The organism is Candidatus Binataceae bacterium, assembly GCA_036495685.1.
Lineage (GTDB): Bacteria > Desulfobacterota > Binatia > Binatales > Binataceae > JAFAHS01.
In genome coordinates this window covers 1-42,068 of the sequence record DASXMJ010000236.1, presented here as the reverse complement: position 1 = coordinate 42,068, position 42,068 = coordinate 1, and the positions used below count along the sequence as shown (strand labels likewise).

Here is a 42,068-nt window from a genome sequence, read left to right as displayed (position 1 = left end):
TGTACAGTCGAATCGACCGCGGGTGTTCCGGTCTCTTTGATTGCCGGACCCGCAGCTGCCGCCGCCCGAGCTTCGTCAGCGCGAAGGCCCAGCGGCTCCTGCACCAGATTTCGGCGCGCGCTGGTAGGGGCCTCGGCCATTTCGCGATGGACTGTCACCGATTTCTCGGATCGCTCCAGTCTATGCTGGCGCTGGCGTCGGAAAGCGATACGGTACCTGGCCCACCGGGTCGCCGAGTTCACCACCAATCTCCTGGAGAACTTCGGGATTGAAGTTGTAAGAGCGGATGCGCGCGATTTGCCCGTCCATCTCCTCGAAGCGTGCGATGGCCATCAGGATCTTTGCGTTTCCATGCACGATAAAACCGAGCATCATTGGTTCCCCATGAAGAATTATCCGCTCGTTGAGGAACTTGGGTGGGCGCAACTCGGGCGGCATGTCCGGATGGACGTTCACGGCCTGCCAGAGCCAACTGCCCTTGGCCTCGAACTGTTTGCGGCCAACCTCAAGTAGATTGCCAACCATGTCGATCGTCGCGCTATCGAGCATCAGGGCCAGGAGCCCCTGCAGGTCGGCCGCGTTGAGGCGCTCAACAAAGCGAGCGACCAGCCTCGCCGACGGCGCCGGTCGGCGAGCTGCCGTCCGGGGTGTCGCATCGAGCCGACTGCGGCCACGATGCAGTGCCGTCTTCACCGCTCCGACCGAGGTCGCGAGCACCTCGGCAATCTGTTCGAGGCTCATGTCGAACACGTCTTTGAGAAGGAAGGCCGCGCGTTCCTGGGGCCCGAGCACATGCATCAGCGTGGCGGCGGCCTCGCGCACCTCGGCGGGATCGGCTTTGGGTTGGTTAGTGACTTGCTCGTTGCGCTCCCGTTCGGCGGCGCGGTCGGCCGCCTCGCGCCGCCGAACAGCATCGAGCCATAGATTGGTTGCGATCCGAACCAGGTATCCGCGCGGATTGGCGACTGAATTGACCCGTCCCAACACACCGAACCCATTCAGCATAGCTTCTTGCACCAAGTCCTCCGCATCCCAAACATCGCCAGTCAGCCGCCTGCAATAGCGAAACAATTCGGGTCGAAAGGGCACGAAGAAGTCGATATAGCTATGCCACGCGGCGCGGGCCTCATCGCGAATTTGCTTGGGAAAATCGTTTTCAGTCACACGATCCCTCCTGATCACGTCGTCATAAACTCGACGGACTGGCGGCGCCAAAAGATACTTGCCCGCGAAAACCGTCAGACCTAAGGGTCGGACTGACGTGGCGTCAATCTTTGCTTGTGGGCAAAATACCGCCAAGCGCCCGCGTGGGTGAAAAGAGCGACAGCATGGGCAGATTGGTACTGGTGCGACACGGCGAGAGCGCAGGAAACGTCACGCGGATCTTTACCACCACCCCGATGACGCTACCGCTCACCGAATTGGGCCGCAAACAGGCACGCGAGGTGGCATCCGCCATTCTCGCGATTTCAAATCCGCGCGTAGTGGTGGCGAGTCCGTATCTTCGCGCGCGCGACACTGGAGCTATCATCGCCGAAGAGCTGAAGCTGCCGTTTGAGGTTCGCGAGGGCTTGCATGAGCGGGAAACCGGCGACTTCGCGGGCAAGCCTTACGAATCGATTTTCGAGGCCCAAGGCTACGATCATACGCGGCCGTGGACCTGGGTCCCGCCCGGTGGTGAATCCTACGAACACGTCCGCGATAGGGTCGGACCTATTCTCCATGAACTGGTCGCACGTTTCGCCGATGACGATGTGGTCGTAGTGAGCCACGGCGGTGTGATGGTCGCAATGTGGGCATATATAACTGGTCGGTGGGAGGATGCGCACGTGCCGCCGAACTGCGGAATCGTGTTGGTCGAGCATCGCGAAGGAAAATTCCGCGAGCCGCATATCATCGGCGGCCAGCAATCGCAGCGCCACGCTGGCGGCTGAATCTTAGTGAAGCGTCCCCGCCGTCATCTAAATTCCTCCGGGCAGGACCAGTGGAGGATCACTACGCCGATGAGAAAAATCGAAGATGCTTTGCAAATCTCCGATCGCCGGGCCATTGCTCGGCACGTACGAATTCTGGGTTGAGGCTATGGGATTGGGCAGATGGTCGCGGCTACGCGACGATAACGGGGCGAGACCCCAGTTCCACTCGATAAATTTAAGAAACGATGCCTGGTCCGCGTAAGTGTGGTCGATCGCTCCCGGCTCCACGTATGGTGAAATGACTATCATCGGCATGCGGGTACCGTCGCCAAAGAAATCGAGCGGCTGGATATAGCCGGAATCGTAGTAGCCTCCGCCTTCATCAAAGGTTACGAAAATCGCCGTGTCGGCGAAGAGCTGCGGCCGTTTGATGACCGCATTGGCAACTGCCTGCACAAAATATTCGTACGCAGCCACCGACGAGTTGGCTGGATGCCCGGAGTAAGGCTCGTAGGGCCGAACGAAGGAAACGGCGGGCAGTGTGCCCGACTCCGCATCATGAAAGAAATCCGTGACTCCGGTGATATTAGCGCGTAGCCCCGTGGTCATCACGTTGCGGCTGAACTGCATCGGATTGCAGATCGAACACCACGAATCATTGGCCCCGCCCGGCTTTAAGCCGCCGATATAGTATTTCCACGAGATACCCGCCTTGCTCAGTGCCTCGCCGATATTCGGGAGGGTTTGTGGCGGCAGGGTGTAGGGATGCTGCTTGCGGTCAACAAGCGTGCCGTCCGGATTGTACGGGGGCCCGTAGTTGTTGACCAGGTAATAATGATCGGTCGCGCAGTTGGACGGCCGATGCAGGGTTTTCAGATAGTCGAGTATTGGCGCAACCCCAGGTTGCGATCGGTCCGCGCAATTCACATAGGTGCCGCTGCGAAACCCGTCGCGCTTGTACCAGTTGTTCGATCGGCTCCAGGAGTCGGGGTCTTCGATTAGCTCGGTGGGTGGAGTCAGCGGTTTTCCGTTCCCGTCGCTGTAGAACGCGAGATCTCCAGTGCCGAGGAAGATAAAGCTTGCGCCGGTCCCGCCCATTATTGCCTGATGAAAGTTGTCGCTCATCGCGTAGTGATCCGCGATGAACTTGAATACCGGTGCATCGCCCAGGTTCATGTTGTAAAAACCCATCGCGACCGCACCCTGGCGGGTGCTTTGATCGGTAAACGGCGCGGGCGGGGGTTTGGCGTCGCTGCCGAAGCCGATCGTGACCGCGGCCCACACGAACAGGTCGTTGCGGCCTTGGTCGAACTGCTGCCACATCTGAAAGAAGCGATGCGCCGGATCGCCCGTATACGAGAGCTGATATGCGGTGTACTTGCTGAGCTGAAATGGACCATCGGGCAGGTCGGCCGGAAATCGCGCATCGGGTACGCCCTGAGGTTGCCCAAAAGCGAAGGTGGTATTCGGTTGCGGCAATCGAGGGTACGGTTCGGTACGGGTCGGAGTGATCGAATATTTGTCGTGGTCAATCGCGTTCCATTGGACCGCCTTGTCGAAGTGAGGCCCGGGCGCCCCGTCCGGCTTGATAATTCCCTTGGACAGCAGATTGTCTACGCTCTGACCCCTGAGCGGCTGGTACGCGCCGAACAGATTATCAAAGCTGTGATTCTCCCCTACGACCAGGATCACGTGATGAATCGGACTCTTCGGCGAGCTGGAGTTCGCCATGGCCGCCGACTCGGTGACGCAGACGAGCATGATCGCGCTGGCGACGCTGCGGGCGAGCGCGCGATTGATTAAGCTAAAATTCATCAACCGGCGACGCTAGATCGTCGGCAGGCTTCGCCGCAACCGCCGCGGTTACGCGGGGGTTAACAGTACCTCATCTGATTGTTGCGCCTTGCCGCCGGGCGCTGCGACAATCATCCTGATCAGTTCTTCCGTGATCCGCGGCTCCAACCCCTCGGTATGTCCCTTATCAAGACGAACTACGTCGGCGATCACGCGACCGCCACGCGCGTTTGGATACGCATAGACTTGGGCGACGCCAGGTCGTGGTAATAGACCCCAAGCCGAATTCGATCTCCCCTCGCGCAAGGTGTCGTAGATAAGGCCGGGTTCTTCATCGATCACGTCGGGCAACCTGACGCGTGGGCCGGCTTCATACTTGTCCGCCCACGGAGACGTCTCGGGCAGCGCGACCATCTCGTGCTCGCCGGTCGCAAAGATGAAAGAGATGTCACAATCCGGCACGGCCGCACTACCGGGACGCGCCGTTCCGATCGGAAACCCGGGCAGGCGCGGCAGGGGTCCTACCGGAACGAAAAATGATGGAGGTAACTCGATTGGCCCGATTCTGCCGCCCGACAGACTCAACCAACCATCGACCCGGTTGCGAAAGAAATCGTCGCCGAGCAGTCGGTTGGCGGTCATGCCACCCTGCGAATGCCCGACCAGCCAGAACGCTGCGATCGTGTCTTTCCCATATTTTTCGAACAGGTAATCGACGATGTTGCGCAGATGGGCATCATCCGCCTCCGCCACCCAGCGTCGCATTGGCTCTTTGGTGGCGGACGACGGTGTCGCGATAACCAGTCGATACTTTTCCTTGTAACGATAGGCCGGGAAGTACGCGCGCTGCCATGCGCCAACCGAACCACCGCCGTGCAAGCTCAGGAGGAAGACCAGCTTTTCCCCAGGCCGAAGATCGTCCGGATCGTCAACATAGAACTTACGTCGAAGCTTCTCGTCTACCGCGCTGATACTGCCCATGTTTCTTTCCCGGGTATTTCACCAGCTGAGCCAAGCTCAGAGGGCCTCGCCCGGCCCGCGACGACACAAATGCCTGCTCCCCTCGCCCCTGCGCCACTAGCCGACTTTCGCAGCGCTCTCCACTATCGGTCCGAGTCCCTGCACCACTTTCACTCCATCTTCCGCGACCGCAGACGCCGCGACCACCAGTCGACTCACCCCCGCCTCGGCGTACTGCTTCATCACGTCCGCCGATGGTCCATCGCCACCCATCAGCAAAACCGAAAACTCGATCTTCTCGGGGTCGCGGCCATATTCGCTGGCCAGCGCCTTGATCTGGGGAATGCATTCACGTGCCTTTTCAACGCTGAGGCCGCCCGGGCACCATCCATCCGCATAACGGGCGACGCGCTTGAGCGCGTACTTGGGGTCGTGCGCCCCGAGCCAGATCGGAGGCGCGGGTTTCTGCACGGGTTTGGGTCCTACCTTGATCGAGGGAAACTTGACGATCTCACCAGTGTAGCTTACGTCGTCACCACTCCAGAGGACGCGCAGCGCTTCCACTGCTTCACGCAAATGCTGCCAGCGACGGGCGAAATCCACTCCGAACAGTTGGGCCTCCTCTCGGAACCACCCGGCGCCAACGCCCAAGATGAGCCGGCCCTTCGAATAGTGATCGATCGATGCGGTCACCTTGGCGGTCTCGATGACGTTGCGCTCGGGCAGCAGGCAGATTGCAGTTCCGAGCTTGATGCGCGATGTGGTATGCGCAGCTATTGAGAGCGCGACGAACGGATCGATCAATGCGCCGTAGAAATCGGGAACCTTGCCATCGCGCGAGCGCGGGTAGCGGGTCGTATAGTCGGTTGGCACTGCGAGATGCTCCGCGACATAGAATGATTCAAAGCCCAGGTTCTCGGCCGCATGTGCGATCGCTCCAGGACTCCCGGACTTGTCGGTCAGAAACGTCAGCACGCCGATTTTCATGGTCGGGTCTTCTCCAGCTTTGGGTTTGCTAGAGCCTAACACTGAATGGCGCCAAAGGGGTATTTTGCACGATAGCTGGAGATGGCCATGACGCTACCCGCATCGAGCCGCTTTCAATTCACCCCCGACCTCTCGATCTGCCGTGTGATGAACGGTTTGTGGCAAGTCTCAGGCGCGCATGGAAACATCGACCCAGCGCGTGCCATTCCCGAGATGTTCACCTACCACGAGAGCGGGTTCACGACTTGGGATGTCGCCGATCACTATGGACCTGCCGAGGACTTCATTGGAGCATTCCGCCAGCAATTCGCCGGCCGCTTCGGTGCGGATCGGCTCAACGAGATTCAGGCGTTCACCAAATGGGTGCCGCGGCCCGGCAGGATGACGCGCCGCGTTGTCGAGGACGCGATTAACCTGTCGCTGTCGCGGATGGGCGTAAAGTCGCTCGATCTATTGCAATTTCACTGGTGGGACTACGGCGACGAGGCCTACCTCGATGCGCTCAAGCATCTCGCCGATCTCCAACAGGAAGACAAAATTCTGCACCTCGCCCTTACCAATTTCGACACCGAGCACCTGCGTATCATCACCGATCACGGCATCAAGATCGTCTCGAACCAGGTGCAGTACTCACTGGTGGATCGCAGACCGGAAAACAAAATGGCCGCGTTCTCCGGCGAGCACGGGATTACGCTTCTCCCCTATGGGGTCCTGCTCGGCGGTTTGATGTCGGAACAATTTGTGGCCCGGCCCGAGCCGCGCCGCAGCGACCTGAACACCGCATCACTTCAGAAGTATCGCAACATGATCGAAGCATGGGGCGGATGGTCTCTGTTTCAGGAGTTACTCGCCGCGGTGAAGCAGGTCGCCGACCGCCATCGGGTCAGCATTGCTAACGTTGCCGTGCGCGCGATTCTAGATCGTCCTGCAGTGGCCGCCGTGATTGTCGGGACACGCCTTGGGGTCGCCGAACATATAGCCGACACTACGCGCGTTTTCGGATTCCAGCTCGATTCCGACGACCGTGCAAAGCTCGACGCCGTCAGCGCAAAATCCCGCGACCTCGCAAGGTTGATCGGCGACTGCGGCGACGAATACCGGTAGCTCGACTATCCAGTTCTCGAAAATTCAAATTTAGATCGTCGGATTCGGACGCCCATCGGGGACGGCGCCAAAGTCGTTGCTCGGCGCGCAGAACGAAAATAACTCCGCGGGCCTCTCCCGGTCGGATAAAAGCACCCCTCGCCTTCACCCTGAGAAGCCGCGCGGCCTCGGACAGCGGTTGCCCAACAGCGCAAATAGATGCTTGGCCAAGTCCAGCGTGGTGCGGTCATGCAGATACGGTCCGGCGATCTGAATTCCGACCGGCAGCCCACTCTGCAATACCCCTACCGGAATCACCGTCGCAGGTAGGTAGCAAGCTCCTGCGGGCGCCATCCACGTGGTCAGCGCCCAGTAGGGACGCTGCTCGCCGCCTACCATCGCGGTCCTGCTCGCCTGCGGTTCCGAATGATCGTGCGCAATCGCAGGGCATGGCATCACCGGAAGCAGGATCGCATCCCAATCCGCAAAGAATTCTTCCCATCGCCTGCGCATCTGGAGCCGCCGCTCGTTGATGCTGAGCCATTGGCGATGGCGAATCGCGAGCAGTCGGCGCGTCCGGGCTGCGGCCGAATCGCCCTCGGTAGCTGCGTACTCCTCGATTTTCTCGAACGATACTCCCCCCGCCAGCGCGGCCTGCAGCAGCGCGGCAAAGGTATCGGCGACTTTCTCCAGGGTGAAGGCCGGACGCGCATTGTAATCCACGGTCGCGCCGGCTCCCGCGAGCGCCTGCGCGGCTTTCTCGAGCAATTCCCGCAACTCAGGCTCCACGCGGCAGGTGGGATCATCGAGCCATGCGGCTACGCGATACTCTTTAAGCGTCGCCCGGCGCGGCGCTGGCAGCTTAAGCTTCCACGCCGGATGCTCCCAGCGATTCGGCCCCGCCATAATATCGAGTCCAAGCTTGAGGTCGTCGATGCTACGCGCCATCGGTCCGGCGACTGCGAGGTCGGCGAGCGTCAGGGTTCCCGGCGGCCCGGGAATCTGACCGTGCGCTGGTACGATCCCGTAACTTGGCTTATGGCCAACGATCCCCGACATGTGCGACGGCAGTCGAATCGACCCGCCGATATCGCTACCGAGTTCCAGCGGCGTGAATCCGCAGGCGAGGGCCGCCGCCGATCCCCCCGATGAGCCACCCGGGGTGCGCGATACATCGTGGGGATTGTTGGTGGTCCCGAAAACCTCGTTGTAACTCTGCAAGTCGCCGGCGTAGATAGGGAGGTTGGTCTTTCCGTAGATGACGGCGCCGGCTTCGCGTAGACGCGCAACCGGCCACGCATCTTCTGTAGGGATTAGGCCGGACAGCTCCGGCGCGCCCGACGTCGTTCGCATACCCTTGGTCTGGAACGAGTCCTTGATCGTCATCGGCACGCCATGTAGCGGCCCGCGTATCTCACCGCGTGCCAGCGCGGCGTCAGCCTCATCGGCCTCCTTGCGCGCGCGATCGGCATCGATAGTGACTACTGAGTTGATAGGCTTGTCGAGCTTCTCGACCCGAGCCAGGAAATAGTCGAGCGCTTCGCGGCTGGAGATCTTGCGCGCCTTGATTTTCTTCGCGATCGAAATAGCACTTGAATAAGCAAGTTGAGCCACGCTGGAATCCTCCCGGTTTCTTTCCCACGCTTGTCACCTCGGACAGAGAAGTCAAGTCGTTATTCCGCTTTTCATATTCCAATGTGCAAGCGCTCCAAGATTTGCGGCCCATGATCGATGACGATCCGCGCCAGCGCGAAGACCAGCCCAAAGAATGCGCCGAAGATTCCGCCGTTGACGCGAATCCAATCCAGGTGGGTGCGGGTCTTGGATTCTATCTGAAACCGGATCTGCTCATCCGACAGCCGCGCGAGATTTTCCCGCACCATGTGCGAAATCTGCCCGCGGCTCGCCTCCACGGCGCGCCGCACGATCTCGTCGATCAGCCGGCGAGCAAGCTGATAGGCATAGCTCTCCGGGTCGTGAAGCTGTGCACCGAATTCATGGATCGCGTTCTCCAGGGTGTGCACCAGCTCGGGATCGTTTTGCAGCTCCGGGAGGCGACTGCGGAGATTGGCTGCGATCCTCGCGGTGAGCGTCTGGGCGCCCAGCCGATGCATCACCGCATAGATCCGCGAGAAGGTTGTCGGCAACGCCTTGCGCAGCACGGTCTCGAGCTGCGCGCGGCGCTCATCTGACTCTAGGTAGTCGATCACGCGCGCGATGAGACGTCGAAGGCCGGCCTGTCCCAGGAGGTCGCTGAGTTTCACTTCTTCCAGGTACGTCCCGAGGCGATTCACCAGGTTCAGCTCGCTGAGCCGCTGGCCGATCATCAGGGGCGTGAGCCACTCGTTTTCGATGGTACTGGCGATGCCATCGACCAGCTTTTGCCGATTGCGCGGCAACACGCCGGAGTTGGGCAGATACCAGCGCCGCTCGAAGATCATCTTGAGCGCGATGTAATCGCAGAGTCCTCCGATAAGCGCCGCTTCCGCTATCGATACAGCGATTTCCGCGGAGCGATGGAAGCGCGTGAAGGTCAGCATCGCGCCGCTGGCCAGATAGACAGCCAACGAGAGCGCGAGCGTCAGGTCGCCCTTGTGCGTGAGCATGAACTCGCCCAGGCTCGCTTCCGGCCGGGCGGGGATTTGAGGTTGATTCGCCATTGCTCTAAATGCCTGTTCCGTTCCGGTGAGGGTTTGGTGGGTGCTGCCGTGTTGACAGGGTCGTGATCATCGCCAATCCACAACCATTTGGCGAAAGGCGGCGCAATTCTGCCTTCGGGTTCATGGAATCAGTCTATAGCGTTCCACCCGCTCAGGACCTACTTTAGGCAGCGCGTTAAACGTCCCGGAGACGTGCGGCTGATGCGAATTCGCTGGGCCTCCGCCTTTACAATTGCCACGTTCGCTCTGCTGGTGTCCGCAGCAGCTGCTTCGGAGCAGCGTTTTCCCGTTTTCTATCAGGGCGCCGAGGAGCTGGTGTTCCGTCGCCTCGCGCTCGATCCATCAACCAGCCGCGTTGACCACTTGGCCGATGCGCGGGTGGCGATTTTCCAGGACGAATTGCCCGCGCCCGGCGCCGCACTTGACGATCTCGAGGCGCGCGTGGATTCAGGCCTGGGTTTGCTCATCGTCATGGGCCCGCATATCGATCCGGCTTCCGTGCGGACCCTGACCCATGACGCGGTTGAGCAGACCGGGGTCGTCGATGTGCCGATGGGGCCGAGGCATGCCACCGCCAGCGAGAAGATCGCCGCCACCATCGCCTACGTCGGACCGAAGTCAGATTTGCTCGCAACCCAGGTTAGCTGGAACACGGCAGTACGCGTCTACGAACGGAGCCTACTCGCGGTCGGGGCAGACGCTATGGTTCTGGTCGCGACTACCTCGTCAGATCCGGTTCATCCCCGGACCCCGATCCTGACGCGAATCAAGGTTGGCCGCGGCACCGTCTACATTTTGAATGTATGGCTCAGCGAGGGAAACCTCGAAGCGGGCCAGCACAGCTACCGGCGGATGCTGCTGGGCGGGCGCGGGATGCGCAACTACGATTTCCAACGCTTCTTTTTCTTCAACTATCTATTGTACTGGGTCACGCGCAACTCGGCTGGCATCACCCCCGTGCACTACGGCAATTGGAGTGCCGCGCCCGTCCCGGGCATGCGCACCACCGCAATTCTATGCGTCCTGATCACGCTGATGTTCGCGGGACTCATTGCGGGATTCACCGCGGCTCGGAGATACAGCATCCGTCATCCCGATGCGGCCGAGCATTTCTATCGGCCGCGACCGGCGAACCTCGCGCCCTCCTCGCTCGGTGCGGCGGCGCTTCCCCGCGCGGGCGACGCCCAAGTACCTAAGCCCCGCAACGCGGGTTGGGAAATCATCGGATTTCATCGGCCGCTGAGCGGCTTTATTTTTAACTACTTGCTAAACATCGCGTTGATAATTCCATTCAATTTTGTGGTCAGCTTCTGGCTCGATCGCACCTTCGTCAACCCGTTGCTCGAAGCGCGCGGCGCGGGCGGCGCGGTAGCGCAGGTGTTGCTGTTTCTGGTTCCGCTGCTCGATCTCGGCACCAGCCAATCGACCGTGAAGTATTTCGCCGAATACCGCGTTAAGGATCCGGCGCGCGCGATGAGCTACGTGCAATTCTTTATCTGGTTTCACCTCGGTATTGGACTGGTTGCGTTCGCGATCATGAGCCTGGTCGGAGCGGTGCTGCTTCCCCACAGCGCGGCCGCTTATCTGAGCTGGCTGGTGGTGATTTACACGTTTGCCAGCTTCCCTTCCTTCTACGTCACGTTCCTCGCCATCTTCCGTTCTTATCAACGGTTCGACTACGTGCAGCTGACCACCGTAATGTTTTACGTCGCCTATCCGGCGGTACAGATGGTCTGCGCGATCTACGGGCGGCATTGGGGACTGATGCATCCGGCGTTTGGAGAGGGCCTGGGCGCCGTGATGGGTTTCTCCGTCGGTGCGGTCATCGGACATTACCTGCTGGGGCTGGTCTGCGCCGTCTTCTATCATCGTAGCGGAATGAAGTTATTGACCTTGGTGCTGGTCCATTTCGATCGCGATACGGTATGGAGGTCCCTGATCTACGGCGTGAAGGCTACCGCCGGGGCGGTCATGCCGTTCCTCAGCTGGTCGATGGTTCCACTCATCCTAGGGCGGCTCATCCCTAACTTCCTCGAACAAAACGAAATTTGGCTCCTCACCTATGGCCTGACCTTCGCGTACCTGGAGACCAGCGTCTCGATCTTCGCGACGATGATGCCGTCGATCTCCGAGGCGTACTCGCATCAAATGATAGCGTTGACTCAGCGTTATGCTGACCAGGGTCTGCGCTGGGCCATCATGATCATGGGTTTGCTCGGCGGCGTCTACGTTGCGTTCTCGCCCGTGCTGATCGGTGGCTTATTGCCGCCGCAGTTCGGCCGCGCGCTGGCGGTGCTCGGCTTGATGCATCTGTTCCGGCTTTCCGATTTCGCAGTACGGATGCCCGATCAATTCTTCCTGGCCGCCGGCAAGACCGGAACCTATAGCTGGCTGGTTGGAATCGAGCACTTGGGACGTATCGCGCTTACCTATATCTTCGTCGCGCACTTCGGTTTCTACGGATTGTTCTACGGCTTTATTCTCTCGGCCACGCTCAAGGCACTGGTCGCCTGGCCCTTGCTGGCACGAATGGTAGCCCCTCCGGTTTTCAGCTGGTGGCAGACCTTTGTAAATCCCATCCTTGCCGGTGTCGCCAACTACCTTGTAGTCAGCGGAATAGTCAGTGGGCTCTGGCGCGGACCTGGCCATATTGCCAATACCTGGATGGTACTGATGCTATGCCTGGTCGGCTCGTTCCCGGTCTACTTCTTTATCAGCGGACTGCTCGGATGGGATGAAAATGAGGTGCGGGAACTCAGGGACGCGGTCGACCTGGTGCCGTCGCCGTTCCACGGTCTCGCCATGCTCGGCTATCACCTCACGGCGCTGGGCACCCGGTTAAGCCCACTGCATGGTCGCTTTCCCGCGAAGCTCGCAGACGGAATCACCGAAGCTGCCACTCTGACCAGCCTGAAAGCGGAACTGCATTAGTCAGTCGGAGGTCGATGTCTCTGCGAGCGATGGTCTGGTCGTTCTTCACCCGCGCTCGAACGATGGGCCGGAGTAGCCCGCCTGGCCCAGTTGATCCGCGCCTCCCGCCGTGAAGGAGAACGGCTGTCCCGCCGTGAACCCGCCATCCACGACCATCGCGGCGCCGGTTACCCACGAAGCTTCATCGCTAGCCAGGAACAACGCCATGTTCGCGATATCTTCGGCCTGGCCCGCGCGCTGAATCGCCTGCGCCTTACCGATGAGCGGATCGACGGTTTCTTTGCCGCCGGGTATTCCGCTGTGAACCAGCGGAGTGCTGATGATTCCCGGGCAGATGCAGTTCACCCGGATCCGCTCCTTGCCCAGCTCGAGTGCCGCCGTTCGCGTGAGATTGATGACGGCCGCCTTCGCCGCGCTGTAGGCATGAAGTCGGAAGCTGCCGCTCATCCCCGCGATCGAGGCGGTGGAAATGATCGATCCGCCTCCTGCCCTGCGCATCGGCTCGACCGAATGCTTGATGCCGAAGAAAACCGCCTTGGTCAGGATTGCGAAGGTTTTGTCCCAATCGGCCTCGGTGGTGCTGTCGATCGATCCCATCGCTCCGATCACGCCGGCGTTGTTGTAAGTGATGTCGAGTCGACCGTATTCGCGCACCGCGCGCTCGATGAGAGCCTTGACGTCGGACTCGCGGGTGACGTCGGATCGCTGGTAAACTCCGCGCGCCCCGGCAGCCGCAATTTCCGCGACGATCAGTTCTCCGCCCTGTGAATTAAGATCGGCGACCACCACTGCCGCGCCTTCTCTGGCGAAACGCAGCGCACTCGCACGCCCCAGCCCGCTTGCCGCCCCGGTAACTACCGCGACTTTGCCGTCAAGTTTGCCCATGGTCGAATGCTCCTTCGAGATCGTCAGCAACCTGTTGTTTCTAATAGCAGGACGCTGCTGTCAGCAAGAAGGGTGCGAAAGGATTTCGCGCGATGGCACGGGCCGGTGGCCCGTGCCCGCAGACTTGAGTCTACTTGGCGCTTGCCGGGGAAAGATTCAAAGGCGGATAGTAGTTCTCGGCGCCGATCTTCTGGACGTCCTTCACCCAGCACGAGTCGTACAGCTCGCTTTGTCCCTGGAACGGATCCGCCAAGGACCAGGCCTGCCGCTTGTAGGTCCAATTGTCCGGCTGGAGACGATGCGCCTCGCGCCAATGACGCGGCGCAAGATCGCGCTTGCCGTTCTCCCACAAGTACTGCCCCAACTCGAAGTATGCCGCTGCCTGCGCTTGCGCCTCGTCGCGCGGTCCGCTGCGCCTGATCACTTCCTGCGGCGGGAGCGCGTAACGGCTCGCCTCGCCCTTGGCGACCCAGTCGCGTAGCGCGGCCGTGTATTCTTTGGGCTGTATAACGATATGGCTCGCGAGCTGAAGCGTCTCCCGCAACTGCTCGGGGATATCCGGGCTGTCGGCCATCTTCTGCCAATCGGGCGCCGAGTCACGCTCGGGCCAAGCCTGCTCGACCGGCCTGACGATCATGCCCTCCTCGTCGATCCACACGCCGTTCGGCACGTTGATCACGCCGAAAAGCTCATCGACCCGATGCGCGCTATCGATTAGCGACGGATTGTCGGGCTTGGTCTGCTCGATCCATTGCCGCGCTGCTTCCGCATCGACATCAAGCGCGATGGTTACGATTTCGAGGCCCTGGGGATGAAGTTCGTTGCGCAGCGCCTGCCACACGGGCAGGTCAAGGCGACATCCTCACCATGAAGACCAGGTGACGATGAGCACCTTCTGCCCGCGGAGAGAACTCAGGTGGAACTGCTTGCCCTGGTAGTCGGGCAGCACCAGTTCCGACGCGTGTGCGGTGGTCAGGGCACGCCCCATCGCTTCCGGTCCAAGGCACCAGACCTTCGCTTCAGGGTCGTGAATCAGGGGCATTCCCAGGCGTTCCGAGAGCACGTGAGCATTGAGCTTCGCGCCGGACGCAGTACCCGCCGGAAGCGCCACGCATACCTCGCCCTTACACGCGCCCTCGGGCTTGATCGTCCATCCCGTACGGCTCTCGAAATCCTTCGGATCGATATCCAGCGTTTTAAGAATCATGGCGCCTCTCCTAACCCTTATATCTCCGAGCGTGCGACCGGGCGTCAAGTAGCCTTGTTCTCACGGGCTCTTCGCAGCGAGCGGGACATAAATCTTTAGATAAAAGGAAGATGCTTCATTCAGGACTTGCAGTAAGCGCCCGAACGCAGAATTCAGGCCTTGCGGTGGAGGGGCCTGCCGCGCATGCGACACCCGAAAAAATGCGTTTGCGGATGGCGGAGGCGGGCGAGTAAAGAATCAGTCAGAGACTTCCCAATCGTGAGGTGACGCTATGACCCAGGATTTCACGATTTGCGTAGGTACGGTTGGCGCCGGCGTGTGGTTCAGCTCCGATGGCGGCGAGCGATGGCGCCGCAGCCGGATGAACTTGCCGTTCGATGCGGAGCCCGGCGAGGTCCAAATTCGTTCGTTCTCGGTCTCACCGCATCGCCCGCACGAGCTTCTTGCGGGCAGCGAGGTCGGTCTCTACCGCAGCGAAGACAACGGCGCCAACTGGGATCTGGTTGAATCTCCCGCGGCTGGCAAACAAATCTGGTCGGTCGCGTATCATCCCGCCAATCCCGAGGTTCTGTTCATCGGCACCAAGCCGCCGGGAGTTTTCCGGTCCTCCGATCGCGGCAAGACCTGGGAGAAAATGGCAATTCCGATCGCTGAGCGCTGCCTGGCTGGAGCGCCGAAAGTCACCAACATTCTGGTCGATCCGCGCGACCAGAAGACTCTTTGGGTGGGTGTGGAAATCGACGGTGTCTATTGCAGTCGCGATGACGGCAAAACCTGGACGCATCGTAAGATGGGGGAGAAGGAACTTAATCTCGACGTCCATGGTCTGGCGGTCGCTGGAGGTAAGGCCGGCAAACTGCTGGTGACCACCCCCGATGGCCTGTGGAGCAGCAGCGATGAAGGCATGTCCTGGTCGCTCCATGGTTTCCCACGGTTTGCGGAGCGCGACCGGATTTCCTACTGCCGCGGCGTGACACTGAAGCCCGACGACCCCGATACCATCTACGTTGGCAACGGCGATTTCATTCCGGGCAAAACCGGTGCGATTCAGCGCACACGCGACGGCGGCAAGACTTGGGCGAAGTGCGAATTGCCGGTCGAGCCAAACTCGGTCGTGTACTGGTTCGGAACCAACACCCAGAACCCGAACATCATCGTGGCCAACACCCTGCATGGGTACGTGTACGTCTCGACCGATGCCGGCGACTCGTGGCGAAAACTCAGAAGGGAGTTTGGTGAGATTCGCGCGCTGACCTGGGTACCCAACTGAAGCATCGAGCGGCCGAGATGTCGGGCCTTTGTTTGTTCGCGCGTCGCTGCCGCTATGTTCCGCTGCTGGCTGCGCTGACGATTTTTTGCACCGGTGCGGATACCGAGTGGAGCGGTCGCAACGGATGGGTCGAGGAACCCGATGCGCGGTCGCTCAATGTCGCGGGTGAGCCGGGGCACGCCTACCTCGATTCCGCGTCAGTCCATCGCGGCAGCGACGGCCTGGTCTATTTCAACGAGAGCACCAACGTTTTACGTCCCGAAGAAATCGGCAAGACCGGTTTCATGACGGACGCCTACGACTGCGCAAAGAACATCAAATACATGTGCGTGAGTTCCGGAAACTGGCGCGATGATACGAAGAGCGCGGTGCACCCCGCCAGCGATCCCGCGTTGCTTGTTTATCGCAAGTACTTGTGCGGCGACATTGATCTGAAACGCTAGCCGAGCTGGCCTCGACTACTTCGTATCAGGCAAGGGGGTGTACGTAACGTGCACGTTCATTTTTGATGGGTCTGCGGTGCTGGGCGTTATCACCACACTGTCCAGTATGTCCGTCCAGGTGAAGGTGCGGTTGTACACCTTCCGCGCCGGAATGGCGACCTTGGGTCCCATCTTGAACCCAGCCTTCGCTAGCTGCGTTTCGTAAAATTTCACCAGTTCGTCGTAGCTGCCGGGCGCCGCGAAATCGGCAGAATAGACGACGCCCACTTTGGGGGTGGTCGAGGACAGCAGCACTGCACCGGGAGGCAGCGGAATACGCTTGTCCCACTTGGGCGGCAGCGTGCCCGGGCTGGCGGCCGCGGATGGCTCCGCAGCATGCCCAGGGGCGGCTGCCCACGCACAGGCGGCCAAGATTGCGGCAACAAGCAAAGGTCGGATTAGGTTCCTCATTCGTCTTCCCCCGAGAGATATTGCGGGGAGCCGTCATCAAAAGCAATGCGACAGCTGAGCATTTCCGGCTGGCGCCCAGTTGACGTCGGGCTCAGGTCCGTGGCGCCGGGATCTCGGTGACGTTTCTTGGTGCCGTCTTCATGGGTTCTGTGCGCGTCGGTATGGTCACTTCCATTTGCGTGGCGTCGAAGCCACGCGTAGGTTGCACAATGAAACTGACTACGCAACCGATGGGGTTTCATCATGAAAGCAGTCATCTTCGAAAAACTAGGCGGACCTGAAGTTCTGCGTCTGGGCGATGTCCCGAAACCCGAAGCGAAACCGGGCACGGTTGTGATTCGGGTGCGCTCGGCGGGAATCAATTTTGCGGATACCTTGTTTCGCCAGGGCCAGTACCTGATGCAGCCGCAGCTTCCCGATGTTCCCGGCTTCGAGGCTGCCGGTGAGATCGACTCGGTGGGGTCCGGCGTTCCCAATCTCAAACCAGGGATGCGGGTTGCCGGAATCGGCAGCAAGGCATACGCCGAGTATGCCGTCATACCCGCCAGCCAGGTCATCCCCCTGCCCGACTCGCTATCGTTCGATGACGGCGCGGCCTTCCCGATCCAGGTGCTGACCGCTTGGCACATGTTGCACACGTGCCATCAGACGACGTCCGGCCAGACCGTGCTGGTGCACTCCGCAGCGGGCGGAGTCGGAATCGTGGCGGTACAGATCGCTAAGGCTGCGGGAGCCCGTGTCATCGGAACCGTTTCGAGCGATTCAAAAGCCGCGCTGATCAAGGAGTACGGCGCAGACGACGCGATCAATTACGCGACCGACGATTTTGCGGAAGAGACCAACCGCCTCACCGGCGGCCGCGGCGCCGATCTGATCCTGGATGCGGTCGGAGCGACCACGTTCGAAAAAGGTCTTGGATGCGTCGCGGCGTTCGGCCACATCATCCTGTACGGACGCGCCGGCGGCCCCCCGCAGCCCCTGAACATGTTCTCGCTCTTCCAGAAGTCCGCCAAGGTGAGCGGCTTCACCCTCTATGCCGTGTCGCCGCTGCCGGAAGTGATGCGACGCGGGATTGAAGAATCGCTGAAGCTGATCGCGCAGGGCAAGCTCAAGTTGCTGATCGGCAGGAAATTTCCCCTGGCCGAGGCCGCACAGGCGCATCGCTTCATGGAGTCGCGCCAGTCGACCGGAAAGCTAGTCCTCAATCCGTGAGCGCGCCGTCCTCCCGCTCGTAAAAGGGGGAGGACGGGACAATCTTTTGCAGTCGCGCGCTAGGCGGCGAAGATTTCCTCGAAGAACGATTTCATCGCCTTCCAGGAACGCTCGTCCGATGACTTGTTGTACTTGACCCCGGGGATACCGGCGGCGTCGGCATCGACGTTGGTGAAACTATGCACGGTTCCGCCGTATGAGACCACCTGCCAGTCAGCGCCGGCCTTGGTCATTTCCTCTTCGAAACCGTTTACCTGCGCTACCGGAATCATCGGATCGTCAGCACCGGTGCAGACCAGGATCCTTGCTTTCACGCCGCTAGGAGTTGCCGGGCGCTGCGTCTGCAATGCACCATGAAATGAGACTATCCCGCGCAGCGGAGCGCCATCGCGCGCCAGCTCCAGCGCGAATGAGCCGCCCATGCAGAAGCCCATCGCGGCGAGCCTGCTGCTATCGACCTGGGGCAGCGACGCGAGCTTGTCGAGCGCGGCGCGTCCGCGCTTGCGCAGCTTGTCCACGTTCTCAAACAGCGGGGTGGCAAGTTTCATTGCGCCCGGCAGGTCGGGAGCCGTCGCGCCGTTGCCATAGGGATCGCCGGCCAGCGCGGCGTAGCCAAGTTCCGCCAGCCGCTCTGCGCGCTTCTTGGCGTGATCGCCGAGGCCAAACGCTTCCGGCATCACCAGGATTCCAGGGCGCTTGCCGGGCTTGCGGTCGTCGTACGCAAAATAGCCGATGAGCTTCACGTCACCGTCCTGGTATTCCATGGTTTCCGTCTTCATTCGATCGCTCCTATGCTTCGAGGTTCCGAGGGTTATTTCTTTGCTCCCGGCAAGTACTCATCGAGCGGGACGCCCAGGCTGTTCAAGGCCCACGACACCAGATTGTACTGGCCGATGGTAAACACCAGGTCCATCATCTGCTGGGTATTGTAACGTTCAGAAAGCGTCTTCCACGTCTCGTCCGAAACGACTGAGTTCTCGAACAAATCATCGGCTGCCTGGAGCAGGGCCGCCTCATTCCGGTTCCACCCGGCCTGCGGCCCCTTGGTGATCCGATCGATATCGTCATCGCTCAGGCCCGAGGTCTTGCCAATCCTTACGTGCTGCTCCCATTCGTATTGCGCCTGGTTCAGCCATCCGATCCGCAGGATCGCGATCTCGCGTTCGCGCGGGGAGAGCGTCTGCTCGTTGCTCAGAATATATGCACCGAACCGCCCCCAAGCCCTAAGCAGTTTCGGATGGTTGATCAGCACGCCAAAGATGTTGACCACCTTGCCGTTGACCTTGTAGCGCTCCAGGTCGAAATCGGCAGGCAGCTTGGAGGTATCTGCAAACGGGACTCGCTGTTCTCTGGAAATCATCGGTCTTCTCCAAAAAGGGGAGCTTCGCGTTCAACTACCATGCTCGGGCAGCGATAGGAAAGGCAAAGCCCGTCGTTTCCTTTAGAGGAAATCGGGGGCGCGCGGGATTGCCTTGCACGCTCCGCTCGCTACGACGTCGGACCGACTGCGCCGGCCGGCGGAGGATTGCGAGGGATGCTGGCTAGACTACCTGTCGAAACCCAAGGCCGGCGAGACGCGCATCGCATTTGGCACCGGTACCGCGGCGCTCGCGATACTGACTGTCAGTGCGGCCGCCACTACTGCGGCTGCCGTTGCGGGTCGAACCTGCATGAGCCAGCGTGCGCTTACTTCGCCCAGCTTGACGCTCCACCCAAAGTACCGACGAAGTCTCCGCCGCCGCCGAGTTCGATCAGCGCCGCATCATCACCACGCCGATCGCGGTAACCACGCTGGCGAGCGAGTCGGACTCAGTAGTGGTTTCCGTTTTCTACGTGCGAGGTGTGGAAGTTCTCGTCGATAACGTTGGCCATACCAATGTTCTGCGCGCGATCGAGGTGTACCAGGAGAAAATTCGCACGTTCCGGGAGGTCCCGGCGGTGGCTGGCCACCTAAGACTACGAACGAGGTTTCCCGAAGACGCTGAGCGCGCCCTCCAGTTTGCCGACTGCGCCGCGAACATGCTCCAGCTGTCGCTCAAGCATCAGCCGCAACTGCTCGGGTAGCTTTTCCGCCAATGCCTTTTCGTACTCGGCGATGACCTGTTCGTCATCTTCGCGACACCATTCCATGACCCCAGTGTCGCCCTTGCTCATTATCACCGAGAAGTCCAAGGCCGTCCGGTCTGCGAGACCGCTCAGCGTTCCGTGCTCGATAGCGTCGCCGTTCATTTTCATGCGCTCGGCGCTGAGCTCATCCGCGGCCGCTTTACGGGTGAGTGCTTGCCCTCGGAAAAACTTCTCAAGGCTGGTGCGTTCAACATCTTTCGCCGCGTGGCGATAGCGTTTTTCACTGTCGATGGAGACTGCAATCAAACGATCCAGGATCTCGACGATGTTCATAAAAGATGGCTCCTTGCTTTAAAAAAATGGAGAAGCCGCGGAAGCCACCGCGTTCTGCATTGTGACCTGCAAGTCTCCCGCCACCCGGAACCTACAAAACCATCAGGCTTTTTCCATCAAGCGTACCCGACTTGAGTCACGCGTGCGTAAAAGCTTCCAGCTGCACCAAACGAAAAGCGAACCGGTGCAATTCGCATGACGAAAGTCCTGCAAATTGTAAGGTCTTGTGATTTGCACGGAACTGCAACATTGGAGAGGTTGAATTTTCAAGTCTGGCATGAGCAATGCTACATAAGCCTGCCATGCCTGACTTTGCTGCTCTCTTAGCGACGGTGGCTTTCTTTGCCCTTGCTATCTCATATGTGCTGGGATGCCAGAAGATATGAGTCTGCTTGACTTCATTCTTGGTGTCTCTCTTGCGACTGGACTGACGGCGTATCTGATCTACGCGCTGATTCGGCCCGACAAATTCTGAGCCTCGACGACCGGAGAACCCTGATGGTCTGGAACGCAGTCCTGCAGGTCGGGATCTTTTTTTTGCTGGTGACGGTGATCAGCGTGCCGTTGGGTCTTTATATGGCACGCGTGTTCGCCGAAGAACGGACCTTTCTCGATCCCGTGCTACGACCGGTTGAACGAGCAATCTACCGCCTCTGTGGCGTCCATCCGGCGACCGAAATGACCTGGGGCGAGTACACCATCGCGATTCTGTGGTTCAGCCTGGTGGGTATGCTGGTGCTCTACGCGCTGGAGCGATTGCAAGGCTTGCTGCCTTTCAATCCGCAGGGACTTGCAGGGCTAGCCCCCGATCTGGCCTTCAACACGGCGGCGAGCTTCACCACCAATACCAATTGGCAGGCGTACAGCGGCGAGACCACCATGAGCTACCTCACGCAGATGGCCGGGCTCGCCTTTCACAACTTTGTGTCGGCGGCCACCGGCATCGCCGCGGCCATCGCGGTGATACGGGGATTCGTGCGGCGCTCGGCGCGGACCCTCGGAAATTTCTGGTTCGATCTGGTTCGTACCACCTTGTGGGTCTTGCTGCCGCTGTCGGTCGTGTTCGCACTGGTACTCGTCTGGCAGGGTGTCCCGCAGAATCTGAGCCCGTATGTCCATGCCAAGACCCTGGAAGGCGCCGAACAGGTTATCGCCCAGGGTCCCGTCGCTTCGCAGGAAATAATCAAAGAACTGGGCACTAATGGCGGCGGGTTCTTCAACGCCAACTCCGCGCATCCTTACGAAAATCCGACTCCGCTCAGCAACCTGATCGAGATGGTCGCGATTTTCGCGATCGGCGCCGCCCTCACGCACACCTTCGGCAAGATGGCCGGCGATCGACGCCAGGGCTGGGCGCTGTTCGCCGCGATGGCGTTGCTGTTCATGGGGGGAGCAGGGGTGGCGATTTGGGGCGAGCAACGAGGCAATCCGCAATTCGCCGCGATGGGAATTAACCAACAAGCCTCCGCCACGCAGAGCGGCGGCAACATGGAAGGCAAGGAAGTCCGCTACGGCATTGTTGACTCCGCGCTGTGGGCGACGGTCACCACCGACACTTCGTGCGGCGCGGTCAACTCGATGCACGACAGTTACCTGCCGCTGGGCGGCTTGGTTCCCCTGCTCAATATGCAAATCGGCGAGATTATTTTCGGCGGCGTCGGCTCCGGGTTGTTCGGGATGCTGGTGATGGCGGTGCTGTCGGTGTTTATCGCGGGCCTAATGGTCGGGCGTACGCCCGAGTACCTGGGAAAGAAAATTGAGGCACGCGAGATGAAACTCGCCATGTTTTATGTACTGATTTTCCCGGCCGTGGTTCTGCTCGGCGCGATGGTCGCGGTCGCGACCAAGGCGGGCCTTGCGGGCATCAGCAACCCGGGGCCGCATGGTTTTTCGCAAATTCTCTACGCGTATTCCGAAGCGGGTGCGAACAACGGCTCCGCATTCGCCGGCCTGAGCGCCAACACCCGCTTCTACAACTACACGCTGGCGTTCGTGATGTTGCCGGGGCGCTTCATGATGATGATTCCTGCCCTGGCCCTGGCTGGCTCGCTGGCTGGAAAGAAATCCGTGCCGGTGAGCGCGGGCACCTTCCCGACCACCGGCGCGTTGTTCGTTGCGCTGCTGGTCGGGGTGATCTTGATCGTGGCGGCGTTGACTTTTTTTCCCGCTGATGCGCTCGGACCGATCGTCGAGCACCTGGCCCTGTACGCCGGCAAACTCTTCTGAGGAAGGACGTTCTCCATGGCCGACAGTAAATCTCGCTCGCTCTTCGACCGGGAGATCGTCTCGCGCGCGCTCATCGATTCTCTGTGGAAATTCGATCCGCGCATCCAGGTGAGGAATCCCGTGATGTTCGTGGTCGAAGTGACGGCGGCCGCAGTCACGATCATCCTGCTGCGCGATTCGTTTGGAGGGCAGCTGGCGCTGGCCGGCTTCGAGCTACAAATCGCGCTGTGGCTGTGGTTTACCGTCGCGTTCGCCAACTTTGCGGAGGCGATGGCCGAAGGGCGGGGCAAAGCCCAGGCCGATAACCTGCGCCGCACGCGAATAGAAACCCAGGCCCGGGTGGTAAGAAACGGCAAAGAAGAGACCATTCCTGCCACTTCGCTGCGCAAGGGCGATATCGTGCTAGTCAGCGCGGGCCAGGTCATTCCGGGCGATGGTGAGGTCATCGAAGGGGTCGCCGCGGTCAACGAGGCTGCCATTACCGGGGAATCGGCGCCGGTAATCCGCGAAAGCGGAGGCGATCGCAGCGCGGTCACTGGTGGCACCACGGTTATCTCCGATTGGATCAAAATCAGAATTTCGGCGAACCCCGGCGAAACCTTCCTCGACCGTATGATCGCGCTGGTCGAAGGCGCGCAGCGCCAGAAAACCCCCAACGAAATCGCGCTTAGCATCCTGCTGGCGGGCTTGACCATCATCTTCATGCTCGTGTGCGTAACCTTGTTTCCGTTTGCGCGTTATGCGGGAACCATCCTTTCGGTCCCGGTGCTGGTGGCGCTGCTGGTGTGCCTGATCCCGACCACCATCGGTGGCTTGCTCTCGGCCATCGGCATTGCCGGCATGGACCGCCTGGTCCAGCACAACGTGCTCGCGATGTCGGGGCGTGCGGTTGAAGCTGCCGGCGATGTCGATACGCTTCTGCTCGACAAAACCGGCACCATCACGCTCGGCGATCGCATGGCCTCGGAGTTCATCCCGATGCCGGGGGTTACGATCGAGGAATTGGCGGACGCCGCGCAGCTCGCCTCGCTGGCCGACGAGACGCCGGAGGGGAGGTCGATCGTGGTGCTGGCCAAAAGACAATTCAATATCCGTGGACGGGAGCTGTCCGACAAAGGCGCGCTGTTCGTGCCGTTCTCAGCGCAGACCCGGATGAGCGGCGTCGATATCGCCAGCCGGAAGATTCGCAAGGGGGCGGCCGACAAGATCATCGAATTCGTCGCGCTCAACGCTGGCACGGCGCCCGCCGAGCTGAGCCCGGTGGTCGAACGAATCGCGCGCGCCGGTGGAACCCCGCTGGTCGTAGCGGACGGTCCTCGCGCGATGGGAGTTATCTACCTGAAGGACGTTATCAAAGAGGGCATTCGCGAGCGCTTCGAGAGGCTGCATGCGATGGGCCTGCGCACGGTGATGATCACCGGTGACAATCCGCTCACCGCCGATGCCATCGCCAAGGAATCCGGCGTGAACGACTATATCGCGCAGGCGACCCCGGAGAGCAAGCTCAAGATCATCCGCGAGGAACAGGCACAGGGGAAACTGGTCGCGATGATCGGCGACGGCACCAACGATGCCCCCGCGCTCGCGCAAGCGGACGTAGGAATCGCGATGAATGCCGGTACCCAGGCAGCGCGCGAAGCCGGCAACATGATCGATCTCGACTCGAATCCGACCAAGATTATGGAGGTAGTCGAAATCGGCAAGCAGCTCCTCATCACGCGCGGCGCCCTGACGACGTTTTCAATCGCTAACGACGTCGCCAAGTACTTCGCGATCATCCCGGCGATGTTCGTGGTCGGCTATCCCGAACTGCAGGCACTCAACATCATGCACCTCGGCACCCCGCAGAGCGCGATCCTTTCTGCGGTGATTTTCAACGCGCTCATCATCATTGCGCTAATCCCGCTCGCGCTGCGCGGAGTCAAGTATCGGCCGCTCGGGGCTGCCTCGATCCTGGGGCGCAACCTGCTTATCTATGGCGTGGGCGGCGTGATCGTTCCCTTCATCGGAATCAAGATTATCGACGTGCTGGTTACCGGGTTGCGGCTGGCCTAGGGGAATACTGATGCGCGGACTGCTGACCGCAATTCGAATGACTGTCGTACTTACGGTGCTGACTGGGCTCATCTATCCGCTGGTCCTGACCGGCATCGCGCGGGTTCTTTTTCCTTGGCAAAGCGCCGGAAGCCTGGAGAGCCATGGTGGACAAGTAGTTGGATCCACGATCATCGGACAGAACTTCTCGGCACCCCAGTACTTTCATAGCCGTCCGTCCGCGGCCGGTGACAAAGGCTACGACGCCTCCGGTTCCGGCGGTTCCAACCTGGGCCCGACCAACAAGACGCTGATCGAGACCGTTCGCAAGCGAGTCAAGGATGAGCTCGAGACCGACCCGGGGGTGGCCGCCAATCAGATACCGGTGGATCTGGTGACAACCTCCGGGAGCGGGCTGGACCCCGAGATCAGCCCGGCCGCTGCCGAGGTTCAGGTCCCCCGCGTCGCCAAAGCCCGTGGACTGAGCCAAGATAAGGTTGCGCAGATGGTGCGCCAGCACACCCGCGGCCGGTGGCTCGGTATAATCGGTGAACCGGGCGTCAACGTTTTGACCCTCAACCTGGCGCTCGATGATGCGGCAACCCTCCATGGCCGACGAGCGTCGCCCTGAGCCGGAATCGTTTCTTGACCTCGAGCCCCAGTCGCGCAGGGGCCGGCTTAAGATTTATATCGGGCCCGCCGCGGGCGTAGGCAAGACTTATCGAATGCTCGAAGAAGCTCATGAGCTGCGCAACAACGGCACCGACGTGGTGCTGGGATTTATCGAAACTCACGGCCGGGCCGAGACCGAAAAGAAGCTGGGCGACCTGGAGATCGTACCGCGCAAGAAAATCTCCTACCGCGGTGTGGAACTTGAAGAAATGGACGTTGAAGCGATCCTCGCGCGCCGCCCCGAGGTCGCAATTGTCGACGAGCTGGCGCACACCAACGTACCCGGGTCACGGCACGAGCGCCGCTGCCAGGATGTCGAAGAGTTGCTGCAGGCGGGTATCAACATCATTGCCGCGCTGAACATCCAGCATATCGAGAGCCTCGGCGCGCTGATGAAACGCGTCACCGGAATCGACGTGCGCGAAACCGTGCCCGATACCTTTCTGGCGCGCGCCGACCAGATCGTGGACGTGGATGTATCGGTCGAGGCACTGCGCGAGCGGCTGCGCGAAGGAAAGATCTATCCGCTTCACCAGGTAGAGCAGGCGCTGCGAAATTTCTTCAAGCCCAGCAATCTTGCCGCCCTGCGCGAGGCCGCTCTGCGCGAAGTGGCGCGCGGATTGACGCGCCAGCGGCGCGACGCCGAAGCAGTGAAGCGCGAGGGTGGTCGCCGGCCCCAAGTGCTCGACAAGATTATGGTGGGACTCTCGCCGAATCCCGCCGAGAGTGGCGGACTGCTCCGCAAGGCTTCCCGGCTGGCCGAGCAATTGAGCGCCGACTGGTATGCGGTCCATGTCGAGACGCCAGCCGAGTCCGTTAAAAAAATAGGGACGCAGGACTTCGTAACCTTGCTGGACAACATCAACCTGGCCGGCGATCTCGGCGCCGAAACCGTGTGGCTCAAATCAAACGACGTGGTCAAAGCCATGCTCGACTATGCGCGCGACAACGGAGTAACCCGCATCATCGTCGGCCGGACTCATCGGCCCTGGTGGAAGCGCGTGATCCGTGGTGATGTTCCGATGCGCCTGCTCAAGGCCGCGGTCGATATCGACGTCGATATCGTGGCGGACGACCAGGGTGAGGCACCTCGATGAGTACCCCTTCGCTTCGTAGCCGGATTCGAAACGGCACGCTGCTGCTGCTGGTGCTGGTTCTGCTCCTCGGGGCTTATGCCCTACCGCGAGTCTACCGCCTGGGTGGCGCCATCCGCGAGACCCTCTACCGCAACTACGTGAGCATCGAAGTCGCGCAGCACGTTCATGGCGCGCTTCTCGATCTCCAGTTGGCCGAGCGAGACGGGCAAGCCAAAAACGTTTTGCCTCACGTGCGGTCCGATTTCGAGTACTGGATGGACATCGAGGATCATGATTTCACCGAGGTCGGCGAGCCCGAGATAGCGCACGACATCGAGGCCCGCGCCGCAAAACTGTTTGGCGACATCGAGTCGGCACCGCCCCAAGAGCGCCACGACGAGGAGTTCGCCGAGCTTCACCACCGCGTCGACGATCTCATAAAAATCAACCGGGACGCGATGTTTCGCGCCGACAGCAGGTCGGCGCGGTTGGGACGCCGCCTCACGTACCAATTTGCGGCGGGTCTGGCGTTGGTCCTGCTGGCTGGCGCAGCCATTGCTTGGGGACTCGGATGGGCGATCGCACGTCCGCTTACCGAGCTGGCCGAGCGGCTGCGGGGCATCGGCCAGCGTCGCTCGCGGGTACGCCTCGGCAAACAGACTCTGGCCGAGCTACAAGCGGTCGCGCGCGAATTCAATCAAATGGCCGAGCGGCTGGAACAGTTCGAAAAGCTCAACGTCGAACGTCTCATGTACGAAAAGAGCAAGACGGAAGCGATCATCGAAAGCCTCGAGGACGGGGTGGTGCTGATCGACTCGGAGGGTATCGTCGCGCACATCAATGAGATCGCAGCCCTGATCCTGGGCGTGGAACCCAAAGATGCGCTGGGCAGCCCGTTCGACGACTTGAGCAGCAACCATCCGCACTATTTGCGGGTCCGCGATGCGCTCGGAAACCTAAGTAAGAGCGGCGACGAACAGCGCATCGAGGTCCAGCTTCACGTGCGCGGCCGCGACCACTCCTACTTGTTGAAGCCCATTCCCCTGCGCAGGGGAGAAGGCAGCGCGCTCGGGACTATTCTGATTCTTCAGGACGTTACCTACCTGCGCGATCAGGATCGCTCGCGCGGCAACCTGGTCGCCACGCTCTCGCACGAACTCCGCACCCCGTTGACCTCGCTTGCGCTGTCGGCCGAGCTGCTCAGGCGCGACGGGGAGGGATTCAGCTCCCGCCAGCGCGAACTGCTCGAGGCGATTCTTGACGAATGCGCACGGATCAAGCAGCTCAGTGACAACCTGCTGAAGCTGGCTCGCGGCGAGATGGCCGCAATCTCGGTAAATCGCGACCACCTCGACCTTCTGCGCATCATCGAGGATGTTGTGCATCGCTTCGGTTTGCAGGCCCAGGAACGGCATGTACGCCTCGAGCAACACCTGCAGTCGCTGCCGGAAATTTCCGGCGATTCCGTCAAGTTGTCGTGGGTGGTTTCCAACCTGATCGGTAACGCGCTTCGCTACACCCCGGACGGCGGGAAAATTGAAGTCGCGGCGCGTCCGGTCAACGGGCACGTGCGTCTGGAGGTGGCGGATTCGGGACCGGGCATTCCGCGCGAGATCCGCGACCATATTTTCGAGCGTTTCGCGCAGTACAACTCCGATGGTCTTGAGAAGGGTGCGGCAGGCCTGGGACTGGCAATTGCCAAGGACATCGTGGCCGCGCACGGCGGTAAAATTTTCGTGGAAAGCGAGGAAGGGGCGGGCTGCAGATTCGTGGTCGAATTGCCCTGCCCGTTTACAAATTAAATGGCCAAACTGCTTATCGTCGATGACGAACGCAACATCCGGCGCAGCCTGGAGCGTTTTTTTCAGTCGCTGAGCCACACCGTGGTAACCGCCGAGGGCGGACCTCAGGCGGTGGAGCTCATCGCGGCGCAACCGTTCGACCTGATTCTGACCGACTACAAGATGGCCGAGGTTAACGGACTCGAGTTGATCGTGGAAGCGCGCCGCCGGCAACCGTCGTGTCTGGTGATCCTAATGACCGCCTACGCGACCGTCGAAAATGCGGTTGCCGCGATGAAGGCGGGCGCATATGACTACGTGACCAAACCGTTCTCGCTCGATCAGATCCAGCATGTCGTCGAGCGCGCGCTCGAGCTCAAGGGCCTGCAGGCCGAAAACCAGGCTCTGCGGGAGACCATCGGCGAGGCGCCGATGCTGGACTCGAAGAGCCCCGCGATGAAGCACCTCTTCGATCTGGCCCATCAGGCCGCGCAAAGCGATGCCACCATCCTGCTCACCGGCGAGAGCGGCACCGGCAAGAACGTGCTCTCGCGCCAGATTCATCGCTGGAGCCGACGCGCGGATGGACCGTTCGTGGTCGTGAACTGCACGACCTTGTCGGAGGAATTGCTGGAAAGCGAGCTGTTCGGCCACGTTCGCGGCTCCTTCACCGGCGCCATCAAGGACAAACCCGGTCGGCTGCAGGCGGCCGACAAGGGAACCGTGTTCCTCGACGAGATCGCGGACCTGACCCCCCGGCTACAAGCCAAGTTTCTGCGCTTCGTGCAGGAACAGAGCTTCGAGCGAATCGGCAGCGACGCGGTGATTCGAGTCGACGCCCGGATCGTTGCGGCCTCCAACCGCGACCTCGAAGCCGAGGTCGCCCAGGGCCATTTCCGTGAGGACTTGTTTCATCGCCTCAACGTCATCACCCTGCGGGTTCCAGCGCTGCGCGAGCGCCGCGAAGACCTCCTGTCGCTGGCCGGGTGGATGCTGCGCGCGGCCGCGATTCGCAACGGACGCCCCGCGATGCGGCTGTCCCCGGAGGCAGCCGCCGCGATTGGAAAGTATCGCTGGCCTGGGAACGCACGCGAGCTGCGCAACGCGCTGGAACGCGCCGCGGTCTTAAGCCGCAGCGACATCATCGGCCGCGACGACCTGCCCGATGCAATGTTTCGCGAAACCGTGGAAAGCACGGGCGACGCGCATCACGCGGCCAGCCTCGAGGAAATGGAGCGCGAGCACATCCGCCGGGTGCTCAGCGAAACCGCCACTCTGGACGAAGCCGCTGCCACTCTGGGCATAAACGTCACGACCCTGTGGCGCAAACGCAAGCGTTACGGCATCGAATAGGTGTTCTCCCGCGTCCGGAAGGGGTTCGGTGAGGCCTGTTGGTCGCGCGCAGCGGTAGCACAGGTCCTCGAACAAACCTCGGTCGGAAACCGCCTGGCACATGTCCAGTTTTTCGCTTCTCCAGAGGGCGAGCAAATCTGTCAGGTTGCCCGTTCCCACCTGGAGTTCAAGCGCCTGGGTCGGCCAGAGACCTCAGTCGATCGCCAGACTGGCGAACGATACGCACGACTCAGTCTGTGGCTCCATGGCAATCCCGTACTTGAGCAGCCGCCCGGCACGCCCCTTTAGTAATTCGAGCTGCGTATACATCGGAGAGAGCCCGCAGATCTTGCGCGCATCCCGGTCCCTGAGGATATCCGCGAAGAACCCGTTCGGGTCGCCACGCTTGATGTTCTCGATCAGCTCCAAATCCTCGCGCTGAATGCGCCTTGCCACCCCCTCGTCCGCCGCAAAAGAATCGCCAAACTTGCGGCCCACGTGCGCAAAGTCCACTCCCGCCAGCACCAGCACGTTGCGTTTTTCGGCGCCGAGCAGGTCATTCAGCGCATCGAGGAACGAGCGCACGCGCGGGTCGTCGGTCGGTGTCAAGCCGGAAGCGACCATCTCCTGAAACGAGCTCACCAGAATCGGAACGATCTGGTACCCGCGAATGCCGAGTGCATAGGCGAGAAACAGCGCCTGGAATTCGATCGAATGTTCCCCGCGATGTAGAACCTCGTCGCCGAGCAGGTCGCCACCCGTGAAGCGTGCCACGAGGTTATTGACGAAATCGCGGTCGGTTTCGACCGCTCCGAGCGGGGTTGCGTAGTTCTTGCGTGTCGCGCTGAAGAGTTCCGGGCCCGCGCCCTGATGCGAGGTACCGAGGATAATCACCAGCTCCGGTGGATCATGTGCCATCAACTCCGCGTAGGCGTGTGCATATGCCGCCGCGCCGCGCCGTGGATCGATGTGCGGGGCGATGAGCCCCTTGAGCGAAGCGCCCGGTTTGCGAGGCAGCGCTCGCCCGGGTCCTTCCGGCGGATCGAAAAACGCCCCCAGCTCCGCGCGCAGCGCCGCCGGTTCGCGGCTGTAGCAAAGACCAGCCAGCGCTGCCGGTCGTTCGGTAAGCGCGAGGAACGCTTCGCGCTCGCTCTGCTCCCGCTCGCGGAACGCCGGGGAGTCCAGAAAGAGGGCGCGATCGAGCGCCTCTACCAATCCGGTCAATTGCTCGAGCGGCAGCATTTCGCCGAAGCGTTTCATGAACGCCGCTTGTACATCGCGCAGGTCGTTGACCCCGTTGAACAGCGTGATGATGAAGTACGCGCCCATCCCGAGCATGATGGGATTAGGCGCCACGCCGCTCGAATCGCGCAGGCAGACCAGCGTCTGCCCATTCTGCTCGACCGGAAACGCTTCGACCGCGCGAATTTTGGGCCGTTCCATCGGAATCGTTTACAGATGCTATGGGCTTTGAGAAACTCCAGCAAGCTGATTTGCTGGCAAACCGGCCGCATGCCCGATCCAAATCCCCGTCACGGCACCCTAACTCGTTCGCGTCCACGCAAAAGAGCCGCGCCGGTCCGCTATCGTGTCGCGAGGGTAGGAGATGTTGCGCCGGGCGAATCGATAAAATTCATGCTGCCGATTCGCAACGCCGATGAAGAATGCTTTTTAATCAACTTCGACGGAAAGCATCATGCCTATGTGAATCGGTGCCGCCACGTGCCGATGGCGATGGACTGGATCGACAACCAGTTCTTTGCCGAAGAAGGCCCCTATCTGATGTGCCAGACGCACAACGCCTACTACGAACCCGCCAGCGGCGAATGCATCGCGGGTCCGCCTACCGCGTGCGGCAAATTTCTCTACCGCGTACCACTCGAGATCAAGGGGGGCATAATCTACGCGCGCGCCCCCGAGCAGGACTTCGAGGACTAGATCGTTTTTCCAACGGTGGCTGGTGAATCGAGGCGGGTGAGTTTGCCGGATTTCCGCTACCCAGACCGCGCGCTCAAGCTCGCCAGTTCGGCGCCCCGACACTCTGCCAAAGGAGAAAGGACTTTCCAAGGATCGGTGGTAAAGGGGAGCTATCCAGAAGCTGTTCGCCGATGCCGACGTATGCCCGACCGTCACACTGCAAGGTGCAGGTCCTTCTCCTCGATGAGGACGAGCGTATCGGTGCTAAACTGGAGGTGGAGATGCTTGGGCTGGGAGCGAGACGCGGCCGGGCTTACTCGTACTCGTCGCCGAAATGGGCACGCACGATGCGTGCCTTGAGGTACTCCAACGTCCCCAGGTCCTCAACGATGTCGCCCCCGGTGTCGTAGAAAAAAAGCTCGCCGTTCTTGGTGCGGCCCACCGCGATGATCCATTCGAGGTCATCGCGATCTTCCAACAAATAATTGATGGTTTGAGCCACGCCGCGTCCCGGGATGATGGTAATCTTCGGGCGCGCGAGTTTTTCCTTTTCCTGCTTGGGCATCGCCTTGGTTTACCTTCTGGCGGGAGACGCAATCGATAGACCTACATTAAGAACGGCCCGCAATCTAAGTCAATACCGCGCCGGCCACGATCTCGACATGATGTGTGTTAGGAAAAAAGTCGAACGCGCGCACACGGGTGACGCGGTACTTTTCGGTACATAGCATCCGCAAATCGCGCGCCAACGTGGCGACGTCACACGACACATACACAACCCGCGCCGGACGCAAGCGCATGATCGGTTCCATCAACTGCGCGGCTCCCGTCCGCGGTGGGTCGAGCAACACGATCTCCGGCCGCGAACGGGCGCGATGCAAAAACGCCACCAGCTCGCGCGCCTCCATCGCAACGAACCTTGTCTCGGCAAGACCGAGTTGCTGCGCATTGCGAGCGGCGGCCGCGACTGCCGCCGCGTCTGCGTCAACACCGGTCACCTGTGCACCCCGCCGCGCGGCGGGAATCGAGAAGTTCCCGGCACCACAGAACAGATCCAACATGGAGCACGGCGGTTGCGGCGCGGCGATCTCCAGCGCAGCTTGGACCAGCTTTTGATTCTGCGGGCGATTCACCTGGCTGAACAGGTCGGCATCGCTGCGCAGCACCAAGCCCGGCTCAATTTCGACAAGGATTTCGGTATCGCCCACGACCGTGCGCGATTCACCCGCGCGCAGCACGATCCCTGCGGTCGACGGGTCGGATTCGAGGAACCGCCGCACGCCGCGAATTTGCTGTGCAACTGCGGGCTTCTTCAGGTAGGCAACCAGCACCTGGCGCGCTTCAGACTGACGCACTACCTCGATTTCCAGCAGATCGCGGCTGAGCGCTCGCGCCAGGCGCGCCGCCGACTCAAGACGACAGTCCGCAACCAGACAACGATCGATCTCAACTATCCGGTTGCTGGCCGACTCGTAGAGGCCGATCGATCCGCGTCTTCCGACCTTAAGCCGCACGCGCGACCGATATTGGAACTCGGAAGGCGCCGGCTCCACCAGAGTGGCGGGGTCGAGCTCGACTCCCAGCGCATGTCTGAACTCGTGTGCGACGATCTGCGCCTTCAGCCGCACTTGTTCGTGATATTCCAGGTGCTGCCAGTCGCAGCCGCCGCAGCGCGGAAGAAAGATGCAGGGGGGCAAGCGCCGCGCGCCGCCGGGAGCGACGACGCGAACGATGTGCCCGATTGCATACCCGCCGTGCTCCGATTGAATGGTGATGTCCAACAGGTCACCCGGCACCGAGTGAGGCACCATCACCGATTTGCCATCGACCCGTCCGACCCCATAGGGTCCGTAGGTCATCGCGCTAATCTCAACCAGAGGCACGCAAGTTCAACCTAAAGAATTCCTTCGCCCTAGCCCAGGGCAGGTGCGGGGGAAACAGCCTACCTTTAGTTACGACCCCATCTGGTACTGGCGCGAGTTCGGCACCTCGAAGACGTCTCAAGACCCGCAGTTCGACGCCCGGCAACCTGTCCGCGCCAGCACCGTGGCAGCGGCCTCTATCGTCTGCCCGAATAAGGGGAGGAACCTCAAGCGTTCATGCAGTTAACAACTTGTGAATCTCTCGCTGAAGGCCTGCGCGGGCTCGTAAGCCAAACCTACTGGTAAAAATCATAACATATCGTGGTACGAGCGAGAGCCGAACAGCTGGCACCATGACCCGGGCCGGGGCGAGCGATCGCGAGTATCGGGTAGCCGGCCCTTACCAGCCAAGCGTCCAAATGCCCGAGGCGCTCGATGTAGGGCAAGATGTCGATTGCTCGCGCCCTGGACCCGCTGCCGCCCCTATTTACCATCGGCTAGCCGCCCTGCTCTATGCCGCCTTATAATTAGTGATTGTGGCATCATCATCTGACTTTTCCGATCTCATCGCACACAGTGTTCCGCGCGAAGACCAGAACCGGCTGACCGTCTTTGCCGACCGGCTCTTTGCTCGCGAACCACACGACCGCTTCGAGCCGATTTCGGCACAACGCCGTCTGGAACTGACTCGCGCGGCTTTCGACTTCTTTGCGTCCCGCAGCGAGCCCATCGCGGTGCGAGTGACCCCCGGCCCAACCGAGGGCCTCACCGTCGTCGAAACCACGATGCCCGATTGTCCCTTCATCATCGACAGCCTGCTCGAATACTTCCGGCATCTTGGTGCGCACGTCGCGATGATGTTGCATCCCGTGTACCGCGTCGCACGCGACGACCAGGGCAAGATCGTTTCATTGGAACAGGCGTCCTCGACCGAACTGGGCGAGTCCTTTGTCTACGCCGAGCTCGAGACCGGGGCCGAGCCCACCGCACTGGATCACATCGCTGCCGAGGTGCGGGCCGTCCTCGTTGACGTGCGCAAAGCGACCGGCGATTTCGAGGTGATGACCTCGCGCGCACTGCAGATTTGCGAGGAAAGCGCCGCGCAACGCGGACTGATAGACATGCGCGACTTCCTACGCTGGCTGGTGCAGGGGGGGTTCGTGTTTCTCGGCTATCGCCGCTACAAGGTGAGCGGCTCTGATGGGGCCGGGAAGTTCGCTGCCGATCTCGGCACCGAACTCGGTATCATGCGTGATCACGATCAGGCGAGGTTTCGCGACTACGGGTCGCTAAGCGAGATGACCGCGGCGCGGCGCAAGCTTTTCTTTGAGGGACCCCCGCTCGTGATCAGCAAATCACGCGTCGAGTCACAGGTGCATCGCCGGAGCCTGATGGATACCATCGCCATTCGTCGCTCCGGGGCGGGCAACCAGGTTGAAGCCTTCGATTTTTTCATTGGCCTCTTCACCTCGAGGGCTTATGCCGAAGAATCGCAGCATATTCCCATTCTGCGCACCAAACTGCGGCAGGTAATAGATTCCGAGCATGCGGTGCCCGGTTCGCACGACTACAAGGAACTGGTCGCCACTTTCAACAGCTTTCCCAAGGAGGAACTCTTTCGCGCGTCGACTTCGGAACTCCTCGAACAGCTACAGGTCATCCTGGATCTCAAAAACGAATCCGCGGTGCGTTTGAAGACCCTCACCGATGTGCAGCGCGGAGTGGTCATTGCGTTGGTGGTAATGCCGCGCGAGGGGTTCGCGGCAGACGTACGAGTCAGAATTCAGCAAGCGCTCGCGGACGGCTTGAACGGCACCCTGATGTACTGCGTCCTCGCCATCGGCGAAGGGTACACGGCGCGCCTGCATTTCTGTTTTGACGCGGATCCGCCGAAACCCAGCAGGGTCAGGGAACTCGAAAGCCACGTCAAGCAGCTGGCTCATCGCTGGGAAGATCGGCTCCGTGAGCTACTCCTGGCGAACCTTGGTGGGCACCGAGGCCGCGAGATTTGGACACGATGGGCCGGGGCGTTCGGGGCGGAATACCAGGCGGTAACCAGTGCGCAACGCGCGGCGACTGATATCGAGCGCATCGAAGACCTGATGAGCGTCGGCCGAAGCTTCGCCGCGGAAGTCGCACCGAGCGAAGCCGCCGACGCGGACTCCGACCAGCTGCGGATGGCAGGAATCGGCGACCCTCCCGCGCTGTCCGAGTTGATGCCGATTCTGCAGAACTTCGGGCTCGCGGTTCTGTCTGAAGACTCACACGTGTGCCGACCGCAGCTCGGCGCGCGCCGCGCTTACGTCGAGGAATTTTCCGTGCGCGGTACGGACGGACAACCGCTGCGGGATCTGCCGGGAGCCGGCTTCCTCGCCGACGCGATTGTCGCGGTGCGCGAAGGTCAGGCCGAGGATGACCCGCTCAACGCGCTGGTACTTACCGCCGGTCTCGGGTGGCGCGAAGTCGCGTTACTCCGGGCGTATTTGGCTGCGGCCTTTCAAATGCGCCTGGCACCGGCACGGCCCACCCTTCGGCACGCGCTGGTGACGTATCCGCAGCTCGCACGTGCGATGTTCGAACTGTTTGAGGCGCGTCTCGATCCGAGCCTCGCGGCCTCGGCGCAAGATCTTGCCGCGGTGCGCGCCGCCTACCTCGAGAAGCTGGGCGCGGTCGAGAGCATCGCCGACGACCGCACCGCGCGCACCTTCCTCGGCATGGTCGAAGCGACCGTTCGCACCAACTACTTTTGCGAGATACCGCAACCCGATCCTTACATCGCGCTCAAATTCGAGAGCGGAAAAATCGCGAACCTGGATGACACTCCGCCGCTGTACGAAATCCACGTCAACAGTCCCCGGATGGAGGGGTGCCACCTGCGCGGCGGCAAGGTTGCTCGCGGCGGAATCCGCTTCAGCGACCGGGTCGACGATTACCGCACAGAAATTCTCGACCTCATGAAGACCCAGACGGTGAAGAACGCGATCATCGTGCCGACCGGTTCCAAGGGTGGCTTCGTCGTCAAACGTCCCGCCAGCGCAGGACCAGCCGGGGTCGAGGCGTATAAGACGCTGATGCGTGCGATGCTCGACTTGACCGACAACGCGACCGCCGGCACCGTGGAGCATCCGCCGCGGGTCAAGGTGCTGGACACCGACGGACCGTACCTGGTGGTCGCAGCCGACAAAGGCACCGCGGCATTCTCCGACATCGCAAATGAAATCGCCCTTGCACGCGGCTTCTGGCTGGGCGATGCGTTCGCATCCGGCGGCGAACACGGTTTCGACCACAAGAGGATGGGCATCACCGCGCGCGGCGCCTGGGAGTCGGCGCGCCGGCACCTCCACGAGATGGGCCGTGACCCCGATCGCGGCGCTCCACTTACCATGATCGGAATCGGCGACATGTCGGGCGACGTGTTCGGCAACGGCCTTCTTCGATCACGTAACGTGAAACTCATCGCGGCGTTTGACCATCGCCATATCTTCATCGACCCCGACCCCGACCCGGCGGCCAGCTTTGCCGAGCGCCAACGACTCTACGAAAAGCCGCTCTCACAGTGGTCCGACTACAATCCCGCGCTTATCAGTCGCGGTGGCGGGGTGTGGCGCCGCGGCCAGAAGCGCATCGAGCTGAGTTCCGAGGCGCGTGCCGCGCTCGGATGCGAGAGCGATGCGCTCGATGGCGAGAGTCTGGTACGCGCCATTCTGCGGGTCCCCGCCGACATGCTGTACAACGGCGGCATCGGCACTTACGTGCGTGCGGATGATGAAACGGACGAACAGGTCGGCGACCACGCCAATGATCAGTGCCGCGTCACGGCCGCCGAGCTGCGCGTACGGGTGGTGGTCGAAGGCGGAAATCTCGGCTTTACCCAGCGAGCCAGAATTGAGTACGCACTCGGCGGCGGGCGCATCAATACTGATGCAATCGACAACTCGGCCGGCGTCGATACCTCTGACCATGAAGTAAACCTCAAGGTCCTGCTTCAGCACGATACCTCGGCGGGCAAGGTCAGTTTCAAGGATCGTAACGCCCTTCTGGCTACCCTGACCGAAGAGGTGGCCGCCAGCGTCTTGCGAGACAACCGCGACCAGGCGCTGATGCTCTCGCTGGAGCAGGTCCGAAGCCGCACTCATCTCAGTGCGTTCGTCGATCTGATGCAAACGGTGCAGGCTCAAGGCCCGCTCCACCGTTACGAAAGTGCACTACCGTCCAAGGAAGCGCTTCGCGAACGCCGTACCCGCTACCCCGGTCTCACTCGTCCGGAGCTCGCCGTGGTTACTGCCTATACGAAAATTGATTTGGTCCAGCGGCTCGAGGGTACGCCGCTATTGGACGATCCCTATCTGACGAAGCGCTTTCTAACGCCGTATTTTCCAGAATCGATCGCGGAACGCTTCCGGGATTCGATGGACAGTCACCGTTTGCGCAAGGAGCTGATCGCGACCCGGATGGTCAATGAGCTGGTTGACCTGATGGGCTCCACCTTCGTGTTCGGAATGATGCGTGATCACGGAGTCGAGGCCTGGCAAGCGCTACGCGCCTGGCTTGTCGCTGCCGACATCCTGTGCGTTCGCGATATGGCCGAGAGCTTCACGGCAGGGGCTCCCTTTACGAGCAGCGGCGAGTCCGAGCTCGAAGGATTCTTTGCGCTTGAGCGGGCGGCTGGTGGCGCGGCTGGATGGGCTATCCAGAACGTAGATGGTGAACTCCCAATAGGTGCATCAGTTGAGAGCTTTAGGGGTGCGTTTCAGGATCTTGCCGTCCAGTTCGAGCAGTTCCTCACCGCCGGCGAGCGGGAGCGATTTGAGACCGTTTATCGTGAGCTGCGTCGCGCCCTCGCGGACGGGGAAGCAGCCCACCGGCTGGCGCGGCTGGCATTCGCCGATCATTTGCTCAACACCCTGGGGCTGAGCTTGGCACGCAAGGTCTCGCCGGCCCGCGCGGCGGCCGCCTACTTTGGGCTCACGGCGAACCTCGATTTTTCACGCCTGGAATCTGCGATTACGAATGTCAGCGATGAGGATCGCTGGGAACGGCGTGCGGCGCAGGAACTCGCCGACGAGCTTCGCACCGCGCGCGTCTCGCTGTGCAACGCGTTGCTTGACGAACGTGACGAGTTTCCCGCCGCGATCGAGAAACTGCGCACCAAGCGCGCCTCGGAGTTCGCGGAAACCGCCCGGCTACTCGACGAGCTTTCGACCATGTCAGCCGTCCCGATGCCCGCGGTCCACGTCGCAATCCGCGCCATCTCACGGCTGGCCGCAAAAAAGTGATTGGGAAAATCTCTTCCCTCCCCGGACGTGCGGGCTAGGGTAATTGGACCCGGCGGGAACCTGAAAAACGCAATCACCGTATCGCAACGAACCGCGCAATGAGTTCGGCTCTCAATATTCCCAGGATCGTAATCGCGGCCACCGGAAGCGGCGCAGGTAAAACCACCACTACGGTTGCTCTGCTGGGCGCCTTGCGGGCCAGAGGTCTGCGGGTTGCTGCCTTCAAATGCGGTCCCGACTACCTCGACCCCACTTATCACGCCCGCGTGCTGGGCAAGCCCTCGCAAAACCTCGACGGGTGGATGATGGGCCGGGATGCGGTGCTGGCGACTTTCGCGCGTGCGGCCGCAGGCGCCGACCTAGCGGTGATCGAGGGAATGATGGGACTCTTCGATGGCGCCGCGCCGGATCGCGATGAGGGTTCCACCGCTGAGATCGCCAAGTGGCTTTCCGCGCCGGTGGTTTTGGTTCACGACGCATCAGGGGTTGCCCGCACCATCTCGGCGATCGCGCGCGGGTTCGCGCAGTTCGATCCGGAACTGAGTCTGGGGGGCCTTATCTGCAACCGCGTTGGCAGTAAGGGACACCTGGATTTGCTGACGCAGTCGCGCCCCGCCGCGCGGGTGCTGGGCGGTTTTCCATCAAACCCGGCGTTGGCGTTTCCCGAACGCCATCTTGGGCTGATCTACGCAACTCGCGAGGCCTTCTCGGATCGGATGATCGGTGAGTGGACGCGTGCCGCACAGGAGTGGCTCAACCTGGATGCGATCATCGAGCTCGCTCGGAGCTCGCCGCCGCTCGAAGTCCCGTTCCCTCAAAACGCCGTCCACGCCGCTGCGCTATGTCGGATCGCAATCGCCTACGACGACGCGTTCCATTTCTACTATGAGGACAACCTGCGTCGCCTCGAAGACCTCGGCGCCGAACTGATTCGTTTCGCACCGACGCGCGACCGGGCCCTGCCCGAGGCCGATGGACTCTACATCGGCGGCGGGTACCCGGAGGTTATGGCGCGTGAGCTATCATCAAATTCGAGCATGCTGCAAGGCATTCGCCGATTCGCAGGAGACGGCCATCCCATTTATGCGGAATGTGGTGGGCTCATGTACTTGAGTGAAGGAATTCGCACGCTCGATGGGACGCGCTGGCCAATGCTCGCGCTGCTTCCCGGAGTCGCCGCGATGGCCGAACGTCTGCAGGCTCTGGGGTATGTCGAAGTCGAAACCTGCACTCCCACCATACTCGGCCCGGCGGGCCTAAATTTCCGGGGCCATCAATTCCGCTACTCAACCCTTGAGGGGAGCGGCGGCCAGCTGCACGCCGTTTCGGCGTACAGGGTCGCGCCCAAATGGGGCGCACCATTTCAGGAAGGGTTCGCGCGTGGGAACGTGCTGGGTTCGTACGTTCACGCCCATTGGGCATCCAACCCGGCCGTCCCGGAAGGCTTCATAAGTTCGTGCCTCACCTCGCGAAAACCCTGATGCTGCAGGGCACGGCCTCGTCGGTGGGCAAGTCTTTGCTCACCGTCGCACTGTGTCGGATCCTTCATGAAGACGGCTATCGGGTCGCACCGTTCAAGGCTCAAAACATGGCCCTCAACGCCGCGGTAACCAGCACTGGTGGCGAAATTGGCCGCGCACAGGCGGTCCAGGCGGAGGCCGCGTGCATTGCGCCCACCGTCGAGATGAATCCAATTTTGCTCAAGCCCGAGGGTGGGATGCGATCCCAGGTGGTGATCCTCGGCCGGTCCGCGGGAAGCATGACCTGGGGCGAGTATCAGAAGATGAGGGCCGCGTTGATCCGCACGGTTGACGATTGTATCGCGAAACTGCGCGCTGCCTTCGACGTGGTCGTGATCGAGGGCGCGGGCAGCCCCGCTGAAATAAACCTGCGCTCGCAGGACCTCGTGAATATGCATGTGGCAGAGGCCGCCGAGGCACCCGTGCTGCTCATCGGCGACATCGAGCGCGGCGGTGTGTTCGCGCATCTGGCAGGTACGCTGGAACTGCTGCCGCCCGGAGAGCGCGCGCGAATTGCCGGGCTCGTGATCAACAAATTTCGCGGCGACGCGGCGCTCCTGAAGCCAGGGCTCGACTACCTCGAATCTCGCTACCGCCTGCCGGTTCTCGGTGTCGTTCCATTCGTCGAACGTCTGCGCATAGCCGAGGAAGACTCGGTCGCGTTGGAGGGTCGACGCTCTGCACCGTCGCAAGGCGCAGGCGAGCTGCAAATTGTGATCGTCCGTCTGCCGGGCATTTCTAACTATGACGATTTCTCCGCGCTGGAACACGAACCGGGCGTCGTGCTGAGCTACGTAGACGGCGAGCAGGCAATTCGGCGCGCCGATCTGGTCATCATTCCTGGCTCCAAAAGCACGATGCGTGACCTCGCCTGGCTGCGTCGCCTCGGACTTGACCGCCCTATCACGGAGAGAGCCGAGGTGGGTTGCCTGACGCTCGGCATCTGCGGCGGATGCCAAATGCTCGGTGAAAGGATCGAAGACCCCGAGGGCGTGGAATCCGAACAGCGCGCAACCGCTGGTCTCGGCCTGTTGCCCCTGACGACCCGCTTCGAGCGGGCCAAGCGTACCACCCAGGTCCGCGCGACGGTCTATAGTGCCTCGTTCATTGGTGCACGGTCCGGCGCCGAGGAACTTAGTGGCTATGAAATCCACATGGGACGCACGATCGCGGCGAAGGGCGCGGCATCGCCCTTTCGAATCATCTCTCGCAACGGCGAGCCGTGCGACGCACCCGACGGCGCGATTAGTCCAAACCAAGCCAGCGTCGGAACGATGCTGCATGGAATCTTTGAGAACGACGGGGTGCGTGCCGCGCTAATGTCTTCGCTGCGAAAACGTAAAGGGTTGGCCGAACCTGAAAGTCCCTTGGTTGCCTCGCGAGATGCGGAATATGGTCGCCTCGCGGCGGTCGTCCGCACATCGCTGGACATCGCCGCGGTAAAGAGAATCTCAGGGATCGCTTGAGCGTCGCGCGTGCCGGCCTGGAGATCTCGTGTCTAGTGCACCCACCCCTCGTCCCGAAAGAGCGTGAAACCTGCCTTTGAGAGAACGCTGCAAACACCGACGCGCCCGCATCTGCGGAGCCAAGACGCTCGGAACGGTCGCGAGTCCGGTCGTGGTCGACCGGCGAGCCATCCGCGCCAGCTCCGCTGCAACCACTCGACTTCGCTCGGAATTTAGGGCAACCGGCCATCACAGGTTGATAGGCAGGCTGTTTCGCACCCTGCTAAAATCGGTGACGCTATGAAGGCCGCCGACTCCCCGTCCGGGCCAAAGACACTTGCGGAGGTTCCCGGGGCACCGCTCACGCTTGAGGGCTTTGGCATCCTGCACCAGATGTTCCGCCTGCGCCGCCGGCCCTGGCGTGCGATGCCAGAATCGCAGCGCCGCCAAATGGTTGACGACGCGGTCAAAACCTTCACCGCGATGGCGTCGCGCGAGGACGGCGAAAGCGCGTTCTTCGCGGAGTTGGGACACAAGGGCGACCTGCTCGTCATTCACTTCCGTCGCAGCTTCGATGAGCTGAATGCGGCACAGATAGCGGTCGGTGGGCTGCACCTGAGCGACTATCTCGAACCCACGACCTCGTATGTTTCGGTGATCGAAATCGGGCTGTACGAGGCGACCGTCGCGCGTCATGCCCGGCTGGCCGAGGAAAACATCCGACCGCGC

33 protein-coding genes are annotated in these 42,068 nt (G+C 61.3%); 18 read left to right on the top strand and 15 right to left on the bottom strand.

Annotation, left to right across the window (positions count from 1 at the left end; all coding sequences use genetic code 11):
- Window positions 1–180 precede the first annotated feature (180 nt).
- The gene (locus VGI36_21395) at window positions 181–1,164 is read right to left on the bottom strand and encodes an RNA polymerase sigma factor (protein HEY2487708.1); all 984 of its coding nucleotides are present in this window, start codon (window positions 1,162–1,164) and stop codon (window positions 181–183) included.
- A gap of 164 nt (window positions 1,165–1,328) precedes the next feature.
- Here VGI36_21395 and VGI36_21390 point away from each other — a divergent pair, with 164 nt between their 5' ends.
- Window positions 1,329–1,934 (top strand): histidine phosphatase family protein, encoded by a 606-nt coding sequence (locus VGI36_21390; protein ID HEY2487707.1) that lies wholly within the window; start codon window positions 1,329–1,331, stop codon window positions 1,932–1,934.
- Between the two features lie 27 nt (window positions 1,935–1,961).
- Here the strand turns inward: VGI36_21390 and VGI36_21385 are convergent, their stop codons facing one another.
- The 3 genes from VGI36_21385 to VGI36_21375 form a co-directional block, all read right to left on the bottom strand.
- Window positions 1,962–3,731 (bottom strand): alkaline phosphatase family protein, encoded by a 1,770-nt coding sequence (locus VGI36_21385; protein ID HEY2487706.1) that lies wholly within the window; start codon window positions 3,729–3,731, stop codon window positions 1,962–1,964.
- Window positions 3,732–3,779: 48 nt separating this feature from the next.
- Entirely contained in the window at window positions 3,780–4,691 is a 912-nt protein-coding gene (locus VGI36_21380) for a hypothetical protein (protein HEY2487705.1), read from the bottom strand.
- A gap of 96 nt (window positions 4,692–4,787) precedes the next feature.
- Entirely contained in the window at window positions 4,788–5,657 is an 870-nt protein-coding gene (locus VGI36_21375) for an LLM class F420-dependent oxidoreductase (GenBank protein ID HEY2487704.1), read from the bottom strand.
- Between the two features lie 87 nt (window positions 5,658–5,744).
- Between VGI36_21375 and VGI36_21370 the strand changes: the two genes are divergently transcribed.
- Window positions 5,745–6,761, top strand: a complete 1,017-nt coding sequence (locus tag VGI36_21370) for an aldo/keto reductase (protein HEY2487703.1) — start codon at window positions 5,745–5,747, stop codon at window positions 6,759–6,761.
- A 144-nt stretch (window positions 6,762–6,905) separates the two neighbouring features.
- On the opposite strand, the gene VGI36_21365 is transcribed toward VGI36_21370, so the two are convergent.
- Window positions 6,906–8,354: an amidase gene (locus VGI36_21365; protein ID HEY2487702.1), complete on the bottom strand. Its 1,449-nt coding sequence runs from the start codon at window positions 8,352–8,354 to the stop codon at window positions 6,906–6,908.
- Window positions 8,355–8,425: 71 nt separating this feature from the next.
- Window positions 8,426–9,400 (bottom strand): DUF445 family protein, encoded by a 975-nt coding sequence (locus VGI36_21360; protein HEY2487701.1) that lies wholly within the window; start codon window positions 9,398–9,400, stop codon window positions 8,426–8,428.
- Window positions 9,401–9,601: 201 nt separating this feature from the next.
- Between VGI36_21360 and VGI36_21355 the strand changes: the two genes are divergently transcribed.
- The gene (locus tag VGI36_21355; protein HEY2487700.1) at window positions 9,602–12,331 is read left to right on the top strand and encodes a hypothetical protein; all 2,730 of its coding nucleotides are present in this window, start codon (window positions 9,602–9,604) and stop codon (window positions 12,329–12,331) included.
- 45 nt (window positions 12,332–12,376) lie between these two features.
- Here the strand turns inward: VGI36_21355 and VGI36_21350 are convergent, their stop codons facing one another.
- Together VGI36_21350 and VGI36_21345 are read right to left on the bottom strand one after the other, a co-directional pair.
- On the bottom strand, window positions 12,377–13,216 hold the full coding sequence (locus VGI36_21350) for an SDR family oxidoreductase (GenBank protein ID HEY2487699.1): 840 nt from the start codon (window positions 13,214–13,216) through the stop codon (window positions 12,377–12,379).
- Between the two features lie 130 nt (window positions 13,217–13,346).
- Window positions 13,347–14,423, bottom strand: a complete 1,077-nt coding sequence (locus VGI36_21345) for a ResA-like WAxxUGC motif-containing protein (GenBank protein HEY2487698.1) — start codon at window positions 14,421–14,423, stop codon at window positions 13,347–13,349.
- Between the two features lie 271 nt (window positions 14,424–14,694).
- Between VGI36_21345 and VGI36_21340 the strand changes: the two genes are divergently transcribed.
- Together VGI36_21340 and VGI36_21335 are read left to right on the top strand one after the other, a co-directional pair.
- Window positions 14,695–15,693: a hypothetical protein gene (locus tag VGI36_21340; GenBank protein ID HEY2487697.1), complete on the top strand. Its 999-nt coding sequence runs from the start codon at window positions 14,695–14,697 to the stop codon at window positions 15,691–15,693.
- Window positions 15,694–15,710: 17 nt separating this feature from the next.
- The gene (locus VGI36_21335) at window positions 15,711–16,136 is read left to right on the top strand and encodes a hypothetical protein (protein ID HEY2487696.1); all 426 of its coding nucleotides are present in this window, start codon (window positions 15,711–15,713) and stop codon (window positions 16,134–16,136) included.
- A 15-nt stretch (window positions 16,137–16,151) separates the two neighbouring features.
- Here VGI36_21335 and VGI36_21330 read toward each other — a convergent pair whose 3' ends face one another.
- Window positions 16,152–16,586, bottom strand: coding sequence for a hypothetical protein (locus VGI36_21330; protein HEY2487695.1), 435 nt, complete (start codon window positions 16,584–16,586; stop codon window positions 16,152–16,154).
- Window positions 16,587–16,829: 243 nt separating this feature from the next.
- On the opposite strand from VGI36_21330, the gene VGI36_21325 reads away from it, so the two are divergent.
- Window positions 16,830–17,798 (top strand): quinone oxidoreductase, encoded by a 969-nt coding sequence (locus tag VGI36_21325; protein HEY2487694.1) that lies wholly within the window; start codon window positions 16,830–16,832, stop codon window positions 17,796–17,798.
- Between the two features lie 59 nt (window positions 17,799–17,857).
- Here VGI36_21325 and VGI36_21320 read toward each other — a convergent pair whose 3' ends face one another.
- From VGI36_21320 to VGI36_21310, 3 genes are all read right to left on the bottom strand, one after another.
- Entirely contained in the window at window positions 17,858–18,577 is a 720-nt protein-coding gene (locus VGI36_21320) for a dienelactone hydrolase family protein (GenBank protein HEY2487693.1), read from the bottom strand.
- 32 nt (window positions 18,578–18,609) lie between these two features.
- Window positions 18,610–19,158: a carboxymuconolactone decarboxylase family protein gene (locus VGI36_21315; protein HEY2487692.1), complete on the bottom strand. Its 549-nt coding sequence runs from the start codon at window positions 19,156–19,158 to the stop codon at window positions 18,610–18,612.
- 596 nt (window positions 19,159–19,754) lie between these two features.
- Window positions 19,755–20,198, bottom strand: coding sequence for a PA2169 family four-helix-bundle protein (locus VGI36_21310; protein ID HEY2487691.1), 444 nt, complete (start codon window positions 20,196–20,198; stop codon window positions 19,755–19,757).
- A 382-nt stretch (window positions 20,199–20,580) separates the two neighbouring features.
- Here VGI36_21310 and kdpF point away from each other — a divergent pair, with 382 nt between their 5' ends.
- The 7 genes from kdpF to VGI36_21275 are packed head-to-tail and all read left to right on the top strand — an operon-like array spanning window position 20,581 to window position 29,340.
- Complete coding sequence (gene kdpF / locus VGI36_21305) at window positions 20,581–20,673, top strand: K(+)-transporting ATPase subunit F (protein ID HEY2487690.1); 93 nt, start codon at window positions 20,581–20,583, stop codon at window positions 20,671–20,673.
- 23 nt (window positions 20,674–20,696) lie between these two features.
- Window positions 20,697–22,424: a potassium-transporting ATPase subunit KdpA gene (gene kdpA, locus VGI36_21300; protein HEY2487689.1), complete on the top strand. Its 1,728-nt coding sequence runs from the start codon at window positions 20,697–20,699 to the stop codon at window positions 22,422–22,424.
- Between the two features lie 15 nt (window positions 22,425–22,439).
- Entirely contained in the window at window positions 22,440–24,479 is a 2,040-nt protein-coding gene (gene kdpB / locus VGI36_21295; protein ID HEY2487688.1) for a potassium-transporting ATPase subunit KdpB, read from the top strand.
- Window positions 24,480–24,489: 10 nt separating this feature from the next.
- Entirely contained in the window at window positions 24,490–25,089 is a 600-nt protein-coding gene (gene kdpC / locus VGI36_21290; protein HEY2487687.1) for a potassium-transporting ATPase subunit KdpC, read from the top strand.
- Entirely contained in the window at window positions 25,052–26,227 is a 1,176-nt protein-coding gene (locus tag VGI36_21285) for a universal stress protein (protein ID HEY2487686.1), read from the top strand. Before kdpC ends, VGI36_21285 begins: the two co-directional genes overlap by 38 nt.
- On the top strand, window positions 26,224–28,008 hold the full coding sequence (locus VGI36_21280) for an ATP-binding protein (GenBank protein ID HEY2487685.1): 1,785 nt from the start codon (window positions 26,224–26,226) through the stop codon (window positions 28,006–28,008). Before VGI36_21285 ends, VGI36_21280 begins: the two co-directional genes overlap by 4 nt.
- On the top strand, window positions 28,009–29,340 hold the full coding sequence (locus VGI36_21275; protein HEY2487684.1) for a sigma-54 dependent transcriptional regulator: 1,332 nt from the start codon (window positions 28,009–28,011) through the stop codon (window positions 29,338–29,340).
- A gap of 192 nt (window positions 29,341–29,532) precedes the next feature.
- Here VGI36_21275 and amrB read toward each other — a convergent pair whose 3' ends face one another.
- Complete coding sequence (gene amrB / locus VGI36_21270; protein ID HEY2487683.1) at window positions 29,533–30,762, bottom strand: AmmeMemoRadiSam system protein B; 1,230 nt, start codon at window positions 30,760–30,762, stop codon at window positions 29,533–29,535.
- A 69-nt stretch (window positions 30,763–30,831) separates the two neighbouring features.
- Between amrB and VGI36_21265 the strand changes: the two genes are divergently transcribed.
- Window positions 30,832–31,257 carry a Rieske 2Fe-2S domain-containing protein gene (locus VGI36_21265; protein HEY2487682.1) on the top strand — a complete coding sequence of 142 codons (426 nt, stop codon included), beginning with the start codon at window positions 30,832–30,834 and terminating at the stop codon, window positions 31,255–31,257.
- 292 nt (window positions 31,258–31,549) lie between these two features.
- Here the strand turns inward: VGI36_21265 and VGI36_21260 are convergent, their stop codons facing one another.
- A complete protein-coding gene (locus VGI36_21260) occupies window positions 31,550–31,801 on the bottom strand; it encodes a hypothetical protein (protein HEY2487681.1) in 252 nt (83 codons plus the stop codon).
- 64 nt (window positions 31,802–31,865) lie between these two features.
- Window positions 31,866–33,095 carry a 23S rRNA (uracil(1939)-C(5))-methyltransferase RlmD gene (gene rlmD, locus VGI36_21255; GenBank protein HEY2487680.1) on the bottom strand — a complete coding sequence of 410 codons (1,230 nt, stop codon included), beginning with the start codon at window positions 33,093–33,095 and terminating at the stop codon, window positions 31,866–31,868.
- Window positions 33,096–33,634: 539 nt separating this feature from the next.
- On the opposite strand from rlmD, the gene VGI36_21250 reads away from it, so the two are divergent.
- The 4 genes from VGI36_21250 to VGI36_21235 form a co-directional block, all read left to right on the top strand.
- The gene (locus VGI36_21250; GenBank protein HEY2487679.1) at window positions 33,635–38,374 is read left to right on the top strand and encodes an NAD-glutamate dehydrogenase domain-containing protein; all 4,740 of its coding nucleotides are present in this window, start codon (window positions 33,635–33,637) and stop codon (window positions 38,372–38,374) included.
- 98 nt (window positions 38,375–38,472) lie between these two features.
- Window positions 38,473–39,855 carry a cobyrinate a,c-diamide synthase gene (locus VGI36_21245; protein ID HEY2487678.1) on the top strand — a complete coding sequence of 461 codons (1,383 nt, stop codon included), beginning with the start codon at window positions 38,473–38,475 and terminating at the stop codon, window positions 39,853–39,855.
- Window positions 39,855–41,360 (top strand): cobyric acid synthase, encoded by a 1,506-nt coding sequence (locus VGI36_21240; protein HEY2487677.1) that lies wholly within the window; start codon window positions 39,855–39,857, stop codon window positions 41,358–41,360. Before VGI36_21245 ends, VGI36_21240 begins: the two co-directional genes overlap by 1 nt.
- A 279-nt stretch (window positions 41,361–41,639) precedes the next feature.
- A partial coding sequence (locus tag VGI36_21235; GenBank protein HEY2487676.1) for a chlorite dismutase family protein occupies window positions 41,640–42,068 on the top strand: 429 nt, incomplete at its 3' end.

Excerpts from the sequence above, each read along its gene's own strand:
- VGI36_21390 (HEY2487707.1), top strand. The coding sequence starts at position 1,329 with ATGGGCAGATTGGTACTGGTGCGACACGGCGAGAGCGCAGGAAACGTC.
- VGI36_21385 (HEY2487706.1), bottom strand. The coding sequence starts at position 3,731 with ATGAATTTTAGCTTAATCAATCGCGCGCTCGCCCGCAGCGTCGCCAGC.
- VGI36_21380 (HEY2487705.1), bottom strand. The coding sequence starts at position 4,691 with ATGGGCAGTATCAGCGCGGTAGACGAGAAGCTTCGACGTAAGTTCTAT.
- VGI36_21375 (HEY2487704.1), bottom strand. The coding sequence starts at position 5,657 with ATGAAAATCGGCGTGCTGACGTTTCTGACCGACAAGTCCGGGAGTCCT.
- VGI36_21370 (HEY2487703.1), top strand. The coding sequence starts at position 5,745 with ATGACGCTACCCGCATCGAGCCGCTTTCAATTCACCCCCGACCTCTCG.
- VGI36_21360 (HEY2487701.1), bottom strand. The coding sequence starts at position 9,400 with ATGGCGAATCAACCTCAAATCCCCGCCCGGCCGGAAGCGAGCCTGGGC.
- VGI36_21355 (HEY2487700.1), top strand. The coding sequence starts at position 9,602 with ATGCGAATTCGCTGGGCCTCCGCCTTTACAATTGCCACGTTCGCTCTG.
- VGI36_21350 (HEY2487699.1), bottom strand. The coding sequence starts at position 13,216 with ATGGGCAAACTTGACGGCAAAGTCGCGGTAGTTACCGGGGCGGCAAGC.
- VGI36_21340 (HEY2487697.1), top strand. The coding sequence starts at position 14,695 with ATGACCCAGGATTTCACGATTTGCGTAGGTACGGTTGGCGCCGGCGTG.
- VGI36_21335 (HEY2487696.1), top strand. The coding sequence starts at position 15,711 with ATGTCGGGCCTTTGTTTGTTCGCGCGTCGCTGCCGCTATGTTCCGCTG.
- VGI36_21330 (HEY2487695.1), bottom strand. The coding sequence starts at position 16,586 with ATGAGGAACCTAATCCGACCTTTGCTTGTTGCCGCAATCTTGGCCGCC.
- VGI36_21325 (HEY2487694.1), top strand. The coding sequence starts at position 16,830 with ATGAAAGCAGTCATCTTCGAAAAACTAGGCGGACCTGAAGTTCTGCGT.
- VGI36_21320 (HEY2487693.1), bottom strand. The coding sequence starts at position 18,577 with ATGAAGACGGAAACCATGGAATACCAGGACGGTGACGTGAAGCTCATC.
- VGI36_21315 (HEY2487692.1), bottom strand. The coding sequence starts at position 19,158 with ATGATTTCCAGAGAACAGCGAGTCCCGTTTGCAGATACCTCCAAGCTG.
- VGI36_21310 (HEY2487691.1), bottom strand. The coding sequence starts at position 20,198 with ATGAACATCGTCGAGATCCTGGATCGTTTGATTGCAGTCTCCATCGAC.
- kdpF (HEY2487690.1), top strand. The coding sequence starts at position 20,581 with ATGAGTCTGCTTGACTTCATTCTTGGTGTCTCTCTTGCGACTGGACTG.
- kdpA (HEY2487689.1), top strand. The coding sequence starts at position 20,697 with ATGGTCTGGAACGCAGTCCTGCAGGTCGGGATCTTTTTTTTGCTGGTG.
- kdpB (HEY2487688.1), top strand. The coding sequence starts at position 22,440 with ATGGCCGACAGTAAATCTCGCTCGCTCTTCGACCGGGAGATCGTCTCG.
- kdpC (HEY2487687.1), top strand. The coding sequence starts at position 24,490 with ATGCGCGGACTGCTGACCGCAATTCGAATGACTGTCGTACTTACGGTG.
- VGI36_21285 (HEY2487686.1), top strand. The coding sequence starts at position 25,052 with ATGCGGCAACCCTCCATGGCCGACGAGCGTCGCCCTGAGCCGGAATCG.
- VGI36_21280 (HEY2487685.1), top strand. The coding sequence starts at position 26,224 with ATGAGTACCCCTTCGCTTCGTAGCCGGATTCGAAACGGCACGCTGCTG.
- VGI36_21275 (HEY2487684.1), top strand. The coding sequence starts at position 28,009 with ATGGCCAAACTGCTTATCGTCGATGACGAACGCAACATCCGGCGCAGC.
- amrB (HEY2487683.1), bottom strand. The coding sequence starts at position 30,762 with ATGGAACGGCCCAAAATTCGCGCGGTCGAAGCGTTTCCGGTCGAGCAG.
- VGI36_21265 (HEY2487682.1), top strand. The coding sequence starts at position 30,832 with ATGCCCGATCCAAATCCCCGTCACGGCACCCTAACTCGTTCGCGTCCA.
- VGI36_21260 (HEY2487681.1), bottom strand. The coding sequence starts at position 31,801 with ATGCCCAAGCAGGAAAAGGAAAAACTCGCGCGCCCGAAGATTACCATC.
- rlmD (HEY2487680.1), bottom strand. The coding sequence starts at position 33,095 with ATGACCTACGGACCCTATGGGGTCGGACGGGTCGATGGCAAATCGGTG.
- VGI36_21245 (HEY2487678.1), top strand. The coding sequence starts at position 38,473 with ATGAGTTCGGCTCTCAATATTCCCAGGATCGTAATCGCGGCCACCGGA.
- VGI36_21240 (HEY2487677.1), top strand. The coding sequence starts at position 39,855 with ATGCTGCAGGGCACGGCCTCGTCGGTGGGCAAGTCTTTGCTCACCGTC.